This window comes from Allobosea sp. RCC_152_1 (genome assembly GCF_041360765.1).
GTDB classification, from domain to species: Bacteria; Pseudomonadota; Alphaproteobacteria; order Rhizobiales; family Beijerinckiaceae; genus Allobosea; species Allobosea spartocytisi.
Genome location: NZ_JBFUPU010000003.1, coordinates 503,347 through 559,247 on the forward strand (window position 1 = coordinate 503,347; position 55,901 = coordinate 559,247).

The 55,901-nt window shown below is 65.7% G+C and carries 57 protein-coding genes (2 of these 57 only partly in view); 22 read left to right on the forward strand and 35 right to left on the reverse strand.

What is annotated here, in order from left to right:
- From mmsB to AB6806_RS14260, 14 genes are all read right to left on the reverse strand, one after another.
- Positions 1-181, reverse strand: the start of a protein-coding gene (gene mmsB / locus AB6806_RS14195; protein ID WP_142023329.1) for a multiple monosaccharide ABC transporter permease. 935 nt of this gene lie to the left of the window's left edge; 181 of the gene's 1,116 nt are visible here — the first part of the coding sequence; it begins with the start codon at positions 179-181; its stop codon lies beyond the left edge, outside the window.
- A gap of 92 nt (positions 182-273) precedes the next feature.
- Entirely contained in the window at positions 274-1,809 is a 1,536-nt protein-coding gene (gene mmsA, locus AB6806_RS14200) for a multiple monosaccharide ABC transporter ATP-binding protein (protein WP_142023304.1), read from the reverse strand.
- Positions 1,810-1,870: 61 nt separating this feature from the next.
- Complete coding sequence (chvE, locus tag AB6806_RS14205; protein WP_142023303.1) at positions 1,871-2,941, reverse strand: multiple monosaccharide ABC transporter substrate-binding protein; 1,071 nt, start codon at positions 2,939-2,941, stop codon at positions 1,871-1,873.
- A 105-nt stretch (positions 2,942-3,046) separates the two neighbouring features.
- Positions 3,047-3,970 carry an SMP-30/gluconolactonase/LRE family protein gene (locus tag AB6806_RS14210; RefSeq protein ID WP_370954788.1) on the reverse strand — a complete coding sequence of 308 codons (924 nt, stop codon included), beginning with the start codon at positions 3,968-3,970 and terminating at the stop codon, positions 3,047-3,049.
- Complete coding sequence (locus AB6806_RS14215; protein ID WP_142023302.1) at positions 3,967-5,064, reverse strand: aldose epimerase family protein; 1,098 nt, start codon at positions 5,062-5,064, stop codon at positions 3,967-3,969. Before AB6806_RS14215 ends, AB6806_RS14210 begins: the two co-directional genes overlap by 4 nt.
- Positions 5,058-5,984, reverse strand: coding sequence for a Gfo/Idh/MocA family protein (locus tag AB6806_RS14220; protein ID WP_370954789.1), 927 nt, complete (start codon positions 5,982-5,984; stop codon positions 5,058-5,060). Before AB6806_RS14220 ends, AB6806_RS14215 begins: the two co-directional genes overlap by 7 nt.
- A 2-nt stretch (positions 5,985-5,986) precedes the next feature.
- The gene (locus AB6806_RS14225) at positions 5,987-6,919 is read right to left on the reverse strand and encodes a dihydrodipicolinate synthase family protein (RefSeq protein ID WP_370954790.1); all 933 of its coding nucleotides are present in this window, start codon (positions 6,917-6,919) and stop codon (positions 5,987-5,989) included.
- A 68-nt stretch (positions 6,920-6,987) separates the two neighbouring features.
- Complete coding sequence (locus AB6806_RS14230; protein ID WP_038367182.1) at positions 6,988-7,710, reverse strand: FadR/GntR family transcriptional regulator; 723 nt, start codon at positions 7,708-7,710, stop codon at positions 6,988-6,990.
- On the reverse strand, positions 7,707-8,684 hold the full coding sequence (gene yjfF / locus AB6806_RS14235) for a galactofuranose ABC transporter, permease protein YjfF (RefSeq protein ID WP_370954791.1): 978 nt from the start codon (positions 8,682-8,684) through the stop codon (positions 7,707-7,709). Before yjfF ends, AB6806_RS14230 begins: the two co-directional genes overlap by 4 nt.
- A complete protein-coding gene (locus tag AB6806_RS14240) occupies positions 8,681-9,664 on the reverse strand; it encodes an ABC transporter permease (RefSeq protein ID WP_038367312.1) in 984 nt (327 codons plus the stop codon). Before AB6806_RS14240 ends, yjfF begins: the two co-directional genes overlap by 4 nt.
- 8 nt (positions 9,665-9,672) lie before the next feature.
- Positions 9,673-11,190 (reverse strand): sugar ABC transporter ATP-binding protein, encoded by a 1,518-nt coding sequence (locus AB6806_RS14245; RefSeq protein ID WP_370954792.1) that lies wholly within the window; start codon positions 11,188-11,190, stop codon positions 9,673-9,675.
- 127 nt (positions 11,191-11,317) lie between these two features.
- Complete coding sequence (gene ytfQ / locus AB6806_RS14250; protein WP_113251885.1) at positions 11,318-12,280, reverse strand: galactofuranose ABC transporter, galactofuranose-binding protein YtfQ; 963 nt, start codon at positions 12,278-12,280, stop codon at positions 11,318-11,320.
- 215 nt (positions 12,281-12,495) lie between these two features.
- Positions 12,496-13,170, reverse strand: a complete 675-nt coding sequence (locus AB6806_RS14255) for an RraA family protein (RefSeq protein ID WP_038367173.1) — start codon at positions 13,168-13,170, stop codon at positions 12,496-12,498.
- Positions 13,171-13,317: 147 nt separating this feature from the next.
- Positions 13,318-14,331, reverse strand: a complete 1,014-nt coding sequence (locus AB6806_RS14260) for a helix-turn-helix transcriptional regulator (protein WP_370954793.1) — start codon at positions 14,329-14,331, stop codon at positions 13,318-13,320.
- Positions 14,332-14,693: 362 nt separating this feature from the next.
- Here AB6806_RS14260 and AB6806_RS14265 point away from each other — a divergent pair, with 362 nt between their 5' ends.
- The 4 genes from AB6806_RS14265 (at position 14,694) to AB6806_RS14280 (ending at position 18,504) form a co-directional block, all read left to right on the forward strand.
- On the forward strand, positions 14,694-15,521 hold the full coding sequence (locus AB6806_RS14265) for a transporter (RefSeq protein WP_112762584.1): 828 nt from the start codon (positions 14,694-14,696) through the stop codon (positions 15,519-15,521).
- Positions 15,522-15,655: 134 nt separating this feature from the next.
- Positions 15,656-16,570 (forward strand): outer membrane protein, encoded by a 915-nt coding sequence (locus tag AB6806_RS14270; RefSeq protein ID WP_370954794.1) that lies wholly within the window; start codon positions 15,656-15,658, stop codon positions 16,568-16,570.
- Between the two features lie 47 nt (positions 16,571-16,617).
- On the forward strand, positions 16,618-17,448 hold the full coding sequence (locus AB6806_RS14275; protein WP_370954795.1) for an acid phosphatase: 831 nt from the start codon (positions 16,618-16,620) through the stop codon (positions 17,446-17,448).
- A gap of 42 nt (positions 17,449-17,490) precedes the next feature.
- On the forward strand, positions 17,491-18,504 hold the full coding sequence (locus tag AB6806_RS14280; RefSeq protein ID WP_370954796.1) for a DUF1254 domain-containing protein: 1,014 nt from the start codon (positions 17,491-17,493) through the stop codon (positions 18,502-18,504).
- Between the two features lie 354 nt (positions 18,505-18,858).
- Here AB6806_RS14280 and AB6806_RS14285 read toward each other — a convergent pair whose 3' ends face one another.
- A complete protein-coding gene (locus tag AB6806_RS14285; protein WP_112762589.1) occupies positions 18,859-19,200 on the reverse strand; it encodes a winged helix-turn-helix transcriptional regulator in 342 nt (113 codons plus the stop codon).
- A 244-nt stretch (positions 19,201-19,444) separates the two neighbouring features.
- Between AB6806_RS14285 and AB6806_RS14290 the strand changes: the two genes are divergently transcribed.
- From AB6806_RS14290 to AB6806_RS14315, 6 genes are all read left to right on the forward strand, one after another.
- Positions 19,445-20,281: an alpha/beta fold hydrolase gene (locus AB6806_RS14290; protein WP_370954797.1), complete on the forward strand. Its 837-nt coding sequence runs from the start codon at positions 19,445-19,447 to the stop codon at positions 20,279-20,281.
- A gap of 64 nt (positions 20,282-20,345) precedes the next feature.
- Positions 20,346-20,618, forward strand: a complete 273-nt coding sequence (locus tag AB6806_RS14295) for a XapX domain-containing protein (RefSeq protein ID WP_038367164.1) — start codon at positions 20,346-20,348, stop codon at positions 20,616-20,618.
- Positions 20,615-22,597, forward strand: coding sequence for an amidohydrolase (locus tag AB6806_RS14300; protein ID WP_370954798.1), 1,983 nt, complete (start codon positions 20,615-20,617; stop codon positions 22,595-22,597). Before AB6806_RS14295 ends, AB6806_RS14300 begins: the two co-directional genes overlap by 4 nt.
- 2 nt (positions 22,598-22,599) lie before the next feature.
- On the forward strand, positions 22,600-23,019 hold the full coding sequence (locus AB6806_RS14305; RefSeq protein ID WP_370954799.1) for a DoxX family protein: 420 nt from the start codon (positions 22,600-22,602) through the stop codon (positions 23,017-23,019).
- Positions 23,016-24,641, forward strand: coding sequence for an MFS transporter (locus AB6806_RS14310; protein ID WP_191125554.1), 1,626 nt, complete (start codon positions 23,016-23,018; stop codon positions 24,639-24,641). Before AB6806_RS14305 ends, AB6806_RS14310 begins: the two co-directional genes overlap by 4 nt.
- Before the next feature lie 41 nt (positions 24,642-24,682).
- Entirely contained in the window at positions 24,683-25,366 is a 684-nt protein-coding gene (locus tag AB6806_RS14315; protein ID WP_191125553.1) for a hydrolase, read from the forward strand.
- Positions 25,367-25,425: 59 nt separating this feature from the next.
- Here AB6806_RS14315 and AB6806_RS14320 read toward each other — a convergent pair whose 3' ends face one another.
- Positions 25,426-26,343, reverse strand: coding sequence for an alpha/beta fold hydrolase (locus AB6806_RS14320; RefSeq protein ID WP_370954800.1), 918 nt, complete (start codon positions 26,341-26,343; stop codon positions 25,426-25,428).
- Positions 26,344-26,480: 137 nt separating this feature from the next.
- Here AB6806_RS14320 and AB6806_RS14325 point away from each other — a divergent pair, with 137 nt between their 5' ends.
- Entirely contained in the window at positions 26,481-27,380 is a 900-nt protein-coding gene (locus tag AB6806_RS14325; RefSeq protein WP_038367151.1) for a LysR family transcriptional regulator, read from the forward strand.
- A gap of 86 nt (positions 27,381-27,466) precedes the next feature.
- Here the strand turns inward: AB6806_RS14325 and AB6806_RS14330 are convergent, their stop codons facing one another.
- Entirely contained in the window at positions 27,467-27,649 is a 183-nt protein-coding gene (locus tag AB6806_RS14330) for a M20 family metallopeptidase (protein WP_142023289.1), read from the reverse strand.
- Positions 27,650-27,783: 134 nt separating this feature from the next.
- Here AB6806_RS14330 and ald point away from each other — a divergent pair, with 134 nt between their 5' ends.
- The gene (gene ald, locus AB6806_RS14335; RefSeq protein ID WP_142023288.1) at positions 27,784-28,899 is read left to right on the forward strand and encodes an alanine dehydrogenase; all 1,116 of its coding nucleotides are present in this window, start codon (positions 27,784-27,786) and stop codon (positions 28,897-28,899) included.
- 130 nt (positions 28,900-29,029) lie between these two features.
- Here ald and AB6806_RS14340 read toward each other — a convergent pair whose 3' ends face one another.
- From AB6806_RS14340 to AB6806_RS14370, 7 genes are all read right to left on the reverse strand, one after another.
- Positions 29,030-30,061 carry an ArsR/SmtB family transcription factor gene (locus AB6806_RS14340; RefSeq protein ID WP_081925606.1) on the reverse strand — a complete coding sequence of 344 codons (1,032 nt, stop codon included), beginning with the start codon at positions 30,059-30,061 and terminating at the stop codon, positions 29,030-29,032.
- Between the two features lie 15 nt (positions 30,062-30,076).
- Positions 30,077-31,612, reverse strand: coding sequence for an arabinosylfuranosidase ArfA (arfA, locus tag AB6806_RS14345; RefSeq protein ID WP_038367143.1), 1,536 nt, complete (start codon positions 31,610-31,612; stop codon positions 30,077-30,079).
- The gene (locus AB6806_RS14350) at positions 31,609-32,454 is read right to left on the reverse strand and encodes an ABC transporter ATP-binding protein (RefSeq protein ID WP_142023287.1); all 846 of its coding nucleotides are present in this window, start codon (positions 32,452-32,454) and stop codon (positions 31,609-31,611) included. Before AB6806_RS14350 ends, arfA begins: the two co-directional genes overlap by 4 nt.
- Positions 32,451-33,461: an ABC transporter ATP-binding protein gene (locus AB6806_RS14355; protein ID WP_142023286.1), complete on the reverse strand. Its 1,011-nt coding sequence runs from the start codon at positions 33,459-33,461 to the stop codon at positions 32,451-32,453. The genes AB6806_RS14350 and AB6806_RS14355 overlap by 4 nt, the downstream gene beginning before the upstream one ends.
- Complete coding sequence (locus AB6806_RS14360) at positions 33,458-34,321, reverse strand: ABC transporter permease (protein WP_142023285.1); 864 nt, start codon at positions 34,319-34,321, stop codon at positions 33,458-33,460. Before AB6806_RS14360 ends, AB6806_RS14355 begins: the two co-directional genes overlap by 4 nt.
- Positions 34,321-35,325 carry an ABC transporter permease gene (locus AB6806_RS14365; RefSeq protein ID WP_142023284.1) on the reverse strand — a complete coding sequence of 335 codons (1,005 nt, stop codon included), beginning with the start codon at positions 35,323-35,325 and terminating at the stop codon, positions 34,321-34,323. Before AB6806_RS14365 ends, AB6806_RS14360 begins: the two co-directional genes overlap by 1 nt.
- Before the next feature lie 100 nt (positions 35,326-35,425).
- The gene (locus AB6806_RS14370; RefSeq protein ID WP_038367131.1) at positions 35,426-37,327 is read right to left on the reverse strand and encodes an ABC transporter substrate-binding protein; all 1,902 of its coding nucleotides are present in this window, start codon (positions 37,325-37,327) and stop codon (positions 35,426-35,428) included.
- Between the two features lie 503 nt (positions 37,328-37,830).
- Here AB6806_RS14370 and AB6806_RS14375 point away from each other — a divergent pair.
- The 5 genes from AB6806_RS14375 to AB6806_RS14395 all read left to right on the forward strand — a co-directional run bounded on the left by AB6806_RS14375 (position 37,831) and on the right by AB6806_RS14395 (position 39,658).
- Positions 37,831-38,295, forward strand: coding sequence for a hypothetical protein (locus tag AB6806_RS14375; protein WP_370954801.1), 465 nt, complete (start codon positions 37,831-37,833; stop codon positions 38,293-38,295).
- Between the two features lie 82 nt (positions 38,296-38,377).
- A complete protein-coding gene (locus AB6806_RS14380; RefSeq protein ID WP_038367125.1) occupies positions 38,378-38,614 on the forward strand; it encodes a hypothetical protein in 237 nt (78 codons plus the stop codon).
- Between the two features lie 221 nt (positions 38,615-38,835).
- On the forward strand, positions 38,836-39,057 hold the full coding sequence (locus AB6806_RS14385) for a hypothetical protein (RefSeq protein ID WP_038367122.1): 222 nt from the start codon (positions 38,836-38,838) through the stop codon (positions 39,055-39,057).
- Positions 39,058-39,128: 71 nt separating this feature from the next.
- A complete protein-coding gene (locus AB6806_RS14390) occupies positions 39,129-39,347 on the forward strand; it encodes a hypothetical protein (protein ID WP_038367119.1) in 219 nt (72 codons plus the stop codon).
- On the forward strand, positions 39,344-39,658 hold the full coding sequence (locus tag AB6806_RS14395; RefSeq protein ID WP_051988416.1) for a hypothetical protein: 315 nt from the start codon (positions 39,344-39,346) through the stop codon (positions 39,656-39,658). The genes AB6806_RS14390 and AB6806_RS14395 overlap by 4 nt, the downstream gene beginning before the upstream one ends.
- A gap of 44 nt (positions 39,659-39,702) precedes the next feature.
- Here AB6806_RS14395 and AB6806_RS14400 read toward each other — a convergent pair whose 3' ends face one another.
- Complete coding sequence (locus AB6806_RS14400) at positions 39,703-39,975, reverse strand: hypothetical protein (RefSeq protein ID WP_038367116.1); 273 nt, start codon at positions 39,973-39,975, stop codon at positions 39,703-39,705.
- 201 nt (positions 39,976-40,176) lie between these two features.
- Here AB6806_RS14400 and AB6806_RS14405 point away from each other — a divergent pair, with 201 nt between their 5' ends.
- Complete coding sequence (locus AB6806_RS14405; RefSeq protein WP_185748067.1) at positions 40,177-41,115, forward strand: sensor histidine kinase; 939 nt, start codon at positions 40,177-40,179, stop codon at positions 41,113-41,115.
- On the opposite strand, the gene AB6806_RS14410 is transcribed toward AB6806_RS14405, so the two are convergent.
- The 4 genes from AB6806_RS14410 to AB6806_RS14425 form a co-directional block, all read right to left on the reverse strand.
- Complete coding sequence (locus tag AB6806_RS14410; protein WP_370954802.1) at positions 41,116-41,475, reverse strand: response regulator; 360 nt, start codon at positions 41,473-41,475, stop codon at positions 41,116-41,118.
- A gap of 167 nt (positions 41,476-41,642) precedes the next feature.
- Complete coding sequence (locus AB6806_RS14415; protein WP_038367113.1) at positions 41,643-42,554, reverse strand: ABC transporter permease; 912 nt, start codon at positions 42,552-42,554, stop codon at positions 41,643-41,645.
- Entirely contained in the window at positions 42,551-43,519 is a 969-nt protein-coding gene (locus tag AB6806_RS14420) for an ABC transporter permease (protein WP_142023282.1), read from the reverse strand. The genes AB6806_RS14415 and AB6806_RS14420 overlap by 4 nt, the downstream gene beginning before the upstream one ends.
- A gap of 86 nt (positions 43,520-43,605) precedes the next feature.
- Complete coding sequence (locus AB6806_RS14425; protein WP_142023281.1) at positions 43,606-45,153, reverse strand: AMP-binding protein; 1,548 nt, start codon at positions 45,151-45,153, stop codon at positions 43,606-43,608.
- Between the two features lie 137 nt (positions 45,154-45,290).
- On the opposite strand from AB6806_RS14425, the gene AB6806_RS14430 reads away from it, so the two are divergent.
- From AB6806_RS14430 to AB6806_RS14445, 4 genes are all read left to right on the forward strand, one after another.
- A complete protein-coding gene (locus AB6806_RS14430; RefSeq protein WP_185748066.1) occupies positions 45,291-46,067 on the forward strand; it encodes an enoyl-CoA hydratase/isomerase family protein in 777 nt (258 codons plus the stop codon).
- Between the two features lie 26 nt (positions 46,068-46,093).
- Positions 46,094-47,620: an AMP-binding protein gene (locus AB6806_RS14435; RefSeq protein WP_142023279.1), complete on the forward strand. Its 1,527-nt coding sequence runs from the start codon at positions 46,094-46,096 to the stop codon at positions 47,618-47,620.
- Between the two features lie 68 nt (positions 47,621-47,688).
- The gene (locus AB6806_RS14440) at positions 47,689-48,510 is read left to right on the forward strand and encodes an IclR family transcriptional regulator (protein WP_038367107.1); all 822 of its coding nucleotides are present in this window, start codon (positions 47,689-47,691) and stop codon (positions 48,508-48,510) included.
- 152 nt (positions 48,511-48,662) lie between these two features.
- Positions 48,663-50,252: an ABC transporter substrate-binding protein gene (locus AB6806_RS14445; RefSeq protein WP_038367104.1), complete on the forward strand. Its 1,590-nt coding sequence runs from the start codon at positions 48,663-48,665 to the stop codon at positions 50,250-50,252.
- A gap of 193 nt (positions 50,253-50,445) precedes the next feature.
- On the opposite strand, the gene proX is transcribed toward AB6806_RS14445, so the two are convergent.
- The 6 genes from proX to AB6806_RS14475 form a co-directional block, all read right to left on the reverse strand.
- Positions 50,446-51,486 (reverse strand): glycine betaine/L-proline ABC transporter substrate-binding protein ProX, encoded by a 1,041-nt coding sequence (proX, locus tag AB6806_RS14450; RefSeq protein ID WP_142023278.1) that lies wholly within the window; start codon positions 51,484-51,486, stop codon positions 50,446-50,448.
- Between the two features lie 79 nt (positions 51,487-51,565).
- Positions 51,566-52,513, reverse strand: coding sequence for an ABC transporter permease (locus AB6806_RS14455; RefSeq protein WP_142023277.1), 948 nt, complete (start codon positions 52,511-52,513; stop codon positions 51,566-51,568).
- Positions 52,510-53,679, reverse strand: a complete 1,170-nt coding sequence (locus AB6806_RS14460) for a quaternary amine ABC transporter ATP-binding protein (RefSeq protein WP_142023276.1) — start codon at positions 53,677-53,679, stop codon at positions 52,510-52,512. The genes AB6806_RS14455 and AB6806_RS14460 overlap by 4 nt, the downstream gene beginning before the upstream one ends.
- 67 nt (positions 53,680-53,746) lie before the next feature.
- A complete protein-coding gene (locus AB6806_RS14465; RefSeq protein WP_038367094.1) occupies positions 53,747-54,061 on the reverse strand; it encodes an NIPSNAP family protein in 315 nt (104 codons plus the stop codon).
- Positions 54,058-54,867 carry an alpha/beta fold hydrolase gene (locus AB6806_RS14470; protein WP_370954803.1) on the reverse strand — a complete coding sequence of 270 codons (810 nt, stop codon included), beginning with the start codon at positions 54,865-54,867 and terminating at the stop codon, positions 54,058-54,060. The genes AB6806_RS14465 and AB6806_RS14470 overlap by 4 nt, the downstream gene beginning before the upstream one ends.
- Before the next feature lie 41 nt (positions 54,868-54,908).
- Positions 54,909-55,901 carry the 3' portion of an LLM class flavin-dependent oxidoreductase gene (locus AB6806_RS14475; RefSeq protein WP_142023274.1) on the reverse strand. Its footprint extends 93 nt past the window's final position, so only the last 993 of its 1,086 coding nucleotides appear in the window; the start codon falls outside the window, past its right edge; the stop codon is at positions 54,909-54,911.

A 55,901-nucleotide genomic window follows, 5' to 3' on the forward strand; every position in this document is an offset into this window, starting at 1 on the left:
CGGCGACCGAGCCGACCGAGAGATCGATATGGCCGGTGACGATGACCAGCAGCATGCCCAGCGCCATGACGACGATGAAGCTGTTCTGCAGGATCAGGTTGGTCAGGTTGAGCGGCAGCAGCAGCTTGCCGCCGGTCACGACCTGGAAGAACAGCATGATCGCGACGAGCGACATCAGCATGCCGTATTCGCGCAGGTTTCCGCCCTTGGGCCTGGCGGTTTCGACGCGGGCCGCGGCGGGTTTGACGATGCCGTCGTTCTGGACGTCGGTGCTCACGCTCTTGCCTCCCGGTTGCGCATGATGGCGCGCATGATCTTTTCCTGTGTCGCCTCGGCGGCTGGGAACTCGCCGACGAAGGCGCCCTCGTTCATCACGCAGATGCGGTCGCAGATGCCCAGAAGCTCCGGCATCTCCGACGAGATCACCACGACGCCGCGCCCGGCGTCGGCGAGTTCGTTGATGATGCAGTAGATTTCATATTTGGCGCCGACGTCGATGCCGCGCGTCGGCTCGTCGAGGAAGAGCACCTTGGGATCGGTGAAGAGCCATTTCGACAGAACGATCTTCTGCTGGTTGCCGCCCGAGAGCTGGCCGGCCTCCTGATAGACGCTGGCGCAGCGGATCCGCATGCGGCTGCGATAGGCATTGGCGACCTTCAGCTCGGCCATGTCGTCGACCACGCCCGAGCGTGCGACCTCGGGCAGGTTGGTCAGCGTGATGTTCTTGCGGATGTCCTCCGCCAGGATCAGGCCGAGCTCCTTGCGATCCTCCGTCACATAGGCGAGACCGGCCGCGATCGCTCCGGGCACGTCGGACAGCTCGATCGGCCGGCCTTCCAGCCGCGCCGTGCCGGAGGCCTTGCGGCCATAGGAGCCGCCGAAGACGCTCATCGCGAATTCGGTGCGACCGGCCCCCATCAACCCGGCAATGCCGACGATCTCGCCGCGCCGGACGTGGAAGTTCACGTTCCGGACGACCTTGCGATGGGTGTCGAGCGGATGGAACACGGACCAGTCCTCGATCTCCAGCACCGTCTCGCCGATCTTCGGCTCGCGCTGCGGGTAGCGATGCGCCAGATCGCGATCCACCATGGCGCGGATGATGCGATCCTCCTCGACAGGGCCGGCGCGGCAGTCGAGCGTGTCGACGCAGCGGCCGTCGCGCAGCACGGTGATCCGGTCGGCGACGCGGGAGACCTCGTTGAGCTTGTGCGAGATGAGCACGGAGGCGATGCCCTGGGCCTTGAATTCGAGCAGCAGATCGAGCAGCGCCTCGCTGTCGCGCTCGTTGAGGCTCGCCGTCGGCTCGTCGAGGATCAGCACGCGCAGGTTCTTGGCCAGCGCCTTGGCTATCTCGACGAGCTGCTGCTTGCCGATGCCGAGATCGGCGATGCGCGTATCGGGCGCCTCGTCGAGCCCGACCCTGGCCAGCAGCGCCTGCGTCCCGCGATAGACGGCGCTGCGGTCGATCATCCCCATCCGGGTCGGGGGATCGGCGAGATAGATGTTCTCGGCGATCGTCATCAGCGGGATCAGCGCCAGTTCCTGATGGATGATGATGATGCCGAGCGCTTCCGATTCATTGATGTCGCGGAAGCGCCGCTCCTCCCCCTCGAACAGGATCGAGCCGTCATAGGAGCCGTGCGGATAGACGCCGCTCAGCACCTTCATCAGCGTCGACTTGCCCGCGCCGTTCTCGCCGACGAGGGCATGGATCTCCCCGGGTTCGACGGTGAAGGACACATCGTTCAGCGCCTTCACACCGGTAAAGGATTTGGAGATGCCGCGCATTTCCAGCACAGGGCTCATGGTGGTTCTCCCGCCTTCGGGCCGGTGGATGAGGCCCGGCAGCGAAGCCGGGCCTCAGGCGTCACTTGACCTGCGAGGCCTTGTAGTAGCCGGAGCCGATCAGGACCGGCTCCCAGTTCGACTTGTCGACCACCACGGGCGTCAGCAGATAGGACGGCACGACCTTGACGCCGTTGTTGTAGGTCTTGGTGTCGTTGACCTTGACCTCCTTGCCCGACAGCATCGCATCGACCATGTCGGCGGTGACGCGGGCAAGTTCGCGGGTGTCCTTGAAGATCGTGGCATATTGCTCGCCGGCGATGATCGACTTCACCGAAGGCACCTCGGCATCCTGGCCGGAGACGACCGGCATCTTCTGCCCGCCCGACCCGTAGCCGACGCCCTTCACCGAGGAGAGGATGCCGATCGAGATGCCGTCATAGGGCGAGAGCACGGCATCGAGCTTCTTGTTCGCGTAAAAGGCGCTCAGGAGGTTGTCCATGCGAGCCTGGGCGGTGGCGCCGTCCCAGCGCAGCGTCGAGACCTTGTCCATGCCCATCTGGCCGCTGGCGACGACGAGCTTCTTCTCGTCGATCAGCGGCTTCAGCACCGACATGGCGCCATCGTAGAAGAAAAAGGCGTTGTTGTCGTCGGGCGAGCCGCCGAAGAGCTCGATGTTGAACGGGCCCTTGGCTTCAGGCAGGCCGAGCCCTTTCAGCACGGATTGGGCCTGCAGCACGCCGACCTGGAAATTGTCGAAGGTCGCGTAGTAATCGACGTTCGGCGTGCCCCTGATCAGCCGGTCATAGGCCACGACCTTGATGCCCTGCGCCTTGGCCTGGGCCAGCACATCGGACAAGGTCGAGCCGTCGATCGCCGCGATCACCAGGACCTTGGCGCCCTTGGTGATCATGTTCTCGATCTGCGAGAGCTGGTTGGGGACATCGTCCTCGGCATATTGCAGATCGGTGTCGTAGCCGCGCTCCTTGAGCACCTTCACGATGTTGTCGCCGTCGGCGATCCAGCGCGCGGAGGATTTCGTCGGCATCGCGATGCCGACCGTCGGCTTGCTCTGCGCGGCGGCGGAGTGCGGCTGGCCCATGGCGAAGGCCGCGAGCGTCAGAGCGGAGAGAAGTGTCGTCAGGCGTTTCATACTGGACTCCCGGGTTGTGAAAGGGTCGGCCGCATTCGCGGACCGGTTTCTTGGCGGCGGGTCGGCCGCTGATCTTTCGGGGAGGGCTGGCGGCGTCTGACGCGGTCAGGATCCTCCCCAGCGCAAACTCGGCTCCGCACGTCCGATGGACCCGACCTCGGCCAGAAAGGTCCGCCCGTGGTCGGGGTCGGCGGCGCGGGCATCCGCATTCATGTTCTCATGGGCCGAGGTGACCAGCAGGCGGTCGAAGCGCGGCCCGACGAAAACCGGGCAGCTCGGCTGGCGTGCCGGCATCGCGATGCTGCGCAACCGGTCCCCGCGCGGCGAATAGACGTCGACGCAGCCGCCACCCCAGATCGCGCACCAGATCAGGCCCTGCGCATCGGTGACGGCGCCGTCGAGGCCACCGGCGGCCTCCCGCTTGTGCAGGATCGCGGGCGCTTCGACCGGGAGGCCGGTCGCAGGGTCGAGCGCGACACGATAGAGCGTGTTCTCGCGGGTGTCGGCGAAATAGCCGGTACCGCCATCCGGCGAGAAGCAGATGGCATTGGGAATGGTCAGGCCGCTGAAGAGCAGCGACAGCTTCCCGTCACGGAACGCATGGATCGCACCGGCGCCCGCTTGCGCACCGCGGCCCATCGTGCTGACCCAGAAGGTGCCGCTGTGATGGACGCGCGCATCGTTGGAACGGATGGGACCGTCCTTGCCGACGAGCTCCGCGACTCGGGTCAGCTTTCTGCTCGCGATCTCGCGCAGATAGAGCCCGTCCTCGGCCGCGAGCATCTGGCGCCCGGCATCGATCCGCGCCAGCGCGCTGGCCATGACCGGCAGATCGTGGATCGTGATGCGGCCGGTTTCCAGATGCGCCTCGAACAGACGGCGCTCGAGGATGTCGAACCACCAGGCCGTGTCGCTCCCGGCATCGTAAGTCGGGCCTTCGCCAAGATGGCAGCGCTCCATGCAGAGCACCGAGACCGGAACCGTCTCGGGCGCGGTCATCTGCGAAGGCGGTGTGTGAAGCATGGTCATGCGCGCATGCCTCCGTCGCGGGTGGTGGAGAAACGATAGATCGAGACGTGGCGATAGGTCTCGCCCGGATCGAGCCGCGCCGAGGGAAAGTCGCCGCGGTTGGGAGCGTCCGGCCAGGCCTGCGGCTCCAGGCAGAACGCATCGGACTGGCGGTGCAGGCGCCCGTATTTTCCCGGCGCGGCACCATCGAGGAAGTTGCCCGAATAGAACTGCAACCCCGGCTGGTTCGTCAGCAGTTCCATGACCCGCCCCGAAGACGTTGCCTCGACACGGGCGGCGAGGCGCGGCTGCGCCGATATGCCGAGGCAGAAATTATGGTCGTAGCCGCGCCCGGCGCGCAACTGGGCGTCGTCCTCGCGGATGCGCGCGCCGACCGCCGCGCCCGATCTGAAGTCGAAGGGCGTTCCCGCGACCGGACGCGGTGGCCCCGGCAGCGGGATCGCCTCGGCGTTCGTCGGCAGGAAGCTGTCGGCGGCCAGCGTCAGGACATGGTCGAGAATGTCCCCGCCCGCAGCGACGCCATCGAGATTGAAGAAGCTGTGATTGGTCAGGCTGACCACGGTTGGACGGTCGGTCACCGCTTCATAGCCGATCGTCAGCTCACCGGGGGCCGACAGGCGAAAGCTCACACGCGCATCGAGCGAACCGGGAAAACCGCTCTCCCCATCGGGGCTCACATGGCGAAGCGTGACGGCCGGAGCCTCGCCGTCCTCGATCGTTTCGACCGACCACAGCGCCCGGTCGAATCCGCCCGGGCCGCCATGAAGCGTATTCGTGCCATCATTGACCCGCAGCACGATGCGCTCGCCGTCGAGCGTGAAGGCGGCGCCGGCGATGCGGTTGGCGAAGCGCCCGATCGTGGCGCCGTAGAAATCCCGCCGGGCTTCATAACCGCCGGCATCGTCATGGCCGAGCACGATATCGGCGAGCGCGCCCTTCGCGTCGGGCACGAGGAGCGCCTGCAGCGCCGCGCCATAGGTGATGATCCGGGCCTCGAAACCGCCGGCACCACGCAGCCTCACGCGTTCGACCGCGCGCCCGTCGGCAAGCGTGCCGAAGCCGTCTCGCGTGACGGCGGGCGTCGGTTTCACCATGAGAACGGTGCCGCCTTGGTCCGGCGCCCCAGCATGAAGGCGTCTGCGACATGGCCGAGCGGGGCAAGATCGACGTCGCAGGCGCCGCGCCCGATCAGATCGACGAAATGCCGGTAGATGCCGGCATATTCGGCCTCCTTCTCATCGACCAGCACCGCGCCGTCGCGCGTCAGCCGCGCACCGCCCGCGGAGAGCAGCAGCCGGCCGCCGGCGCTGTCGATCGCGATGTCCCAGCTCTGCGGGCCGGTCTGAAGGAAGTCGAAGACGGCATGGATGGGCAGGCCGGTCGCATCCGTGAAATCCAGCTCGGCCGCGATGGGGGCGGCGCGGTTCTCGGGGAAGGCGAGCGTGGCTCCCGTGAGGAACAGCGGGCGCGGCAGGATGCGCGTCAGGATCGACAAGGCGTTGATGCCGGGGTCGAAGACGCCGAGCCCGCCTGGTTCGAAGATCCAGTCCTGGCCGGGATGCCAGACGCGGACATCCTCTTTCCACGTGATCTCGACGGAGCGCGGTGCATGGGCGGCCAGAAAATCGCGGGCGGGCTCGACGGCCGGGGCAAAGCGCGAATGCCAGGTGGCGAACAGGGTCAGCCCGGCCTCCCTGGCGGCATCGACCAGCGGCGCTATCTCGCTCACCGTCGCGCCGGGCGGCTTTTCCAGCAGCACATGCTTGCCGGCCGCGAGCGCCAGCGCCGCCTGGGCGCGGCGGCCCTGCGGCGGCGTGCACAGTGCCACCGCCTCGATCTCGGGAGCCTCAGCCAGGAGCGCCTCCAGCGTGTCGAAATGGGCGACGCCGTCGAGCGCGGCATTCCGGCTGGCGATGGCGGCGAGCGCGATGCCCGGCGTCGCCGCGATCGCCGGCAGATGCTGGTCGCGGGCGATCTTGCCGAGGCCGACGATGGCGAGGCGGATCGGGCGCATGCTCAGCGCCCCCAACGCAGCACGACCGGATCGAGCCGCCGGGCGATCTCGATCAGCCCGGCGCGAGTGGCGGGATGCATCGCCGGCAGCGGCGCGCGCAACGTCTCGTGCGCGATGACGCCGCCCTCCTTCATCAGCGCCTTGCAGGCGGCGAGCCCGCATTGGCGGTTCTCGTAGTTGATCAGCGGCAGCCAGCGCTGATAGGCGTCGATCGCCTCGTCGCGCCGGCCCGCGAAATAAGGGTCGGTGATCTGGCGGATGCCGTCGGGATAGCCTCCGCCCGTCATCGCGCCGGTCGCACCGGCATCGAGATCGGCCATCAGCGTGATCGCCTCCTCGCCGTCCCACGGCCCCTCGATCGCGGGGCCGCCGGCCTCGATCAGTGCGCGCAGCTTGGCGGCGGCCTGGGGCACCTCGATCTTGAAATAGGCGAGGTTTTCGATCTCCCTGGCCATGCGGGCGAGGAACGGCACCGATAATGGCGTGCCGGCCACCGGCGCATCCTGCACCATGATCGGGATCGAGATCGCATCGGAGACGTGACGGTAGAAATCGTAGATCGAGGCTTCGGGCACCCGGAAGGTCGCACCATGATAGGGCGGCATGACCATGACCATCGCCGCGCCCAGATCCTGCGCGCGGCGCGAGCGCTCGGCGCAGACGAAGCTGGAAAAATGCGTGGTGGTGACGATCACCGGAACGCGGCCGGCAACATGCTCGAGAACGGTGACCATCACCCGCTCGCGCTCCTCATCGGTGAGCACAAACTGCTCCGAGAAGTTGGCGAGGATGCACAACCCGTGCGAGCCGGCATCGATCATGAAGTCGACGGCGCGCTTCTGGCCTTCGAGATCAAGCCGCCCTTCAGCGTCGAACACGGTGGGAGCGACCGGAAAGACGCCTTTGTAGGTCTGCGCGGCGGAAAGCTTCGGCATCTGTCACCTTCATGGGTTGTCGCGCGGACCGGCAAAGCCGGGGCGCGCGGGTCGTGCTGTCTGCGTATTCATTCGGCTGCGCCGTGACGGCGCAATCCGTCGAAGATCACACCGGTCATCGCCGCGGCGGCCGCATCGGCGTCGCGGGCGGCGATCGCCTCGACGATGCGCCCATGCGCCGCCACGGAAATCTCGTACTCGCTCTCGTCGACCGGCGCGCTCAAAAGGAAGGACGCCCGCAAGGCCGCCTCGACGACCGCACCGATGGAGCGCATGAACGGATTGCCGGAGGCATTGGCAACGAGCAGGTGCAGGCTGAGATCCGCCTCGGCGAAGCCGGGCGCCTCCCGTGCCGATTCGATCCGCATCCTGTCGATCGCAGCGGCCATCAGCGCGAGGTCGGCCTCGGTCCGACGCTCGGCGGCGAGCGCGGCGGCACGCGGCTCCACCGCCAGACGGATATCGGCGAGGTCACGCAGGAAGCGCTTGTCGATGCCGCCGTCGAGATGCCAGGCCAGCACATCGGCGTCGAACATGTTCCAGGCGGCGCGCTCGCGCACCACCGTGCCGATCCTGGCCTTGGTGCTGAGCAGCCCCTTGGCGACCAGCGTCTTGACGCTCTCCCGCAGGACCGGGCGCGAAACGCGGAAGCGCAGGATCAGCTCGGCATCGCCGGGGATCTTGGTCCCTTCCGGGTAGCGCCCTGCGATGATGTCGATGCCGATGGTGCGCGCCACCTCGGCATGGTTGGAATGCCCGCGCCTGGCGGGAATGACGAGGAGCGGGTTCATGGCGAGGTGACCCCGGCAGGGCGCCGGCGCCGCGCCACATGCAGCGTCGCCTGCTGGAACGCAATGAAGGCGAACAGCAGGAGGCCGGTCGCGATCTTCGCCCACCAGCTCGAAAGCGTGCCGTCGAAGGTGATGTAGGTCTGGATCAGGCCCTGGATCAGCACTCCGACGAAGGTGCCGAAGACAAAACCGTAGCCGCCCGACAGGAGCGTGCCGCCAATCACCGCCGCCGCGATCGCGTCGAGCTCGACCCCGACCGCCGAGAGCGAATAGCCACTCGAGGTGTAGAGCGAGAAGACGATGCCGGCGACACCGGCGAGAACGCTGGAGAGCGTGTAGATCGCGACCGTGGTGCGGCCGACATCGAGGCCCATCAGCGCCGCCGAGCCGCGACTGCCGCCCAGCGCGTAGACATTGGCGCCGAAGCGCGTGAAATGCAGCAGCGCCGCGCCCCCGAGCACCACCGCCAGCATGATCATCGCCGGGACGGTGAGGCGCGCTCCCCCGCCCAGGCGCAGGGCGTTGTCCGCGAGATCGGCATAGAGCGGCGCGTTGATCGGGATCGACTCGGTCGAGAGCAGGAAGCTCGCGCCGCGTGCCAGGAACATGCCCGCCAGGGTCACGATGAAAGCCGGCAGCTCGAAATACTGGATCGCAGCCCCCATCAGGGCGCCATACAGCGCGCAGATGACGAGGATCAGCGCGAAGGCCGCCATGGGCGGGATGCCGGCACGCTCGATCGCCAGGGCCAGGAACACGGTCGTGAAGCCGATCACCGCGCCGACCGAAAGATCGATCCCACCCGAGATGATCACGAAGGTCATGCCGACCGCGACGATGCCGAGAAAGGCATTGTCGGTCAGGAGGTCCATCACCACCCGGAGCGAGGCGAAATTCGGAAAGGCGATCGCGCAGGCGAGGAAGCCGAGGAGGAAGACGACCGTCGTGGCGGCAAGCGGCATGAAGCGGATCATCGGCTTTTCCCGCGCAGAAACGTGGCCAGCCCCGACAGCCGCGGCGACTGCGCCAGCAGCACGGCAAGCACAACCATCGCCTTGACGATCAGGTTCGTCTCCGGCGGGAAGCCCGACAGCAGGATGCCGGTGTTCATCGCCTGGATGATCAATGCGCCGACCACCGCCAGCACCAGGCTGAAGCGGCCGCCAAGCAGCGAGGTGCCCCCGATCACGACCGCGAGGATGGCGTCGAGCTCGAGCCAGAGCCCGGCATTGTTGGCGTCGGCACCAAGGATGTCGGCGGCCGCGACGACACCGGCCAGCGCGGCGCAGAGGCCGCACCAGACATAGGTCGCGATGGTGATCAATCGCGTGCCGACGCCCGCCAGAGCGCTCGCCTTGGCATTGGCGCCGGTTGCCTCGATCAGCAGCCCGAGCGCGGTGCCGCGCACGATGACGAGCGTCAGCACCAGCATCGCCAGCGTCAGGACCACGGGCGGCGGCAGGCCCAGCACCGAGCCGCCGCCGAACCAGGCGAGCGACGGCGAGGTGAAGGTGACGATGCGCCCCTCGGTGATCAGCTGGGCGATGCCGCGCCCCGCCACCATCAGGATCAGCGTCGCGACGATGGGCTGGATGCCGAACACCGCCACGAGGATGCCGTTCCACAGCCCGCACAGGAGGCCGGCTCCCAGGGCCGCGGCCAACACCACAGGCAGCGAATGGCTGTCCGCGAGGCTGGCTGCGATGGCCCCCGCGATGGCCATCACGGCCCCGACCGAGAGATCGATGCCGCGCATGGCGACGACCAGGACCATGCCGAGCGACAGGAGCGCCACCGGCGCGCCGCGATTCAGCACGTCGATCAGGCTCCCGAACAACCGGCCATCCTGCAGGCGGATCTCGAAGAATTGCGGCGAGACCAGCCAGTTCATCGCGAGGATGGCCAGCAGCGCCGCGACCTGTGACGTGCCGATACGGGGCAGACGGAAGGGCATGGCGCTCATCAGGCCGCCTGTGTTGCGTCGGCGGCGATCGCGCCCAGGATGCCGGAGACGCTGAGCGCGTCGCCCGTCAGGCGCGCGACATGGGCCCGGTCGCGCAGCACGATCACCTCGTCGGCATAGGTCACGATCTCCTCGAGTTCCGAGGAGACGATCAGTAGCGCCATGCCCTCGGCACAGAGCTTGCGGATGAGCTGGATGATCTCGGCATGGGCGCCGACATCGATGCCGCGCGTCGGCTCGTCGAGGATCAGCAGGCGTGGCTCCGTCGCGAGCCAGCGGGCGAGCAGGGCCTTCTGCTGGTTGCCGCCCGACAACAGGCCGATCGGACGTTCAGGGTCGGGCGGGCGGATGTCGAGCAATTCGATGAAGCGGCGCGCGATCGCATCCTGCTCGCGGCGCGACAGCGGCTTCAGCACGCCGCGCCGGGCCTGCAGCGCCAGGACGATGTTCTCGCGCACGCTCAGTTCGGCGACGATGCCCTCGGTCTTGCGCTCCTCCGGGCAGTAACCGAAGCCCAGCCGCAGCGCCTCGCCCGGGCTCGCCAGCTTGACCTCGCGGCCGACGACGGTCGCCGAGCCATGATCGGCGCGCTCGGCACCGAAGACGAGGCGGGCGGTCTCGGTGCGGCCCGAGCCGAGCAGCCCGGCCAGCCCGACGACGCGGCCCTTCTGCAAGGTGAGGTCGAAAGGCTCGACATAGCCGGCCTTGCCGAAGCCGGAGAAGGTCGCAAGGGTCTCCCCGCCTTCGCGATGGGGCGGGCGCGTGTGGGTTGCCTCGCTGAGCTCGTGTCCGAGCATCATGGTGACGAGGTCCATGCGCGGCATCTCGGCGACGGCAGCCGTTCCGGCGAGCCGGCCGTTGCGCAGCACCGTGATCCGGTCGCAGATGGCATAGACCTGATCGAGGAAATGGGTAACGAAGACGATGCCGATGCCGCGCGCCCGGAGCTGGCGCATGACGGCGAACAGCACCTCGACCTCATGGGCGTCGAGACTCGCGGTCGGCTCGTCGAGGATCAGCACGCGCGCCGAGAGGTCCACCGCTCGCGCGATCGCGACGATATGCTGGACCGCGACCGAATAGCGCTCGAGCGGGAGCGACACGTCGATATCGAGGCCGAACTCGGCCACCAGCGCCCGCGCGCGCCGCCGCATCTCACCTTCGCGGACGAAGCCGAGACGGGTCGGCTGGCGCCCCAGGAAGAGGTTCTGGGCAACCGAGAGGTTGGGCGCGAGATTGACCTCCTGATAGACGGTGGCGATGCCCGCCTTCGCGGCCTCCTTCGCCGAATGGGGCGCGATCTCCTCGCCGTTCAGCGTCAGGCTGCCCGCATCGCGCTGCACGACGCCGGTCATCGTCTTGATCAGCGTGGATTTGCCTGCCCCGTTCTCGCCCAGCAAGGCATGAATCTCGCCCGCATGCAGGGTGAAATCGACATGGTCGAGCGCGACGAAGCCGGCGAAGGACTTGCAGAAGCCGGTGGCGGTCAGGAGAGGAGATGCTTGAGGCTGGTCCATGAAACGGCTTTGCGCAACGGGAGGACGGCCGCTTTCCGCCGGGGCATGCCACGCTGAAAGCCGCAAGCGCCGAGGCAGAAGGGGATGACGACGCGCCGGCTCGAGACCGGCGCGCCGCTACTTCGGCTCAGTAGCCGAGACCCTTCTTGCTGTCGTAGATCGCCTTGGGATTGTCGGAAGCCGTGTAAAGCTTCGATTCCGTCTGGATCCATTTCGGCGGCACGGTGCCCTTGGCCTTGTAGGCGACGAGCGCGTCGAGGGCGGGCCCGGCCATGTTCGGCGTCAGCTCGACCGTGGCGTTGGCCTCGCCCGCCGCCATCGCCTTGAAGATGTCCGGCACGGCGTCGATCGAGACGGTCAGGATGTCCTTGCCGGGCTTCAGGCCGGCTTCCTTCATCGCCTGAATGGCACCGACCATCATGTCGTCATTATGCGCGTAGACGGCGCAGATCGACTTGCCGCCGCCTTCGGCCTTGATGAAGCTCTCCATCACCTCCTTGCCCTTGGCACGGGTGAAGTCACCAGTCTGGCTGCGGACGAGCTTGATGTTGGCCTGACCGGCGATGCCGTTCTCGAAGCCCTTCTTGCGGTTCGTCGCGACGCTGGCGCCGACCGTGCCCTGGAGTTCGACGACGTTGCAGGGCTTGGATCCGACGGTCTTCACCAGCCAATCGCCGGCGACCTTGCCCTCATGCACGCTGTCGGAGGTGACGGCGGTGAGATAGAGGTCCTTGCCGGCGGGATCGATGTCGCGATCAAGCAGAACGACCGGAATCTTGGCCTCCTTGGCCTCCTTCAGCACGCTGTCCCAGCCTGTCGACACCACCGGGGCGAGGAACACGGCATCGACGCCCTGGGCGATGAAGGACCGGATCGCCTTGATCTGGTTCTCCTGCTTCTGCTGGGCGTCGGCGATCTTGAGGGTGACGTTGCGCCGCTTGGCCTCCGATTTGGAAACCGTGGTTTCAGCTGCGCGCCAGCCCGATTCCGAGCCGATCTGCGAGAAGCCGACGGTCAGGTCCTTGGCCTGCGCATTGGCCGACATGGCGCCCGCAATCGCAGACGCGATCAAAATGCCCTTGAGCTTCATCATGATCCTCCTTGGGTGAGCCACGCCGCTTGATACGGCTTGTTGTTCCTCCTTATGGCACAGGCGCAGAGGCGGAGGAATAGTCATATTGTTTGACTATTGGATGATGATCGCGCGGGCCGGGAAGCGACGTCGGCAGATCCGGCTCGAGCGCGGCCTCGCGGGCCAGCGCGGGCCATTCCGGCCGGATCGGCGGTGAAGGCCGCGCGCCGGGATCAGCCTTGTGTCTCGCAGCCAAGCCGCTTCAACGTCTCCTCGACCCAGCTCCGATCGTAGCGGCGCTCCTCGATCGCGCGCCTCTGCTTCTGCTCGACCTGCTGCTTGGCCTGCGCGGCGGCGAAGACCGTCTCCGTCTCGTCGTAGGGCACGCAGAGCAGACCGTCCTCGTCGCCGATGACCAGATCGCCGGGTTCGATCACCATGCCGTCGAGCGCGATCGGCACGTTGATCTCGCCGGGGCCGTCCCGATAGGGGCCGCGATGGGTGATTCCGGCGGCGTAGACCGGGAAGTCATGGGCGGCGATCCAGCCCGCATCGCGGATCGCGCCGTAGAGCACCATGCCGGCAATGCCACGCGTCTGCGCATAGGCCGCCATCAGCTCGCCGATCAGGGCGTTGGTGAGATCGCCGCCGCCATCGACCACGACGACGTCGCCCGGCGCCGCCAGGTCGATCGCCCGGTGGATCATCAGATTGTCGCCCGGGCGCGTCTTCACGGTGAGCGCCGGCCCGGCCAGCATCCCGCCCTTGTGCATCGGGCGCAGCCGCGGCCCACCCGCCGTCATGCGCGACATCGAATCGCTGACATTGGCCACGGGCAGCGAACGGAAACGCGCGACGACCTCGGCGCTCACGGCACGCTCACGCTTCAGGATGCGGAAACCGATCATATCGACCTCGTCTGGCGGGAGAAAATGGATGAGAGCCCGAAGGGGCCAGCAAAGCGCCACAGCATCGACCTGAATATCGTATTCAGCCCGATGCTGCGCACCATTGTTTTCGTATCGGCTTTTCCCGAAAGCCGCATTCACCCACCTTCAGCCGAGCCGCGACTGCTCGCGAAACTGACGCGGTGTGACACCGGTCATCCTCCTGAAGGCGCGGCTGAAATGCGCCGGATCCGTGTAACCGGAGGAAAAAGCGACGTCGATGATCCTGCAATCGGTGTCGCGCAGCAGCTTGCTCGCATTTTCGTATCTGACGGTGTCGAGGAGGTCCGAATAGGAGAGACCGAGATGGGCGAGCCTGCGCTGAAGCGTCCGGATGCTGATACCCGCGATCTCGGCGACGTTGGCAAGAGCGGTTGTTCCCTCGTCGAGATAGGCCGGAAGCATCAGCTTGAGAAGATCGACGATATTGTAGGCGGACGGGCCGTCCTCATTGTCGGGTGGCGGCGCAAACGAGGCGGCCGAACGGTTTGGGAGGCCGAGCAGCATGGTCGGTACTCTGATCCAAGCGGCATGCTGGCCCGATAAAAACCGCACATTCGGCCAGCAGGATCGCGTCGCAGGGCTTGGCCCATGAGACGATTCAAAGCCGATCGCCGCCGGCATCCAGTCGGACCCTGCGAATTGCCGGACGATGTAGACCGAGAAGATGTTCTGGATCCACTGCGCGTGTTTCAGCTGCAGGGGCCATGGCCCGGTGAGCCTGCTGCAGACCCGCACGTGATCCGTGTCATGTTCGATCCACATGCTCAGGATGGTGTCTTCTCCTGACGCCTCGCGGCAGGCGTGCCGGAGCGCGACGAGCAGCGTCGGTGAATGCGCGATCAGGGCCCGCGTCTTTTCCCTCATATGCGAGAAATGCAGGCGCCGGGCGGCGAGGAAGCCGAAATCCTCGATACCTTGGCTTCTCTGGGCGGTCTCGACGAAGCGCAAGGCCGGCAGGAGCGGCAGGTAGAGCTCGCTCTTCTCGGCCAGGGACGATGGCAGCCGCGACCTCTCCAGGAGAGTTTCCGTCGGCGCGCCGATATCGTCCAGGATGCTGACGAAGGGCAGCAGAAACTGGCCGCGCGTCAACGGGATGTCAGCCATCAGGTCCACCGTCATCACAGGATCTGCACGTCCTCAGGCAGGCCCCTGAATCGCCTGAGGAGTGCAGAATAGCCATTTGCGGGTGGCGTGAAATGGCAAGACCGACAACCCGCATATGCACCAAGTATTCAAAATAGAGCAAGTCGGCTGAGCCGAAGATGATCCGTCGCATGGAGCGTCCACTGCTGGAAATTTTCGTCTCACGGAGATTCGGCAATGCGGCCTTCTTATTCGGAAATCCCGGGCTTTCGTACGTTTTAGTTCTAATTCGTCAAGTGAGCGTCACCGCAAACCTCCAGATCCCACCTCGTGATCACCATTGAATTGCTCGACCATCTGCGGATGGCCTCTGAGATTGCAGATTGAGGAGTTTTTGAATGCTGTCGAGAATTGACCAACTGGCTGTGCTCTCGGCCTTCGCACTCCTTGGGCAGGGCATCGACTTGACTGGTACCGGTGCTGCACTGGCGCAGGATGCAAATGCTGAGCTGGCTAAAAAACTCAGCAATCCCGTGTCGTCGCTCATCAGCGTGCCGTTCCAATTCAACTACGACCGAGGCTTCGGACCGAACCGTGGCGACCGGAAAACGCTCGACATCCAACCGGTCATCCCGTTCTCGTTGAACGCGGACTGGAACATCATTTCCCGGACCATCGTCCCCGTCATCTGGCAGCACGACATAGCAGGGCCCTCCGGCTACCAATCCGGTCTAGGAGACATCACCCAGAGCTTTTTCATTTCCCCGACGCAGCCGACCGCCGGTGGGATCATCTGGGGCGCAGGTCCTGTCTTCCTGCTGCCGACGGCGACCGACGATCTGCTCGGAGGCGGCAAGTTCGGAATGGGTCTGACTGCCGTCGTTCTGAAGCAGGAAGGGGCATGGACGATCGGCGCACTTGCAAACCACATCTGGTCCGTTGCGGGGCGGGGAGACAGGTCCGACATCAGCGTGACCTACCTGCAGCCCTTCATCGCCTACAGGACATCGGACGCCTGGACGTTCACGCTCAATACCGAGAGCACCTATGACTGGAAGGCTGAACGATGGTCGGTGCCCATTAACGTCCAGGTTTCGAAGCTTATGAAATTTGGCGAGCAGCCGGTGAGTCTCACCGCAGGCGTGCGCTATTGGGCGGCCGCGCCAAAGAACGGGCCGCATGGCTGGGGCCCCCGTGTGGGGTTGACGTTCCTGTTTCCGACATAGGCGCAGTTGGCGCTGCAACACTGGTTCTGTCGCGCCGCGGTGAACTGACGATTCGGCAATCTGGTGCGCCGCCCTTGGGGAGGGAGCACAACCGGTCGCGATTGTCGCGAAATGGCAAGACGGACAGGCCGCCCATGCACGAGATGCTCGTGACGACATTCGCCGGCCAATCGGGCCGCGATCACGTGCTGCAGCAAGCCGAAGCGCTCGCGCAGATGCCGTTAGGCAGGCTAGGCAGGGGACAAGCAGCAATGTCAGGCGCAACGGCGCGCAATCTTGCCATCGGTTGGCTGTCGGCTGCGTTGTGTGGACCCGTTTTGGCGTCCGATCTCCGGCAGCCCGCCGCGCCACCAGGGCCTGCCCTCGCATCGGCGCCGAGCTTCTCGGTTACCAGCTACATCTGGGCGACCGCGATCGACGGCAGGAGCGCGACGCTGCCGCCACTGCCGCCCGCGGATATCAATCTGCGCTTCCGCGACGTGCTCAAGGAGTTGAACGGCGCGATGATGGCGTCCGCCGAGATGCGCATCGAGCGCTGGAGCGTCCTGGTCGACGGGCAGTTCTCGCAGGTGACGACGGGTGGCAATCTGCCCGGCCCCTTCTTTTCCGCGCTGAAGCTGCGCTCGCAGACTACGACCCTGCAGGGCTCGGTCTTCTATCGCGTCTATGAAGACACCGTTCTTGCGCTGGATGTGGGGGCTGGCGTCCGGTTCTGGAACCTCGACACCAAGCTCGAAATCCTGCCCGGCCTCGCCAATCTTCGCATCGACCACCGTCAATCGCAGATGTGGGCCGACCCGATTCTCGGCGCCCGGCTCGGCGTGAAGCTCGACGGTCCGTGGAGCCTGACGGTGGCGGGCGACATCGGCGGCTTCAGCGCCGGCTCGCGCCTGACCTGGCAGGCATTGGGCAGCGTCAACTACGCCTGGAGCGAAAACCTGACGCTGAAGGCCGGCTATCGCGCGCTTCATGTCGATTATCGCAGCGGCAGCTTTTCATACGACGTGACGCAGCACGGGCCTGCGGTCGCGGCAACGTACCGATTCTGACCGGGGCCTTGATGAGTTCGGCGATGTCGAAAGGGATGGGAATGTCGATGACAGGGACTGCGCTTCGGAGCGCTGGAGCTACCACGCTTGCACTGCTCGTCGCGCTCTGCGGGCAGGCCCTGGCGCAGGCGGGCGAAGCCCGGCCAGAGGTCACCGACCCGCATTTCAAGATCGCGCCCGGCTATCTGAAGCGATCCGATCTGCCGAACAGCCTGGTCCTGCTCGGCCCGCCTCCAGAAGCAGGCTCGGCTGCGCTCGCCCGGGACGAGGAAGCGCGAAAGGCGACGCTTCCCTTGCGAAACACCGCGCGCTGGAACCTCGCCCGTACCGATGCAGACCTCGCCTTTCCGCAGGCTGCCGACAACTTCTCCTGCGCACTGGGCGTGAAGATCGACAGCCGGCAGACGCCGCGCCTCTCCGCGATGATGCAGAAGGTGCTGTCGGATTTCGGCCTCTCCACCTATGGCGTGAAGAACAAGTACAACCGGGTCCGCCCCTTCGTGGTTCACAACGAAGCGACCTGCCGGGCGGATCAGGAGGCCATTCTGCGGAATGACGGCTCCTATCCGTCGGGGCACACGGCCGCCGGCTGGGGCTGGGCCCTCGTCCTCGCGCAAATCAGCCCCGAGCACGCGGATGCGCTGCTCAAGCGTGGCATCGAGTTCGGGCAGAGCCGCGTGATCTGCGACGCGCATTGGCAGAGCGATGTCGATGCAGGCCGGATCATGGGCGCGGCGACCGTTGCACGACTGCAAACCGACCCGGCCTTCCTCGCCGATCTCAAGGCCGCGAAGGCAGAAGTGAAGGCGGCGAAGGCGAAGCGGCCGCTCTCGGTATCCGAATGCGCCGCGGAAGCGGCTGCGCTGTCGGCGCAGTAACGACGAGCACATGGATCAAAGACACCAATGAGGTACCGTTCGATGCGCATGACACTGCTCTCCAGCCTAAGTTTCCTCGTTCTCGCGCCGTGCGTGGCGTTCGCCCAGCCGGTTGCGGTCAATGTCGACAACTTCAAGCGAGCCGAGTCCGATTTCTATATGGCCAAGACGGTCGATGCGGGCGCTCTCGGCAAGTTCGTCCACAACAGGACGCCGACGCCGATCGACAAGCAGCCCGTGGTCCGGATGAACCGGGATACGCTCTATTCCCAGGCGATCTTCGATCTCGACGCCGGCCCGGTGACCATCACCCTTCCAGACGCCGGCAAGCGCTTCGTCTCGATGCAGGTCATCAGCGAAGATCACTACACCCCGATGGTGGTCTACAAGCCGGGCCGCACGACGCTCACCCGGGACAAGGTCGGCACCCGCTACGTGTTCGTTGCGGTTCGCATCCTTGTCGATCCCAACGACAGCAAGGACCTCGCGCAGGTTCACGCATTGCAGGATGCGCTGAAGGTGCAGCAGAAGTCGGCCGGCAAGTTCGAGGCCCCGAATTGGGACCTGGTTCAGCAGAAGAAGATCCGCGAGGCGCTGGAAACGCTCTCCGCTGCATCGGGCGACTTCAGCAACGCTTTCGGCCCGAAGGGCAAGGTCGACCCGGTCAAGCATCTGCTCGGCACCGCGTCCGGCTGGGGCGGCAACCCCGACAAGGACGCATCCTACCCCTCGGTGACCCCGGCCAAGAACGACGGCAAGACGGTCTACAAGCTCAGGCTCAAGGATGTTCCCGTCGACGCGTTCTGGTCGATCAGCGTCTATAACGACAAGGGCTTCTTCCAGAAGAACGATTACGACGCCTATTCGGTCAACAGCATCACCGGCACGAAGAGCGCTGACGGAGCGATCGACATTCAGTTCGGCGGCTGCGACGGCAAGATCGCGAACTGCCTGCCGATCACGGAGGGGTGGAACTACACATTCCGGCTCTACCGACCCCGTGCCGCGTACCTGAACGGCACATGGAAGCTGCCGGTGGCGCAGCCTGCATCGTAGAGGGCATCAACCTCCTTCGCTCGGCCCGGCAAGCAGCGGTCATCGCCCACCGAGGCTTGCCAGCCGGGATTTCGATCCGCATGTCGTCGTTTGGGACACAGAGATGCGGATGACAGGACCGGCCTGAAGCCGGTCCGACAGATGCTAGTCCCGGTCTCTGCACGGCCGACCCGCGAGAGAATTTCCGCAGCCACCACCGAGCTTCAGACGGAAATCGCTGTTCCGTCACGCTGTGGGTCTGCGCTGCCCGAACACAGGCCATCGGCGATTCCAACCGCGCGAAGGGCCCTCGACCGCCACGACGCCGCAGGCGGAACGAACGAATTGCCGACGCCCAGACCCGCTCAGACTTTGTTAGCGCGGCTCCTGGCGCGCGCCGCCGGACAGCAGTTGCTCGCTCCCCGCGAGCGCGGCGTCGACGGCGCGCCCCGAAGCGGTGAGAGAGTACTCGACATGCAACACCCGGCCGCTGAGATCGTGGCGCTCGACATAGCCGGCGGCCTCGAGAGCCTTCAGCCGGGCGGAGAGAACCCGCGCCGAAATCCGCGGCGGGAGTTGCCGTCTCAGAGCTCCGAAACGCAGGGGCCCGTGACGAGCCAGTGAAAACACGATGTGGCTCATCCATTCCTGCGAGAAGAACTTCAGGAAGCCGTCGGCCAGACAGTGTTCGTCTGCGGAATCATTCGAACTGGTCATGCGCTTTGCTCTGACTACCGGTATCTCTCAGGTAACTAATGGATTTCGCGCCGCCCGCCCCCTAGGTTCCGCCAGAGTTCGGATGTTCCGGGTTTCCCATACCGGTCGTCGGGCAGGCAAGGCCACATATTCGTTCGCCGCCCCAGGCGGCGACCAGCGCGCGGATGCCCGCGCTTTCGCAACCGGCCCCGGACGATGCCCGACCTGACGGGCCCGCGGACCACTTTAGAGAAGGAAGCTTGCCATGCCATTCGTGACGACGCGCGACGGGGTCGATATCTTCTTCAAAGATTGGGGCCTGCGGGACGCCCGTCCGATCGTCTTCCACCATGGCTGGCCTCTGTCTTCGGATGATTGGGACGGGCAGATGCTGTTCTTCCTGTCGAAGGGATATCGCGTCGTCGCGCATGACCGGCGCGGGCATGGTCGTTCCGCCCAGGTCTCGGACGGACACGACATGGACCACTATGCCGCGGATGCCTTCGCCGTTGCCGAGGCTTTGGATCTGCGGAACGCCGTCCATATCGGCCACTCGACCGGTGGCGGCGAAGTGGCACGCTATGTCGCTGTACATGGCGAGCCAGCCGGGCGCGTGGCCAAGGCGGTGCTGGTCAGCGCCGTGCCCCCGCTGATGCTCAAGACCGAGAAGAACCCGGGCGGCCTGCCGATCGAGGTCTTCGACAGCTTCCGCAAGGCGCTCGCCGACAACCGGGCGCAGTTTTTCCTCGATGTGCCGACGGGGCCCTTCTACGGCTTCAACCGGCCGGGCGCGAAGGTCGATCAGGGCGTCATCTGGAACTGGTGGCGCCAGGGCATGATGGGCAGCGCCAAGGCCCATTATGACGGCATCAAGGCGTTCTCCGAAACCGACCAGACCGAGGATCTGAAGGCGATCGGCGTGCCGACGCTGGTCCTCCATGGCGAGGACGACCAGATCGTACCGATCGCCGATTCCGCGCATGAATCGATCAAGCATTTGAGGCACGGCACGCTGAAGACCTATCCCGGCTTCAGCCACGGCATGCTGACCGTGAACGCCGGGACGCTCAACGCCGATCTGCTGGCCTTCATCGAGGCCTGAGATCCCGCGGGCAGCGGCCGCCAGCTTGCTCGGCCGCTGCCATTCCACGCGACAGGAAGACGTGATGAAACTCTATCTGGTCTCGCTAGGCGCCGGTCTGCTCGTCGGCGTCGTCTACGGCCTGCTGAACGTTCGCTCGCCTGCGCCTCCCGTGATCGCGCTCATCGGACTGCTGGGCATCCTCGCCGGCGAGCAGATCGTTCCGGTCGCAAAGCGCCTCGCTTCGGGACAGGGCCTGACGCTCGGCTGGCTGCGGCATGAATGCGGCGAACATCTCTTCGGCACGCTGCCGTCCCGCCCCTCGGGCGATCAAAACCATGAAAGGCGCGAGTCATGAGTCCGACACGCCGGCAAACCACCTTTGGTGCCGCCGCCGGGGCCCTGTCGGGCCTGCTCGGCACCGCCGCCGCCCAGTCTCCGCAGCGAGGAACCGCTCCCATGACCGCCGATCTCATCCTCCGCAACGGCCGTTTCACGACGCTCGACCGGAGCAACCCGATCGCCAATGCGGTTGCCGTCAAGGACGGCGCCTTCCTCGCCGTCGGCAGCGAAGCCGACGTGATGGCTCATGCCGGGCCGAACACCAAGATCATCGACCTGAAGGGCCGCAGCGCCCTGCCCGGGCTGATCGACAACCATCTCCACATCATCCGCGGCGGGCTCAACTTCAACATGGAGCTGCGCTGGGACGGCGTACGCTCGCTCGCCGATGCGATGAGCATGCTCAAACGCCAGGTCGCAGTGACGCCGCCGCCGCAATGGGTGCGCGTCGTCGGCGGCTTCACCGAGCACCAGTTCGCCGAGAAGCGCCTGCCGACGATCGAGGAGCTCAACATCGTCGCGCCGGATACGCCGGTCTTCATCCTGCACCTCTATGACCGCGCCCTGCTGAACGGCGCCGCGCTGCGGGCCGTCGGCTATACCAAGGACACGCCGCAGCCGCCTGGCGGCGAGATCACACGCGACGCCAACGGCAATCCGACCGGGCTGCTGCTGGCGCGCCCGAACGCCGCCATCCTCTACGCGACGCTGGCCAAGGGGCCGAAGCTGCCCTTCGACTATCAGGTTAATTCGACCCGCCATTTCATGCGCGAGCTCAACCGGCTCGGCGTCACCGGCGCGATCGATGCCGGCGGCGGCTTCCAGAACTATCCGGACGACTACGCCGTCATCCAGAAGCTCGCTGACGAGAACCAGCTCACGATCCGCCTCGCCTACAACCTGTTCACGCAGAAGCCCAAGCAGGAGAAGGAGGACTTCCTCAACTGGACGAAGACCTCGACATACAAGCAGGGCGACGACTATTTCCGGCATAACGGCGCTGGCGAAATGCTGGTCTTCTCCGCCGCCGATTTCGAGGATTTCCGCGAGCCCCGGCCCGACATGCCGCCCGAGATGGAAGGCGATCTCGAAGGCGTCGTGCGCATCCTCGCCGAGAACCGCTGGCCCTGGCGCCTGCACGCGACCTATGACGAGACGATCTCGCGCGCGCTCGACGTGTTCGAGAAGGTCGACAAGGAGATCCCTCTCAAGGATCTCAACTGGTTCTTCGACCATGCCGAGACGATCTCGGAACGCTCGATCGACCGCATCGCCGCGCTCGGCGGCGGCGTCGCCGTGCAGCACCGCATGGCCTATCAGGGCGAGTATTTCGTCGAGCGTTACGGCGCGGCGGCCGCCGAAGCGACGCCCCCCGTGGCACGCCTGCTGGAGAAGGGGGTGAAGACCTCGGCCGGCACCGACGCCACCCGCGTCGCTTCCTACAACCCTTGGGTCGCGCTCTCCTGGCTGGTCACGGGCAAGACGGTCGGGGGCTTGCGCATCACGCCGCAGCGCAACTGTCTCGACCGCGAGACCGCGCTCAGGATGTGGACGGAGAACGTCACCTGGTTCTCCAACGAGGAGGGCAAGAAAGGCCGGATCACTGTGGGCCAGTTCGCCGATCTGATCGTGCCGGATCGCGATTTCTTCGGCTGCCCCGAAGACGACATCGCGCATATCTCGGCGGACCTGACCATCGTCGGCGGCAAGGTCGTCTATGGCGCGCGGGACTTCGCCGGGCTCGACGAAAGCGCACCACCGCCGGCGATGCCGGACTGGTCGCCGGTCAGGACGTTCAAGGGCTATGGCGCCTGGGGCGAGCCGGATGGCGCCGGCAAGAATTCGCTGCGGCGGGCGGCCATGACGCATTGCGGCTGCGCCAGTTCCTGCGGCGTGCATGGCCACGACCATGCCAGCGCCTGGTCGAGCAAATTGCCGGTCGGTGACCTCCGCAGCTTCTGGGGCGCGCTCGGCTGCGCCTGCTGGGCGGTGTGACCATGACAGCGAACGACCACGACTCGCAGCCGATGCGCGGCCTGCGTTGGCTGGCACTGCTGCTGCTCTGCGCCGCCTATATCCAGGGTCCGGTGACCAAGATTCTCGATTTCGAGGGCGCCATCGCCGAGATGGCCCATTTCGGCCTGTCGCCCGCGCCGATTTTCGCGATCGGTGTTATCGTCTTCGAACTCGCGATGAGCGCGCTCATCCTGCTTGGCCGCTGGCGCTGGCTCGCGGCGCTGGCGCTCGCCATGTTCACGCTGGCTGCAACCTTCGTCGCCCTGCGCTTCTGGGAAATGCCTGCCGGCCAGGGGCGAATGATGGCGATGAACGCCTTCTTCGAGCATCTCGGCCTGATCGGCGGCTTCATCATCGTGGCGCTCGACGATTTTAGCCGGCAAAAGGAAACAGTGTTATGACCGGCACCACCTCTCAGGCCTCCGGTTTTGCGCCGCTGCGCCAGAAGGTCTTCGCAGTCCTCTGGGCGGCGACGATCATCGGCAATATCGGCTCGTTCATGCGCGACGTCGCCAGCGCCTGGCTGGTGACCGACCTCTCCGGCGCACCCGCCGCGGTGGCGCTGGTGCAGGCGGCGGCGACGCTGCCGATCTTCCTGCTGGCGATCCCGGCCGGCGTGCTCTCGGATATCCTCGACCGCCGCAAATTCCTGATCGCCATCCAGATCCTGCTCGGCTGCGTCAGCCTCTCGCTGATGACGCTGGCGAGCCTCGGCCAGCTCAGCGTGCCTGCCCTGGTCGGGCTCACCTTTCTCGGCGGCATCGGCGCGGCGCTGATGGCGCCGACCTGGCAGGCGATCGTGCCCGAACTCGTCGGCAAGGCCGATCTCAAGAGCGCCGTGGCACTGAATTCGCTCGGCATCAACATCTCGCGCGCCATCGGCCCGGCGCTGGGCGGCTTGATCCTCGCCGCCTTCGGCGCCGGCTTCACCTATGGCGCCGACGTGCTGAGCTATGTGCTGGTGATCGGAGCGCTGTTCTGGTGGCGCCGCCCGGTGGGCGCCGACGACGCGCTGAGCGAGCGCTTTGCCGGGGCGTTCCGGGCCGGGCTGCGCTATGCCAAAGCGAGCCGGGAGCTCCATCGCGTGCTGCTGCGCGCGGCGATCTTCTTCGGCTGCGCCAGCGCCGTCTGGGCCCTGTTGCCGCTGGTCGCGCGCAATCTGCTCGGCGGCGGCGCCAGCTTCTACGGCGTCCTGCTCGGCGCGGTTGGAGCAGGCGCGATCGGCGGTGCCGTCATCCTGCCGCGCTTGCGGGAGCGTCTCGATGCCGATGGCCTGCTGCTGCTCTCGGCCGTGCTCACAGCGTTGGTCATGGCCGCGCTGACGCTGTCGCCACCGCAATGGCTCGCGATCGTCATCCTGCTCGTACTCGGGATGGCCTGGATCGTGGCGCTGACGACGCTGAATGGCGTTGCGCAGGCCATTCTGCCGAACTGGGTGCGTGGGCGGGCGCTTGCCGTCTATCTCACCGTGTTCAACGGCGCGATGACCGCCGGTAGCCTCGGCTGGGGCGCGGTCGCGGAAGCAGCCGGCATCCGCGGCACCTTGCTGATCGGCGCGGCCGTATTGCTCGTCGCCGGAATCGTGATGCACCGGATCAAGCTGCCCGCGGGCGAGGCCGATCTCGCGCCCTCCAATCATTGGCCAGAACCGCTCGTCGCGGCGGAGGTCGGCAATGATCGCGGCCCCGTTCTGATCCTGATCGAATACCGCGTGCCGGCTGCCGATCGGGAGGTGTTCCTGCGGGCGATCAACGAATTGTCGATCGAGCGGCGCCGCGACGGAGCCTATGGCTGGGGCATCACCGAGGACACGGCCGACCCCGAGAAGCTCGTGGAGTGGTTCATGGTCTCGTCCTGGGCCGAGCATCTGCGCCAGCATCGCCGCGTCTCGAAGGCCGATGCCGATATCCAGCAGGACGTCAGGCGCTTCCATGCCGGGCAGGAAGGGCCGGTCGTCCGCCACTTCCTCCATGTCGATCCGCCGGCCCGTCCTGCCGATGCCCCTGCAGGAACGAAGGCCTGATGCGGTCGCGCCATTCAACCACTCACGAACAGGAGAGCCCTATGACGAAATATCTCGAAGTCCTCACCCCGCAGAATTGCCAGATCATCTTCATCGACCAGCAGCCGCAGATGGCCTTTGGCGTCCAGTCGATCGATCGACAGGTCTTGAAGAACAATGTCGTGGGCCTGGCCAAGGCCGCGAAGATCTTCGGCATTCCGACGACGATCACCACGGTCGAGACCACGAGCTTCTCCGGCCATACCTATCCCGAATTGCTGGCGGTCTTTCCGCAGAACAAGATCCTCGAGCGCACCTCGATGAACTCCTGGGACGACCAGAATGTCCGCGACGCGCTCGCCGCCAATGGCCGCAAGAAAGTGGTCGTCTCCGGCCTCTGGACCGAGGTGTGCAACACGACCTTCGCGCTCTGCGCCATGCTGGAAGGCGATTACGAGATCTACATGGTCGCCGATGCTTCCGGCGGCACCTCGGTCGATGCGCATAAATACGCCATGGACCGCATGGTGCAGGCCGGGGTGGTCCCGGTGACCTGGCAGCAGGTTCTGCTCGAATGGCAGCGCGACTGGGCTCGCCGCGAAAGCTATGACGCGGTCATGGCCCTCGTGAAGGAGCATTCCGGCGCTTATGGCATGGGCGTCGACTACGCCTATACGATGGTCCACGGCGCGCCGGAGCGTGTCGTCCATGGCGAGCGGATCGGCCCTCGGCCGGCAAAGGCCTGAGGTTCGGGAGGTCACAGCCGGGCGCTTTCGGCCGTGACCTCCGTCCGTGCCCGGATGGATCAACGCCCCTTGTCGAGGAAGGGGCGGACCATGGCGATCGTGGCCGTGGGGTTCTCCTCCAGGATCCAATGACCGGAATCGGGGATAACGCCTTCGGTCACGTCGGTCGCAGCATCCCGCATGACCACCGCCATCGTCGTGCCGAACGACTTCTCGCCGCCGAGCGCCAGAACCGGCATGGTGAGCTTGCCGCCGGCCTTCAGAAAAGCGCGGTTGTCGATCGCGTCCTGATCGAAGGCCGCGAACTGGGCAAAGCCCGAATGCATCGCGCCGGGCAATGCGTAGAGCTTGGCGTAATGCTCGCGCGACGCCTCGGTGAAGCGCGCCGGCGTTGCCGAGAACTCGTTCCAGAAGCGGTCGAGATAGATGCGCTCGCGGCCGGCCACGAGCCGCTCCATGTCCGGCCCGCCGAAGCGGAAATGCCAGAGCAGCGGGTTCTTGAGGATCTCCTCCCAGGGGCCGACGCCGGGTACGGGTGCGTCGATGAGAGCGAAGCGGCCGACGCGCTGCGGATATTGTGCGGCGAAGGCGAAGCCGACCATGTTGCCAATGTCATGCGTCACCAGATTGGCTCGCTCGATCTTGAGCGCGTCGAGCACGCCGGCCACGTCCCCGGCCTGGGTCTTCTTGTCGAAGCCGGAGGCCGGCTTCGACGACAGGCCGAGCCCGCGCAGATCGGGCACCACCACCATGTAGTCCCGCGCCAGATCGGCCGCCATCGGCGCCCACATGTCGCCGGTCTCACCATAGCCGTGCAGCAGCACCACCGCCGGGCCCCGGCCGCCGACACGAACATGGATGGTCGCGCCGTTGGTCGCGATCTCCTGTGTCTTGAAGGAAGCCGGAAAGTCGGAAACCTGAGCGACCGCCGGGGTGGCCATGGCAATCGCTCCAAGTGCTAAAGCGAGCTTCAACATCCCAAATCTCCCGCCTGTCGGGAGGGCGGTCGCTGCGACCGTCGCTGTCAGCCCCGTTGGCGTGACGCAACGTAGCATTGGCCTCACGTTCGGATTAGCATCGCATCAGCGAAATTCAGATCCGGAAAAACCGAACGATGTTGAAGCTCGACGGCATCGCAACCTTCGTCGCGATCGCGGAGGCCGGCTCTCTGAGCGAGGCGGCCCGCCGGCTGCGCCTGTCGAAATCGGTGGTGAGCGACCGCCTCGCCGAGCTGGAACGCGGCCTGGGCGCGAGCCTCCTGCATCGCAGCGCGCGCCGGCTCACGCTCACCGAGGACGGAGCCGCCTTTCTCACCCGCGCCACCCGTATCGCCCGGGATGTCGAGGAGGCTGCGGCCGATATGGCGGAGCGGCGGGGCGCCCTCGTCGGAGCGTTGCGGATTTCGGCACCGGTCACCTTCGGCCGGATGCATCTCGGCCCGGCGATCTACCCTTTTCTGGCCCGGCATCCCCGGATCGAGTTGACGCTCGACCTCGACGACCGCCGTATCGACGCCGGCTCCGACAGCTTTGATGCCGTGCTGCGCCATGGGCCGATCGCGGATTCGCGCCTCGTCGCCTGGACGCTGGCGCCGAGCCGGCGGGCTCTCGTCGCGTCGCCGGACTATCTCGCGCGGCGCGGGACGCCCGGCTCATTGGCCGAGCTCGATGGGCATGACGGCATCTTCTACACGAACCGCGGCGTGGGCGACTGGCGGTTCCGCGGGCCCGAGGGCGCCATCAGCGTGCGCGGGCGCCCGGCGCTGCGGGTCAACAACGGCGACATGATGCGGGATGCCGCGCTGGCGGGTCTGGGCATCGCATTGCTGCCGCTGTTCATCGCAAGCGCCGAGATCCGGAGCGGCGGTCTGCGCATCGTCGACATCGGCGTTCAGCCTGAAACCGAATTCATTCACCTGGCCCATCCCGAAGGTCGCCGCCCCTCGGCGAAGCTGCGCGCCTTCGCAGATTGCCTTCGCCGCGCCTTCGGCGATCCGCCCCCTTGGGAACGCTGAGGCGCAATCCGCAGCAGGACGGACGACAAAGCTTCTCGCCGCCGCCTCTCATGCAGCAGCGAGACCTGCGATCGGATTTTGAGGCGTCAGCGCAGGCGCAAGATCATGTGCCTCAGCAGCGCTTCCCTGCGCGGCAGGGCCGATACGAGAATGTGCTCGCGCGGCAAGTGCCACTCGTTCCCGATGACGCCCAGCCCGTCGAGCGTCGAGGTCCCGACGCTCGACGTGAAATTGCCGTCGCTGCCAAAGCTGCCGCGCGTCGCGCTCAAATCGCCCCCCCAAGATCACGGCCGATTTCGCCGGCCTTCGCGAACAGGGGCCGGGAGCGATACGGTGTTTCCTGGTAGAATCTCGACGCTGATCGAGACGACACATCGATCCCGCAAGCCGATTGGAGGAAATCATGCGCGTTGGCGTCCCCAAGGAAATCAAGGTCCATGAATATCGCGTCGGGCTGACGCCGGAAGCCGCCCGGGAATATGTTGCCGCCGGCCACGAGGTGTTGATCGAGGCAGGAGCCGGGACTGGTATCTCCGCCCCGGATGCAGCCTATGAGGCAGCCGGAGCGCGGATTGTGGGCCACGCTGCCGAGGTGTTCGCCTCGGCGGATATGATCGTCAAGGTCAAGGAACCGCAGCTGACGGAGTGGGGGCAGCTGCGTGAAGGCCAGATTCTTTTCACCTATCTGCACCTCGCCCCCGACCCGAAACAGACGGCCGGCCTGGTACAGTCCGGCGTCACCGCCATTGCCTACGAGACCGTGACAGACCGCTTTGGCGGGTTGCCACTTCTGGCGCCGATGAGCGAGGTCGCCGGACGGCTCGCGATCGAGGCCGCCGGCGTTTCCCTCAAGCGCCATGCAGGCGGGCGCGGCATCCTGATCGGCGGCGTGCCCGGCGTTCCGCCGGCCCGCATCGTCGTGATCGGCGGTGGCGTCGTCGGCACGCATGCTGCCCGCATGGCCGCCGGATTGGGCGCGGACGTCGTCATCATCGACAGATCGCTGCAAAGGCTGCGGCAGCTCGACGAGTTGTTCGGCGGCAGGGTCCGCACGCGATTTTCGACGCTGCATGCCATCGAAGAGGAGGTGGTCGCCGCCGACGTGGTCATCGGAGCGGTCCTCATCCCCGGCGCTGCGGCACCGCGATTGGTGTCACGCGCGCAGCTCTCGCGGATGAAGCGCGGGGCGGTTCTCGTCGATGTCGCGATCGACCAGGGCGGGTGCTTCGAAACCTCGCGGCCGACGACACATGCCGATCCGACCTTCGAGGTCGACGGCGTGATCCACTATTGCGTCGCAAACATGCCCGGAGCCGTCCCGCTGACCTCCAGCTACGCCTTGAACAATGCCACGCTCCCGTTTGGACTGGCGCTCGCCGCGAAGGGCCTCGACGCCATTCGCAGCGATCCCCATCTCGCGGCCGGCCTGAACGTCCACCGCGGCCAGATCACGAACGAACCGGTCGCCGCCAGCCTTCGATCGCCCTGCGTATCGGTGGAGAAGGCCCTGGCCGCATAAGGCGGTGGCTCCCGGCAGTTTTTCCCTGGACGGTTTGCCGGGAGCTGCCGAGCTGCTCCTGACGTGGAAGCCATCTGCCGCGAAAGCCTGAGATCGCGGTCCGACTACGGCGTGTTTGGGCGGGTGACGCTCACGTCGTGGCGTGGGGAAGCGCGGTCATCGCGTGCAGGTGCAGCCGCATCTTGATGTCCTGGTTGTGATTGCCGAAGCCGCGGCCGAAGATGTTGACGCCGCCGGGCCTGCCCTCCCTTTCGTCGATGCCGACACGCATCTTGATCGAGTGGTGCCGGTCGAGGTCGAGCTCCTCGATCGTGACATCGCTGAGTCTGCGCTCGCCGAGGAAGGTGCCTTCGGCCGTGATGCGCCAGGTCGTCAGAATGCCGTATTGCGATCCCTCGAGCTTCCACCAGTGCGGCGTGTAGGCGCCGCGGCGGTCCCCATAATCGCCGGGGCATGTCCAGGTTCCGATCTTGCGCTCGTTGACCCACAGGCTGATGTCCGAGGGCCAGTCGGAATTGGTCCCCGGCACTTCCGACGACATCTCCATCTCGAATTCGAGGGCTTCGACCTTGCGGTTGAGAACCTTCGCATTATTCGGGAATTTGTATTCGACATAGCCGCGACCGAACCAGATCAGCGCCGCCTGTACGCGGCGCGGATCGAGAAACAGTTCGGGCACGTCGAGCACCCCTAGAATGCGCTCGGTCGAGCACAGACCGCAGGGGGCGGAGACGTCCGAATTCGTATACAGCCCGAGCGGCATCTCGACCTCGACGACATTGTTCTCGCGGCTGGGATCGTCGGGGTCGAGATTGACGACGATCTCGGTATAGCGGGCGGCGCAGACCTTCTGCTGGCCCTTGGTGGCCTTGCCGAGCGAGGTCGAGATCAGCTCGGCCTCTTCCAGCACCTGGACGTTGGTCACGATCGTCGATTGCGGCAGACCGAGGATCTCCGCAATCTGATTGATGTTCTTCGGGCCCTGCCGGTTGAGCAGCCTCAGGATGCGCAGCCTGACCGGAGAGGCCAGGCCGCGCAGCACCTGATACTGCCGGTCGGCGTTAACGACGAGGAAGCCCCGGTCGCGCGGCTTGGTCGCGCCCGACGTGTCGCCGCGATTGCCGCGGCGGCCGCGCTGGTGTCGTGGCGGGCTCTCGTCCATCGTCGCGGGCTTCTGTCAGCTGTCCAGCCTGATCACATTCCACGAAGCCGGCTGCAAGGCCAGGGTGATGCTGTCCGGCTTCGTCGAGACCTTCTTCAATGTCGCCGGCTTGACCTTGAGCGGTTCCTCCTTGCTGTTGACCGCCTTCAGGTCGGCATGGCGCAGTTCGGTCGCTTCCGAGACCGTGAGCTTGCCGAAGCCGCGCGCATCGACGGTGACCTCGACGCCCTGTTCAAGGTCGCGATTGAGCAGGAAGAGCGAGACGCCCTTGTCGTCGCAGACCACGGACGCCTTCAGATAGGGCGCGTCGATCGGATAGAAGAGATCCTGCTTGCCCCTGGGGTCGAAATAGGAGGCCTCGTAGCTTTCGGATTTGACGATCGCCTTGAGCACGGTCCCGCGTCCCAGCCGGCTCATCTGCGCGAAGGGCCAGAAGATGGTCTGGCGCCAGGCCGGACCGCCGGTCTCGGTCATGATTGGCGCGATGACGTTGACGAGCTGTGCGAGGCAGGCGGTCTTCACGCGATCGGCGTGATTGAGAAGCGAGATGCAGGCGCCGCCAAAGACCAGGGCGTCCTCCATGGAGTAGATTTCCTCGAGGATCGGCGGCGCCACCGGCCATCCTTCCTTGACGCGGTCGGCCCGCACGCGCCGCGTCCGGTACCACACGTTCCATTCGTCGAAGCTCAGCATGATGCGCTTGTCGGAGCGACGGCGTGCCGCAACGGCGTCTGAGATCGCGACGACCTCCTCGATGAACTGGTCCATCAGGTCGGGGCTGGCGAGGAAGGCTTTGGTGTCGCCGGCGTAGTTGTTGAAGTAGGTGTGCAGCGAGATGAATTCGACCTGGTCGAAGGTGTGCTCCAGCACCTCGTCCTCCCAGCGGCCATAGGTCGGCATGTTGCGGCCAGAGGAGCCGCAGGCGGCGAGCTCGATCGACGGGTCGATCCAGCGCATCATCTTCGCCGCCTCATAGGCGACGCGCCCGTATTCCGTCGCGGTCTTGTGCTCCATCTGCCAGGGGCCGTCGACCTCGTTGCCGAGGCACCAGAACTTGATGTCATGCGGCTTCTTCCAGCCATGCTTGATGCGGAGATCCGACCAGGCCGTGCCGCCGGGATGGTTGCAGTATTCGACGAGATTGCGCGCCGCGTCGCCGTCGCGCGTGCCGAGATTGACGGCGAGCATGGGCTCGATCTTCGCCGCCCGGCACCAGTCCACGAATTCGTTGGTGCCGAAGCTGTTCGGCTCGGTGGTGAACCAGGCGAGGTCGAGCCTCGCGGGGCGGTCCTTGATCGGGCCGACGCCATCCTCCCAATTATAGCCGGAGACGAAATTCCCGCCCGGATAGCGCATGATCGTCGGCCCGAGCTCCTTGACGAGTTCGAGCACGTCCTTGCGGAAGCCACGCTTGTTGGCGGTGGGGTGGCCGGGCTCGTAGATGCCGCCATAGACGCAGCGACCGAGATGCTCGACGAAGGCGCCGAAGAGCCTCGGATCAGTGTCGCCGATGGCGAAGGCGCGGTCGAAGGTGATGCTGGCTTGTCTCATGACCTGTCTCCGGATGTTTCAACCGCTTTGCGTGGATGGGTGGCACGAAAGGCCCCGGCGCTGTCGGGCGTGAGCACGGCGTCGCGGAGTTGGCGGGAATAGGGATGCGTGGGTGCCGAGAGCACGGCACGAGCCGGTCCCTGCTCGACCACGACGCCCTTCTGCATGATGATCAGCCGGTCGCTGATGTAGTAGGCGGTGGCGAGATCGTGGGTGATGTAGACGATCGACAGGCCGAGCTCGTCGCGCAGCCGGCCGAACAGGTTGACGATCGACATGCGCAGAGATGCGTCCACCATCGAGACAGGCTCGTCGGCGACGATCAGCCTGGGCTTCGCGACGAGGGCACGCGCGATGGCGACGCGCTGCAGCTGGCCGCCGGAGAGCTCGTGCGGAAACCGCCCCGCGATTTCCGGGAGCGACAATCCGACCTGCCGCAACGCCTCGTCGACCGGTTCCTCGACGGCGCTTTTGTCGGCCGCGCCGCCGAAGCGCTCCGCCGTCATGAACAGATAGCGGTCGAGCTGCTTCAGCGGATTGAACGCCTCGAACGGGTTCTGGAAGATCGGCTGGACCTCGGCCATGAAGGCGCGCCGCTCATAGGCCGCGACGTCGCGGCCCCCGAGCCTGATCAGGCCGGAGCTGGGCGCATGGATGCCGAGGATCATCCGCGCCAGGGTCGACTTGCCCGAGCCCGACTCGCCGATCACGGTGAAGATCTCAGGCTTGTCGGCCGCGAGGGCGAAGCTCACCTCCTTCACGGCCTCGACGCGGCGCGTCGAGAACAGCCCCCCGCGCGAGAAGCTCTTGCCGACTCGGTCGAGTTCGAGCAGCGCGCTCATGCCGCCGCCCCCTCGTTGACCGCATGGCAGGCGACGCGATGGCCGGGAAGGCTCTCGATCATGGCGGGCACGGTGGTTGCACAGATCGGCATGGCCAGCGGGCAGCGCGGATGAAAGCGGCAGCCGGGCGGAGGCGCCGCCAGATTGGGCGGGGATCCTTCGAGGCCGTCGCGCTGCTGCGTGTCGCCGATGCGCGGCAGGCTCGCGATCAGGTGGCGCGTATAGGGATGCAGCGGCCGCGAGAAGATCTCGGGCGTCTCGCCATCCTCGACGAGGCGCCCCGCATACATGATGCCGAGCCGGTCGGTCAGGGCGGCGTGGACACCCATGTCATGGGTGATGAACAGCACGCTCGAGCCCATCTCGCACTGGATCGCGCGGATCATCGCCAGCACGTCTTTCTGCACGACCACATCGAGGGCCGTGGTCGGTTCGTCGGCGATGATGAAATCCGGCTTGCAGATCGTCGCGAGCGCGATGGTCACACGCTGGCGCATGCCGCCGGACAGCTCGTGCGGATAGGCGGCGAGCACCGACGGGTCGAGCTTGACGCGCTCCAGATGCGCTTCGGCCCGCGCGTCGAATTCGGCCTTGCTGCCGCCGAGATGGCGCCAGGCGAAGTCGCGAAAACAGTGCCTGACCCGCCTGAGCGGGTTCAGCACGTTCATCGAGCCCTGCATGATGTAGGACAGGTGCCGCCAGCGGATGGCGCGCACCACATCCGGCGGCGCCCGGCCGATCGCGTCCCAGCCCGGCAGGAAGGAAAAGCGGGCCGAACCACCGACCATTTCGAGCGGCGGCTTCAGCAGCCCCGCGATCGTCTTGACCAGAGTCGTCTTACCGGAGCTGGATTCCCCCGCAAGCCCGTAGATCTCGTTGCGGTTCACCGCGAAGGTGACGCCGTCCACCGCCCTCACCTCGCGGTTGACGCCGAAATAATGGCTGCGGAAATGCGCCTGGAGGTCGCGAACCTCGAGCACCGGCCCCGCATCGTCCCCACCGCTCATCGGCTGCCTCCCATCCGGGCGAGACGGCTGCGCGGGTCGATATATTCGTTCATCGAGACAGCCAGCAGAAACAGGCCGACGAAGGTCATCACCACCAGCGCGACGGGAAAGGCGATCCACCACCAGATGCCGGCCACGAGAGCGGTATGCTGGTTGGCCCAGTAGATCATCCCGCCGATCGTCGGTGTGTTGATGTCGGTGAAGCCCAGCACGGCGAGGGTGACCTCGATGCCGATCGACCAGTTCATGTTGTTCATCGTGGTGGAGAAGACGATCGGCAACACATAGGGCAGGTGCTCGCGCGCCAGGATCTCGTGCGTCTTCATCCCCGAGAAGACGCTCGTCTGCGTGAACTCGCGCGTCTTCAGGGAAAGGGCGACCGAGCGGATCAGGCGGGCGTCATAGGCCCAGCCGAGGCAAGCCATGATCGTCGCCAGCAGCGGCGTCGACATCGAATCGCGCAGGACGAAGTAGAAGAGGATCAGGATCGGGAAGAGCGGGATGACGATGAAGGTGTCGTTGATCGACATCAGCACCCGGTCGATCCAGCCGCCGCAGTAGCCGGCGAGCAGCCCGACGACGAGCGCGATCACCCGCGACAGCGCCGCGACCATGATGCCGAAGAAGAGCGTGTTGCGGATCGCCGCCGTGAGCTGCCAGAACACGTCCTGCCCGCGCGAGGTCGTTCCGAGCCAATAGGCGGTGGAGGGCGGCAGGTCGGGCGGCACGACATAGACGTCGCCCGCCGGATAGGGCGAGACGAGGGACAGCGCCGCCATCATCGCCACGATGCCGACGAGCACGAGCCCGATCCGGAATTCGAGGTTGTAGCGGATCAGGTCCCGCAGGATGGCCAGCATCAGCGCAGCTCCACGCGCGGGTCGATCAGCGGGTAGAGCAGATCGATCACCAGGACCCCGACCGAGACGGCGATGATCGAGACGGTGGTGACGCCGAGCACCAGCCCGTAGTCGCCGGCATAGACCGCATCGACAAGGAGGGTCCCGACGCCGGGATAGCCAAAGACCTTCTCGGTGATCACCGCGCCGTTGAAGATGCCGCCGAGCGACATGGCGAGCCCGGTCACCTGCGGCGCCAGCGCATTGCGCATGACGTAGGAGCCGAGCACCCTGCGGCTGTCGAGCCCGGCGATCTCGGCATAGACGACATAGTCCTCGGTCACGATGTTCGAAACGAGCGAGCGCATGCCGAGGAACCAGCTGCCGAGCCCGATCAGGATCAGCGAGAGCGCCGGCAGGACCGAGTGCCGGGCGACGCTCGAAACGAAGGACCAGTTCCAGCCCTGCTGCAGGTTCATTGCCGACCCGCCGGTGATCGGCAGCACCGGCCAGAGGAAGCCGAAGACGATGAGCAGCAGAAGCGCGACGATGTAGTAGGGGATCGGATGGACGCCCATGGCGACGACGCCCATCAGCTTCAGCGTGCGGTTGCGCTGGTAGTAGCCGGCGAGCCCGCCGAGCCAATTGCCCAGCACCCAGGTGATCAGCGTCGAGACGATCAGCAGACCCGCCGTCCAGGGCAGCGCGCGACCGATCAGGGTCGAGACGGGGGTCGGGAAGGCGGACAGAGAGGGGCCGAAATCGCCGCGCAGGACCCGGCTCCAGAAGGTGACGTATTGCTCGGCCAGCGTGCCCTTGAGCCCGTAGAGCTCCTGCAGCGAGGCGCGCATCGCCGCGATCGCCTCGGGCGCGGTGCTGCCGAAGGAGGTCACGGCCGAGATCGACTGCTCGACCGGGTCGATCGGCGAGGCATGGGTGATCACGAAGGCCAGGTTGACCCCGATGAAAACCACCACGGCGAACTGGGCCAGACGTTTCGCGAGATAGGCGGGGTAGGCGCTCATGCGATCCCGAAAGCTCCACCGGTCCGTGCGACGCAGACGTCACCGGCTGGCGATTGTCCTGGGAGGAAGGCGGGCCGCCCGGCGAGGCGGCCCGGGTTTCTCAGTTGGCCGGCTTCAAGCGCACGAACATGTAGCGGGAGTTGCCCCAGTTCGTGACCGGGTTCGCGTAGGGATCGTCGGCGGTCGGGTAGCCCTTCCAATAGGTCTGATCCATCGCGGTGAAGACGTTGTAGGCCATCAAGGGAATGATCGGCATCTCGCGGGTCATCAGCTTGACGTAGTCGCGACCGAGCTCGACGCCCCTGGGATCGTCGAAGTCGATCTTGCGAATGTCCTCAATGATCTTGTCGAGTTCCGGATGGCTCCAGCGCTGCCAGTTACGCAGCGGCTGCGGTTGGCCGGGCGGGGCGACGAACTGCGAATGCCAGCTGTCCATGAAGTAGGACAGGTCCTGATGGCCGCCCCAGGTTTCGACGCTCCAGCCGATGAAGGCGTCGAAATCGCCGGCCGCGCGCCGCGTCAGCAGCGTGCCCTGCGCAACGTCGATGCGCGCATCGACGCCGGCCTGCTTCCATTGCTGCACGATCATCGTGCCCGCCCGCGTCATGACCGGCCGGAGGTCGCCCTCGACCATGAGCCTGACCACAAACGGCTTGCCGTCAGGCGTCAGCCACTGGTTGCCCTGCTTGCGGAAGCCGGCCCGCGTCAGCAATTCGCCGGCGGCGGCGACATTGGTCTTCCACCAGCCGAGGCCGAAGGATTTGTCGATCACCGCCGGATCGGAGGGGATCTGGTCGCCCATGGACGGACGCAGCATGTCGGCGATCTGCTTGCCGACCGTCGGGTCGTAGGGCTTGATCTTGCTCTTGCCGGTATCGATCTCGAAATCCTTGAGCCAGGCCTCCATCGGCTTGTGATAGGCCTCCGGATGAATACCGGTCGGCGGCACGGCGATCGCGGAGATGGTCGCGGCGCCGCGATAGGCGGCCATGGTCACGGCCTTGACGTCGATCATCAGCGCCAGCGCCCAGCGCACGTCGCGGTTCTTCAGCTGCTCGTGCTGGGTGTTGAAGATCACCGCCGGCAAGGTCGGGTCCGGATGGCCATAGGGGAAGCCCTTGAACCAGGCGCGGGTGCCCTTGTCCTGCTTTGCCAGCGTGAACATGCCCTCCGGGGCGATGTCGTGAATGACGTCGAGCTCATGATTGAGCTGCGCGATGACGCGCTTGTCCGGCGGCCCCGGGTCGATATAGGCGAGATATTTCGGTCCCGGCTTGCCGTGCCGGCCGAGCGAGCTGCGCTGCCAGTCCTCGCGCAGCTGCCAGATGTACCATTTGCCGTCGGGGTCGAAGGAGTGGAGCGTATAGGCCCCGAGCGAGACGGGTTTGTTAAAGTCGAACTTCGCGGGATCTTCGACCTTCTCGAAGACGTGCTTGGGCAGGATCCAGATCGCCCCCCAGCGCACGGTGAAATTGGTGTGGAAGCGCGAATTGGACTTCTTGAGCTTGAAGATGACCGTCTCGGCGTCAGGCGTGTCGACGGAGGCGACGTTATTGGCGAGCACCGCCGAGAAGCGCATGTTCGGGTTCTTGATCTGGATATCGACCGTGGCCTTCACGTCCGCGGAGGTGAATTCGACGCCGTCGCTCCAGAACAGGCCGCGCCGCAGCTTGACCCGCATCTCGGTGAAGTCGGCATTGTAGACCGGCTTCTCGGCGGCCAGCGAATTGTCCCAGGCGCCGTCGAGACCCTTTTCGGGATCGATGTACCAGAGCGTGTCGAGAGCCGCCTGCTGCAGCCCGTTCGACTGGCTGCCGGCGTTGATCGCCCAGATGTTGAACCAGCCCGCGTTCTTGATCGTCCCTTCCGGATTCTCGAGAATCAGGAGCTCCTTGCGGGGAATGCTCTGCGGAACGCCCTGGGCCGCCGACGGCGTCGGCAAGAACGGTATTGCGGGTGCAAGGAGCGCGGCCGCAAGCAGCCACGCGCGCAGACGCGTCATCGTCACCTCCCTGAAGACGGGGCGTTGTTCGCCCTTCGATGACGCGAGCTTAGGCGGTGCCCAAAAGGGGGGCAACGATGGATATGGTCTATATCAGAAGGTTAGATATGAATGACGTAAGACATTGAAAATATGACTTATAATGCATCTTTTGAGCGCCCCGCCACATCCGGCCGCGCCGCTTGCCATGCCGTGAAGATCGCCCGGGCTGATGCGTCGGCGATCCGGCGCGACCGCGAACGATATGCAGGGCTCTGGCCGCCCTATCGCGCCCGGATGGAGGAGAAAGGTCCGCCCTGATCGGTGTCCGGGGTCCGCCCGAATCCGGGACAAGCCCATAGCGCCCGAGCACCGCCATCGCCGCTGGATCGCTCCCGCCCAGAGATTTCAAGCGATTTGCGATTTGCAGAGAGATTTGAGCTACGAAAAATTCAGGACCTACTGTTTTCGATCGGCGCCGGCCGCAGCTTTAGCGCGAAGTATCGCACGTAATTTCTACATAATTGAAAATATTCGTCATCGTCCTTGAAAATAAAATATTACGAATTATTTCTTTAAAGTGTGATATTATGTTCTGCGGAAGGATTTTCTTCCGCAGGGTGGAAGAAAATATCATGAAGATTCCTTCACAAACCAAGCCTGCCATCTGGGGTGCCGTTGGTGGCGCGATCGCCCTGGCGGTAGTCGGATTTTCCTGGGGCGGCTGGTCGACAGCCGCGTCGAGCGAGCGCTTGGCGAAGCTCAGAGCCGAGAACGCCGTTGTCGCCGCCTTGTCTCCGATCTGCGTGAGCAACTTCCAAAATCAGCCAAACGCGGATACCGCACTCTCCGAGCTGAAGAAGATCAGCTCGTGGAGCCAGGGCGATTTCATCGCCAAGGGTGGCTGGGCCACGATGATCGGCAGCACATCGCCCGACTCGGCGGTCGCCAAGGCCTGTGCCGAAAGGCTCGGCATGCCGAAGACTTGAAGCGATCGCAGCGACCGTTCCGCGCGCAACGCAACGTCAGCCGAGCGGTCGCGACGCTTTCGGGACAGCGCGCCGGGGGCGTGTGCTGAAGCCGCGCGTGCCTTTGCCTGGTTTCCGGGGCGATAGCGATCTCGCATTATCGCTGGTCGACCTCGATGCCGGCGCCTGCCGCGACCGCCTGCATCGCGATCGGTCAAATGAGAACAGCGGCGGCGAATCCGTGGTATCCTGTCTGATCAGTCTCGCCGAGATTCGCCAGTTTGCCCGCGTCGGCGGGGATCGGCCGAAACTGGCGCCGCTTCGGGTCTTGCACGCCTGAGCCTTCGGCGATCTTGCACAAACAGATCGGCGGACATCTTGTCCCAGCCCAGTTTCCTGAACAGGCAGGCCTTGTACCTGCATCCCGATCCGTCGAGGGTCGTCGTGCGTTGGTATCGCCGCGCTGCTGGATGCGATGGACGTTTGCGACGCGCGCCTGGATACCCGTCGCAAAGACGCACGGCGTCCCGGCGGCCAACTTGCCCTCGAAAGTGAAAAACCATGACCGAACGGATCATCAAGGTTGGCGATATCGTGAACCTCTCATTCGGCTTCGCCGACCGGTCGGGAGAGGGAGATTATGAGGTCTTTCGCGTGATGCCCGTGCGCGAGAGCGGAGAGCGCCAGTATCGCGTCAGAGGCGCTGACGGACATGAGAGGGCGATCGGTCACGACCAGATCGTCCTTTCGACAACGAAATCGCCGGCATCCGGCTCCCGGTGACGATCATGGGTTCGCTGGCATCAGCGACCGGACAGAAGGGGCGGCCGCAGCCGCCTATCAGGAGAAAGCAGATGACCGAACATTCGAAATCCCGCACCCAGGCGGAAGCCGCATTCCTCAAGACGCAGACACAAGCCCTGTCGCGCAATCGCATCCTGTCGGAAGCCGAAGGCGTCAATCAGGCCCGCGACGCCAATACGGCCAGGCTGAAGGAACAGCGGCTCCAGAAGGAAGCCCTCGACCGCGCGACCGCGGCAGCAACGCCGAAGGCCGGCAAGCGCCCGAAATGAAAGCCAAGGCCGTCGCGGTCGCAAGCAACGAACCGAAGGAATCTGTCTTGGATATCGACGTGACGTCTAAACCGGGCGAGGCGGCGTGGCTGCTGACCGATCTGCTTGGCCGGGAGATGGGGCAGGTTGTGGAAGAAAGCCCGGGCGCGTTTCGAATCCAGCCCGCCGGTCATGCGGTGCAGACGATGGCGAGCATGAAGCTCGAACCCTATCGGACACTGGATGAGGCGCTTGCCGAGATCGAACGCTTCACCCGTGGAACTTGCAGGCGCGCGCAACCCGGCGATCGTGACGAGGAGCCGGCATCGTGACGAACCGCCCCGCTTCCGTCACGGCCAGGGAACGAAGCTGAGCTTTATTCCGGCCGCTTGCGGCGGCGCTTATCCGGGGTGCCGGCCGGCATGTCGATGAGTTTCGCCTTCCGCGAAGCCTTGGTTTCGTCAGAGATCGGCACGTCGGAGAGCGCTTCGTCGATATGCCGCCCTGCAACGGCGCGCGCTTTCAGTTGCTGGCTCTTGCGGGTGACATTCTTGGGCGAATCCAGCGGAAGCGACCGATCCATGTCGTGAACCGGGGCGTGTGTCGCAGCGTGTGTCTGGCCGTCCTGGGATTTGATCGCATCGGTCATCGAGGATGAACGGCCCGCGCTGTTCTTTGTTCCTCGTCGAGGCCCGCTCCCGAGCTTCGAGTCGGACAGTCCTGCATGTCAAATGACAGGGACATCGATCTGGCCGCGTGGCACGTACATGGCGTAAATTGGGAATGCCCCGCCAAGCGGAGCGAGAGCGGGGATATTTTGACGACGCCGGAACTGCGAGACGCACGCTTCATGCGCAGCCTGCTGGCGGCGTCCGACGACTGCATCAAGGTCATCGATCTTGCCGGCGGGCTGTCCTTCATGAGCGAGGGCGGCCAGCGCATCATGGAGGTCAGCGACTTCAACGCGATCAAGGGATGTCCCTGGCCTGATTTCTGGACCGATGAGGGCAACGCAGACGCCAAATTCGCGCTCGAGGAAGCGCGGGCCGGCCGCAGCTATCGCTTCCAGGGCATCGCCAATACGTTTGCCGGAAATCCTCGCTTCTGGGATGTCCAGGTCGGCCCGATCATCGGTCCGGACGGCAAGCCCGAGGCGATCCTGTCGGTGTCGCGCGACATCACGGCGATCAAGGAAGCCGAGCAACGGCAACGCCTGCTCGCGCTCGAGCTGAAGCACCGGATGAAGAACACGGTCGCCATGATCCAGGCGATCGCCAATCAGACGATCCGTGGCGGCGCCGAGATTGACGCCGTCAAGGAAGCCTTCACCGCGCGGCTCAACACGATGGCCTCGGCGCAGGACATCCTGACACAGACCGCCTGGGCAAGGGCGAGCTTGAAGTATCTCGTCGCAGAATCGTTGAAGGGGCATGGCGACCTGTCGCGCTTCCGGATCGAAGGTCCGGCCGTCGAGCTCTCGTCGAAGACCGCCCTGGCGATGGCGCTTGCGCTCCACGAACTGGCGACCAACGCCACGAAATATGGCGCGCTCAGCCAGGACGACGGACGTATCGACGTGACGTGGTCGGTCCTGGAGGGCGAGTTCAATTTCGAGTGGCGCGAGAGCGGCGGCCCTCCCGTCGAGCCGCCCAGCCGCCGTGGCTTCGGATCGCGGATGATCGAACGGGCCTTGGCCGGATACTTCAGCGGGACAGCCGGGATGGACTATCAGCCGGCCGGCGTGGTCTTTTCGCTCCGTGGGCCCATCGAAGCCCTCACCGCCGACTGATCAAGCCGCTTCCCGGAAGGCTTCGATCACCTCGGCTGGCCGGTACGGCTTCCTGAGATAGCGAGCATTCGCCGGCAGATCGCCTTCCGGGGGCAGGACGCGTCCGCTCGTCACCACGATGAGGACCGGCGGCCAGCCGAGGCGCACGGCGTGCGCCAGCTTCATGCCGTCCATGGAGCCCGGCATTTCGATATCCGTGAATACCACCGCGATGTCACGGCGGGCATTCAGGATGGCGATGGCTTCGTCGGCATGGGCAGCCTCGACCACCTCGAATCCGGCTTCCGCGATGAAGTCGGCTGCGTCCATCCGGAGGAGCGGCTCATCTTCGACGATCAGGACAACCAGCTTCGACATCATGTTCTTTCGGATGCGTCTCTCAAGCCAACTGCCCGCGGCAGCTCTTGTTGCCTCGCATTGAAAAGAATTGCGTCCGTTGTCCTGATCGCCGCATGAAAGCCGGCGGGGTTTCGATGAAGCCGAGCGCTTCCTGCCCGCGTCGCCTCAGCCGCGGTGCTGCCAGCCTGTCAGCTTGCTCCACGCGGGTTGAGAACGTCCCTCAGCCGATCCCCAACAAGGTTGATCGCGATGACGGTGAACAGCAGAGCGAGGCCCGGATAGAAGCTGATCCAGAACTTGCCGGAGAGCATGTACTGGTAGCCATTGGCGATCAGCATGCCGAGGCTCGGCTCGGTGACCGGGACCCCGAGCCCCAGGAAGGACAGCGTCGCTTCGAGCGCAATGGCGCGGGCCACCTGGACGGTCGCGATCACCATCAACGGCGTCAGGCAATTCGGTAGCAGGTGCCGCAGCAGGATGCGCCAGGGCGAGGCGCCCATCGCCCTGGCCGCCTCGATATATTCCTTGCGGCTCTCGATCAGCGCGCTGGCCCGGGCCGTGCGCGCATAGGCAGCCCATTCGACGATGACGAGCGCGAGCACGACGTTGAGCACGCCCTTGCCGAGAAAGGCGAGGATCATCAAGGCGATCAGGATCGCCGGAAAGGAGAGCTGCAGGTCGACCAGGCGCATCAAGGCACTCTCGATCCGCCCGCCGGCATAGGCAGCAAAGAGGCCGAGCAGGGCGCCGACCGCGGCCGCGACCACGGCGGAGGTCACGCCCACGAACAGCGAGATGCGCAGGCCATAGAGAATGGCCGAGAGCATGTCGCGCCCCTGGTCGTCGGTGCCCAGCCAGAACGTCATGCCGCTCGCCGAGGTCGAGCCGGGCGGCATGCGTCCGTCCAGGATGTCGAGCTGAGTCAGGTCGTAGGGGTTCTGCGGCGCGATCCAGGCAGCGAGGAGCGCGAGCAGGACGACGACCGCCAGCAGCGTCAGGCCGACCACGGCGGTGCGCGAGGCGGTGAAGGCGCGTGCGAATCGATTGAAGCCCGAGGCGCGCGGCGGGACGACTTGATCGAGCGAGGCCGGCGCGCTCATCGGCTCGTCCTCACGCGCGGGTCGAGCACCGCGTAGAGGCAATCGACCAGGAGGTTGATGGCGACGAAGAGCAGGACGATGATCATCAGATAAGCGACAATCATCGGCCGATCCAGGACATGAATGCTGTCGATGATCAGCTTGCCCATGCCCGGCCAGGAGAAGATCGTCTCGGTGACGACGGAAAAGGCGATCACCGATCCGAATTCGAGCCCGACGATGGTGACGACCGGGATCATGATGTTCTTCAGCAGATGCCTGCTCACGACCGCGCGCTCGGAAAGTCCCTTGGCGCGGGCGGTGCGGATGTAGTCCTGCGGGATGATCTCGCGCGCCTCGGCGCGGACGAGGCGCATCACCAGCGAGGTCTTGAACAGCGCCAGATTCAGCGCCGGCAAGATCATGTGCTGCAGCCCGTCCAGCGTCAGGAACGACCATTGGATGCCGAGGAACGCGCGCGTCTCGCCGCGCCCGCCGGAGGGCAACCAGCCGAGCTGCACGGCAAAGACCATGATGAGCAGCAGTCCCACCCAGAACCCCGGCAGCGAGAAGCCGAGGATCGAGCCGGTCATGATCGCCTTGGAGACCGGCGAATGCGGTTTCACCCCGGCGAACAAGCCGAGCGGGATGCCGATCACGATCGCCAGCAACATCGCCGCGACCGCCAGTTCGAGCGTCGCCGGCATGCGCTGGAGAATGACCTGCAGGGCAGGCTCGTTATAGACGAAGCTGCGCCCGAGATCGCCGTGGATCGCGCCGTTCAGGAAGGAGAGATATTGGACCCAGAGCGGCCGATCGAGGCCGAAGGCGGCAATGGTGCGCAGCCTCTCGCCCTGGTCGGCATCTTGTGAGATCAGCGTCTCGACCGGATCGCCGATCACGCTGATACCGATGAAGACGATCACCGTCATGGCGATCACCACGAAGATCGCCTGCAGCAGGCGCCGCAGCAGCCAGGCGCTCATGATCTGCGCTCGCCCATCTCACGCGCCTCGGTGGTGCTGCCATTCATCTGATTTCGCGCCGTCCGCTCATCTGCAGGCTGGGGCCGCTATTTGCCGATCCGATGCCCGGAGCGCTCGAGATCGAAAGCGGCCTCGGTGCTGCGGCTGAGATCGCTCTTCTTGATCCGCTGCGTCGGCGTCTTCGGGAACTCGTCGATCCTCTCGATATAGCGCGGAATCTGGAAATACGGCATCCGCCCCTCGCACCAGCGGATCAACGCCAGCGGATCGGGGCTGCGTCCGCCGGCCGCGCGGATGAACAGCTTGAGATCGTCGTCGCCGAGTTCGCTCGGCACGCCGATCAGCGCGCATTCTTCAATGTCGTCATGGGTAAGGATGATGCGCTCGACCTCCCAGGCCGAGATGTTGACGCCGCGCCGGCGCACGCTGTCCTTCTTGCGGCCGGCATAGAACAGGAAGCCGTCCTCGTCGCGCCGGGCGAGGTCGCCGGTCGAGAACCAGCCGTCCCTGACCAGCGCGGCGCTCGCCTCCTCCATCCGGAAATAGCCCTTGAAGGCGAGCTCGGCCTCGCGCGGCCTGACGACGATCTCGCCCGCTTCGCCGACAGGCACCTCCTGCCCGTCCTCGCCGAGCAGCTTCACATCGTAGAACGGCAGGGCGCGCCCGCAAGAACCGAGCCGGCCTTCCGGATTGATCGTGACGAAGGTCGTCATTTCCGAGAGCCCGTAACCCTCGCGCAACACGACGCCAAAGCGTTCCTCGAAGGCCCGCCAGACATCGATCGGGCAGCCGCCGCCCCAGGCCATGCAAACCTTGTGCTGCCGGTCGAGGGGACTTTCCGGCTGCTTCAGGAGCAGCGGCAGGACGCCGCCGAGATAGTGGATATGCGTGACGTCGTAGCGCCGGACCTGGTCCCAGAACTGCGAGGCACTGAACTTCTCGACCATGGCGAGCGTGATCGGCTCCATCAGCGCCGCGATCAGCACGGCGACGCCGGCCCCATGATGCAACGGCTCCCAGAGCAGGAAGACGTCTCCAGCCCTGGCGCCGGTCAGCGCCAGCGTCCCCATCGGCCCCGCACGCAGGCTGCGGTCGCTCTTCAGCACGCCCTTCGGTTCGCCGGTGGTGCCGGAGCTCGGCGTGATCGCGATGATGTCGTCGGCCAGCACATCGACGGGCGGCCGGCCAGGCGAAGCGGCATCGATCAAGCGGGAAAACTCTCCCGGACCGTCGCCCCCGCGCCAGACCAGCTTGAGCTCCGGCAGCCGCGCGGTGATCGGCGCGAGCAGCTCGGCATGGCTGCGATCGGCGATGAGCGCATGCGGCGCGAAGCGATCGAAGACGAAGTCGAGCGAGGCGCCCTTGAGATGGACATTGACGGGGATGCGGACCAGTCCCGCCTTCGCCAGCGCGAAGATGGTGACGATGTGATCGGGATGGCTCGGCAGCATCACGGCGACACGGTCGCCCTTGCGCAATCCCATCGCCAGCAACGCGTTCGCCAGCCGGTTGATCCGGCCATCGAGTTCGCCGACGGACCAGTCGCGCTCCCCGAAGCGGCAATAGACATGTGCGGGATCCGCGGCAGCGCGCCTGTCCCAGAGCTGCCCGATCGTGATGGCGTCGGTCTGCATGTCGTACCCCGGAATGCTCGCCCGGTCGACGCGCATATGTCGGCCAAGGAAGTATCGAATTACAATAACAGTGATTGAATATTGATATTATGTTCGGATATGTGTCAAGCCAGGGCGAGCGAGACACGGAGGCTGATTTGTCCGACATCGAACTGGAGCGCCACGGCGCGGTCGCGATCGTCGCGATCAATCGTCCGGCCAAGCGCAACGCGCTCAGCGGCGAGGCCTGGCGCGAACTGGGTGGCGCGTTCACGCAGCTTCATGCCGACGATGCGCTGCGTGCCATCATTCTCACCGGCCGTGGCGGCGCATTCTGCGCCGGCGACGAGATTGGCGCCTTCGCCGTCGTGCGCGACGATCCTCCGGCGCGCCAGGTCTATTGGGACGGCATCATGGCTTGCTACGCGGCGGTGTCGGCGGCACGCGTACCTGTGATCGCGGCCGTCAGTGGACCCTGCGTCGGCGGCGGCTGCACCCTGGCGCTGCGCGCGGATTTCCGGATCGCCGACGCGACCGCGCGTTTCGGCGTGCCCCCGGCAAAGCTAGGCCTGGTCTATCCAGCCGACAGCACGCAGCTCCTCGCCGCGACGGCCGGTCTCTCGATGGCGCGGCATATGCTCTACACCGGCGCTCTGATCGGGGCCGAGGCGGCGCTGTCCTGCGGGCTCGTGTCGGACGTCGTCGAGGACGATGTCGTCGAGGCGGCGCTACGCTTCGCCGCGCCCATGCTTGCCAATGCTCCACTCTCGATCCGGGCCGCCAAGCTCGCCTGCGACGCGATTCAGCTGGGCCGCCTCGCCGATGTTGCAGCCAATGTCGCGGCGCTGTCGGAGGCCGCCGATCGCAGCGAGGACTATCGCGAAGGCACGCGCGCCTTCGCCGAGAAGCGCAAGCCGGTCTTCACCGGGCGCTGAACCGGAACGCCGACAGGACGACGACGATGACCGAGATCACCGTGCCCACCGACGCGAACGTGTTTGGCGCCCTGTTCGGCCGGGAGCACGATCCGGCGCGCGTCTTCATGGAAACGGCGGCCGGGCGGCAGCTCCGCTTCGGCGAGGCGGCGGACATCACCGCCCGCTACGCCGGCCTGCTGGCCGGACTCGGCGTCGCGAAAGGCCGGTTCGTCGCCGGCCTTCTGGAGAAATCGCCGGAGGGCATCCTGCTCTATCTCGCGGTTTGCAGGCTCGGAGCCGTCTATCTGCCTGTCCATATCGGCCTGACCGACGCTGAAATCAGCCATATCCTCCGGGACGCCGAGCCGGTGGCGGTGGTCTGCGACCCCTCGCGGCGCGACTGCGTCGGCTCGGCCGGAACGCACCGAGTGCTGACGCTGGACGCAAAGGGCGCAGGCACGCTGACCGAGGGGAGCCGCGGAATCGAAGGGCTGGACGAACTCACGGCGGTTTCGCCGTCCGACGCGAACGCCATGGTCTACACCTCCGGCACGACGGGCCGGCCGAAAGGCGCGCTGCTTTCGGCCGGCAGCGTGATCTGGAACGCACGCGCGCTCGCCGCCTGCTGGCGGATCGGCCCGGACGATACCCTGCTCCACGCCAACCCCATGGCCTACGGGCTCTTCGGCACGACGACGCCGGCACTTGCCGGAGGCGCCGCGATGATCCTGCTGTCGAAATTCGAGACGGAGGCGGTGCTGGCCGCCTTGCCCCGCGCGACGATCTTCGCCGGGGTCCCGACCTATTACAGCCGCCTCATGGCCGACCCGCGTTTCGGCCGGGAGCTCTGCACCGAGATGCGCCTGTTCGTCACCGGTTCGGCGCCGATGCGGGCCGATGCCTTCGAGGCCTTCGCGGCCCGCACCGGCCATCGCCTCCTCGACCGCTACGGGCTGACCGAGGCCCTGATCGCCACCTCGAACCGCTTCGAGGATCACCGCCGCCCCGATACGTCGGGCCTGCCGCTGCCGGGTTCGCGGCTTCGCATCGTCGACAAGGACGGACAGGAGGTGCCGGCCGGAACGGTCGGGATGATCGAATTGCAGCAGCCTTTTCCGTTCCTCGGCTATTGGCGCGACGACGCGAAGACGGCAGCCGCCTTCCGCGACGGCTGGTTCGTGACCGGCGATTTCGGCCGCGTCGACGAGGAGGGCCATGTCAGCGTGCTCGGTCGCGGCGCCGATCTCATCATCACCGGCGGCCTCAACGTCTACCCCAAGGAAGTCGAGGCTGCGCTCAACGCCTTGGACGCGGTCACCGAAAGCGCTGTGATCGGCGTTTCGCACCCCGATTTCGGAGAGGCCGTCGTCGCCGTGGTGCAGCTGGCGAACCGCCGCACACCCTTCGATCCGCAGCAAGCGATCGCGGCGCTCCGATCTTCGCTGGCCGGCTACAAGGTGCCCAAGCGCATCGAGCTGGTCGACGAGATGCCGCGCAATACGCTCGGCAAGATCCAGAAGAACCTCCTCAAGCAGCGCTTCGCCGGAACGTTCGGCCCGGGCGCGGGTTGAGGCGCCGGACGAAGCTGCTACAGCTTGGACAGCCCCGCGAAAGGTCTCCGCACACCATGGTGTCGTCGATGTCGAAATCTGCGCCAGCCGCACCCCTGGCCGACCGCGGCGAAGGGGCGCCGGAGATCGACGAGCGCCTCTTCGTCGCCTCCGTCGCCAAGGCGATGAAGGTCCTGGAGGCCTTCGACAAGACGGCCGCGACGCTGAGCCTGTCGGACATCGCGATCCGTACGGGGCTCGGCCGCAGCGCCTCGCAGCGCTTCATCTATACGCTCGAGCGCCTCGGTTATCTCGATCGCGACGCCCAGACGAAGCGCTACGGCCTGTCGCGGAAGGTCTTCCGTTTCGCGCAAAATGCCAGCTCGTCGAACCAAGGGCTGGAAGCGGCCTATCCGCAGATGCGCATCCTGAGCGAGAAGACCCGGGAGACGATCTCCTGGGTCGAGGTCGACGGCGCCGACATCGTCATCATCGCAACGATACCGAGCACGCATATCTCGTCGGTCAACCTCCCCATCGGCACCCGGTTTCCGGCACTCTCCTCCTCGTCCGGCCAGATGCTGCTCGCCCATTCCGCACCGAGCCATGTCGAGAAGGTCTGGAAAGCGTCCGCCCCTTCGGTGTCACAGCGCACCAAGGCGCGCGACGCGGCCGAGATGATGCGCATCCTCGAAGCGGCCAAGGCGGTCGGCTTCTCCGTCACCGAGAAGAACATGGAACAGGGCAGCATCTCGGTGTCCGCGCCGGTTCATGATCGCGCCGGCCGCGCGATCGGCTCGATCAACCTCTCGACCCTGACCACGCGCTACAGCCGCGAGACCGCGATCGCCGAACTCGCGCCGCTCGTGCTCGAGGCCGCGACGAAAGCGACGGAAACGCTCGCCTCCTGAGCCGGGCCTCGGCGCCCGCTCACTCAGTCGGAATCTCTGGGTTTCAACGTGCGGGCGTCGCTCGCGCGCAATCGGGCTTGCGCTCGCTTGACAGTCAGCAAAAATCGTCTTCAAATATCAATTATTATATACCAATAATAAGGGGATCGCGTATGGCTGCCACCCTCACCTCGCCGGTAAAGCGCCTCGCGCTCGCCTCGACCCTCCTTCTGTGCCTGGGCGCCGCGCCTGCCTTCGCCGAGAAGCTGACCATGGGAATCGGCGGAGCGGTCAATTCGCTCGACCCTCATTTCTACAGCACGACGCCCAACAACCTGGTCGCGTTCCACATGTTCGACCGGCTGGTGCATCGCAGCCCGGAGGGCAAGCTCACTCCCGGTCTCGCTACGGAATGGCGCGCGATCTCCCCGACCGTGTGGGAGTTCAAGCTGCGCGAAGGCGTGACCTGGCATGACGGCAGGCCCTTCACGGCCGACGACGTCGCCTTCACCCTGAAGCGCGCCATCGACGTTCCCAACAATCTCGGCGGCTTCGCCGGCATCATCCGGCCGATCAAGGACACCGAGGTCGTCGGCCCCACCGTGATCCGCCTGACCACCACGTCGCCAGTGCCGAACCTGCCGAGCGACCTCACCCGCCTCGCCATCGTCTCGCGTCACGCCGGCACCGATGCGACCACGGCCGACTACAACAGCGGCAAGGCGGCGATCGGCACCGGCCCGTTCAAGCTGGTGAGCTATACGCCCGGCGAGCGCGTCGAATTCGCCCGCAACGACAACTGGTGGGGCGAGAAGCCCGCCTGGACGACGCTGACGATCCGGCTGATCCCGAATACCGCCGCACGGACGGCCGCCCTGCTGTCCGGCGATCTCGACCTGATCGACACGCCCTCCGCCAGCGATCTCCCGCGCCTCGAGAAGTCCGAGAACATCCACGTTGCCTCGGTCGCTGGCATGCGCGTCAACTACATCGTCCCGATGATCAAGCCGGCCGAGGATGCGCCGCCGATAACGGACAAGAAGGGCGCCAAGCTCGATCCGTCGCCGCTGACCAGCCAGAAGGTCCGCGAGGCGCTCTCGATCGCGATCAACCGTGCCGGCATCACGGAGCGGATCATGCTGGGCACCGCCAATCCCACGGGCCAATGGCTGCCGCCCGGGATCATGGGATACGATCCCAAGACCCCGGTCCCGGCCTATGATCCGGAAAAGGCCAAGCGCCTTCTGGCCGAGGCCGGATTCCCCAACGGCTTCAAGATCACGCTCTCGACCTCAAACGACCGGGTGCCCTACAGCGTCGAGGTCGCGCAGGCGATCGCGCAGATGTGGAGCCGCATCGGCGTCGACACCGCGATCGACGCCATCCCCTTCAGCGTCTACTCGTCGCGAGGCGCCAAAAGCCAGTTCACCGCCTATCTCGGGAGCTGGAGCAACAATTCCATGGAAGGCACGGGCCTGCTCAGGGATCTCGTCGGCACGCGCAACAAGGAGACCGGCTGGGGCCTCTACAATTGGGCGCAGTATTCCAATTCGAAGCTCGACGCGCTCAATGCCAGCGCCATCGCCGAGATCGACGACACCAAGCGCGAGGCCCTCGTGCTCGACGCGGTGAAGCTGGTCTCCACCGACGTCGCCATCCTCCCGCTCTACCACTTCAAGAACATCTGGGCGACGCGAGGCAAGGTGTTCTACCAGCCACGCATCGACGAGCTCACATTGGCAGTCGACGTGAAACACAAATAGCACGAGCACGCACAGTTTGATCTCGATCAGCGGCAAGCGCCAATAGCTGACCTTGTCGCCCGCCAGGAAGCAGACGCTGTTGGGCGAGCGAATGGGGGTGCCTTGCGCCGAGAGGCCTCCAGCAGCCTTCCTGGAGGCATCTCAAGCCGGGCATGCGATTCCGAACTGTTGTCGTTTTCCCTACAAGTTGCGATTAGACGCCGCCTCTGGCCTTCGCCACCCAGTCGTCGAACATGGCCTTGTTTTGGGTGATCCACTCATCGGCCATGCGGTTGATGTTGGCGCTGCTGGCGCCGTTCTTGTTGATGTTGAACTCCCAGGCCGACCAGCTCGCGAGCGGGAACTTGATCTGCTCGATCAGTGTCTTGATCGCCGGGTTGGCCGCGACGAACTGCTTGTTCGCGACAGAGGCCCAGTTCCAGGACGACATCGCCATGCGGCAGGGATCGGCTCCGCCGGCGCAGCCTTTGACGCCCGGTACCAGGGCTGAACCGCGGTTCGGCACGTTCGGCGGCAGCGCATCCTCCGGCGTGGGCAACCAGACGACGTCCTCGCCCGGGATCAGCGCGTTGTTCACCCAGGACGGGCTCCACGCATAGAAGAAGGCGGGCTCGCCGCGCTTCACGCGCGCCACGGCCTCGACCATCAGGGTCTCGTATTTGCCGCGCACCGAGCGGACGGTGTCCTTGAGGCCGAACTTGTCGAGCTGGAAGTCGACCACGTCGCCGCAACTCCAACCCGGGTCGCAGTTGATCAGGTCCGCGCGCCCATCCTTGCCGAACAGCGCGGCGATCTTGGGATCCTTCATCTGCACCAGCGTGGTGATGTTGTGTGCGGTCGCGGTCTTCTTGTCGATGAGGTAGCCGTTGATGCCGCCGCCGACGATCATGCCGCTGCCGAGCAGCTCGGCCTGCTTCTCGACGGCCCGGAAGGCGGGTTCGCGTTGGGGCATGTTGACGTCGGTGGCGAGGTCGAGATCGCCCTGCCCTGCAGCCTGGAAGAACAGCGTCGTGTTGAGCGTCGAGAGCTTCACCTCGTAGCCGAGCTCCTTCATCGCCCGGCTGATGATTTGGGCGGTCACGTAATTGGCGCCGAGGCTGTCGCTCTGGGCGTAGCGCACGGTCTTGCCCTTGCCCGGCAAGGCCTGGGCGAACGCCGCTCCCTGCAGGGCGACTGCGGCGAGCGCCGCCGCGGCAACAGTCTTGATAAACGGTCTGGCTGACAGGCTGATCATCGCGTTCTCCTCTTCGGTTATGGCTGGTCTTGTCCCCGGCCCGCCCTTTGTGGGCGGGTTCTTCGTTGAAATCGGTCGGTCACGCCGCCTGTCGGCTGGCCTCCGGCGGCGCAGGCGCGGTGATCTCCTCGCGGCGGTTTCCCCGCAGGAAGCGCATCAGCGCCTGAAGCAGGGAGGTGCGCTGATCACGTTTCGTCTCGGCGAGTTTCTGGGTGATGCGGTCGAGCATCATCGCCAGCAGGACGATGGCGATGCCGCCGATGGCGGCGCGGCCGACATCGAGCCTCCCGAGGCCCTGGAGCACGACGAGGCCGAGCCCTTCGGCGCCGATCATCGCGACGACGACCGACATCACCATCGCGGTCAGAACGGTCTGGTTGAGCCCACCGAGGATGGACGGGATCGCAAGCGGAAGCTGGATCTCCCAGAGCAACTGGCGGCTGTCCGCGCCGAAGGCGAGACCAGCCTCGACGATCTCGTGCTCGACCATGCGGATGCCGAGATTGGTGAAGCGGATCAGCGGGGGAGCCGCAGCAGTGACCACCGCGACCTCGCCCGGGACAGTGCCGACGCCGAACAGCATCACCACCGGCACGAGGTAAACGAAGGTAGGCGTAGTCTGCATGATGTCGAGGATTGGGCGGACGACGTTCCAGACCCGGTCGCTGCGGGCGCAGAGAATACCGATCGGGATGCCGATCACCGCGCAGAAAACGATCGCGGTCGTGATTAGCGAGAGCGTCGTCATCGCCTCGGTCCAGACGCCGAGCATGGCGATGACGATCAGAGACACGACGCTGAAGGCCGCGACGCCCCGGCCGGCGCTGCGCCAAGCGATCAAGCCGATCAGCAGGAGCATCGCGGGGAACGGAATCGCATGCAGCGCCCAGTCGTTGAAGCCGAGCAGACTTTCGACCGGCCATTTGATCGCCTGGAACAGCGGCCGCAGGTTCAGGGCCAGCCAGCGGACTCCGTCCTGGATCCACTGGTCGACCGGGAAGATCGCGAGATCGTCAGCCTTGATCATGCGGCTTCTCCCGGGCTCGGCAGGTTGGCGATACGGGCGAGTATCTGCTCCGCGCCGAGCAGACCGACGAGCTTGCCACTGTCGTCGACGACGCCCATGGCGTGATCGGCGCGGTAGCTGCGCGCGACATCGACGAGCCTGGCGCCCTCGGGAACGCAGAGATAAGGGCCACGCCCGGCCGGCAATTCGCCGGTCTGCTTCAGCGTGGCGATCTGGGCTTCGCCGAGTCCGGCGACCACATGCTCCTGCTGGTCGAGCAGGAGGCCGCCCCCGGCGCCTCCGACGACGATGCCGTTCGGCCCGCGCCAGAGCACGGTCGGCGCCTTCATCACCGAGTGTGCGTCGAACAGCCGTGCCCTGTCGACTTCGCGCGTGAAGGCGGCGACATAGTCGCTGCCCGGCTCGAGCACGATCGATTGCGGCGTGCCCTCGCGCACGAGCTTGCCTTCCGACATGATCGCGATGCGGGTGCCCAGCTTCAGCGCTTCCTGGAAATCATGGGTGATGAACAGGATGGTCTTGTTCAGCGTGCGCTGGAGGCGCAGCAACTCGTCCTGCATCTCGGTGCGGATCAGCGGATCAAGCGCGCTGAAGGCCTCGTCCATGATCAGGATGTCGGCATCGGTCGCGAGGGCCCGCGCGAGCCCCACACGCTGGCGCATGCCGCCCGACAGCTCATGCGGCAGGTGATAGCCCCAGCGCGCAAGCCCGACGACGGAGAGAATCTCCTCGGCGCGCTTGCGGCGCTGGGCCGGCGCGACGCCGCGCAGCTTCAGCCCGAACTCGACATTCTCGATGACGCGCTTGTTGGGCAGCAGCGCGAAGTGCTGGAACACCATCGACATCCGCGTGCGCCGGACCTCGCGCAGCGCCTTCTCGGAGAGCGGCACGATGTCCTGGCCGTCCAGCAGGATGCGCCCGGCGCTGGGCTCGTTCAGCCGGTTGACGCAGCGTGCGAGCGTCGATTTGCCGGAGCCGGACAGACCCATGATCATGTACATCGCGCCGGACGGGACGCTGAGCGAGACGCCATCGAGCCCAACAACCTGGCCGAGCTTCCCGAAGACGCTGTCCTTCGTGCCGCCGCCGCGCAGGATCTGCAGCGCCTCGGTCGGGTCCTTGGCGAAAACCTTGTAGAGGTTTTCGATACGCAGCCTTTCGCTCACCGCTGTTCCCCTTCTCATTGTCCGGTGGGGTCGACCTTCCGCCCGTTCTCCCAGGAGCGCTGCGCGGTCAGCGCAGCGGCGAAAAGTCGGTCGGCAGCAGGATCTTGTTCTCGGCCTGCTCGATGTTCTCGGAAAGCCTGGGCAGGAAGGCCTGCCAGCGCGGCTCGTCGGCAAGCTGCTGGCGCCTGCGCCGCCGGTCCTCCAGATCCTCATAGGCCCAAAGATGCGTGACCTGGCTGAGAGCACCGATCTCGGTGGTGAAGTAGCCGATAAGGCGGCCGAGGATGGGCTGCTGGATCGCGAGCCCTTCCTCGCGAACAAGCTTGAGATAGGTCCCCATCCTGCCCGTTCGGATGCGGTAGATGCGCTCCTCGACGATCACGCGCGGCCCTCCTCGGCGGCTTCGGTGAGAAAGCCCCGCATCAGCGCAGCAACCTGGCCGGGTGCCTCGTTCAGCAGGGAGTGACGCAGCCCCGGCAGGATGTGCAGCCGGGAGTCCGGAATGCGCTCATGCATGTAGCGCGACATGCGTGGGTTCGAGCCCTGATCGTGCTCGCCGGTCATGATCAGTGTCGGCAGCCGGATCTGGTCGATCAACCCGCCGAAATCAGTCTCGGCCAGCACGCGGTAGGCCGATGCGTAGCAATCGGGATCGTTCTCAGCGTTGCGGCGGCGGAGTTCGACGATCAGCTCGGGATTGCGCGCCTGAAAATCCTCGGTCAGCCAGCGCGACAGCGAGGCGTCGTAGTGCGAACCGCGATCGCCGGCCTTGAGCGCGGCGAGGCGCGCCAGCACGCGCTCCCGCTCCTCGTCGGTCCGGCCAGAGACCGTCGACAGCAGCACCAGCCGCCGCAGCCGCTCGGGGTGGGTCAGAGCGAGGCGCTGCGCGATCAGGCCGCCGAGCGAAAAACCGGCGAGATCGAAGCGGCCGAAGCCGGTGTGATCGGCAAGCGCGAGCACGTCGCCAGTGAAATCGTCGATCTCATAGCGGCCCTTGACCCGCGCCGAGCGGCCATGGCCGCGCAGGTCGAAGCTCAAGATGCGGAAGCGGTCGGACAGCCGCGTGATCACCCCGTCCCAGGACTCGCAATAGGAGCCGACGCCATGAACCAGCACGAGCGGCAGACCGCCCGAGCCGCTCAGCCGGTAGTTCAGCTCGACGCCGTCGCGAAGGAGCGTGCCGCTCACGTCAGGCGCCTGTGTCAGGGCAGCCGCATCCGCCATCGCCGTCAGGCCCCGACCGCAGCGAAGCGCGGACGGGCGGCCTCGCGTTCGCGGGCTGCGAAATGCGGCATCACCTCGTCGATGAAGAGCCTGAGCGTCCGGACCTGCAACTCGAAGGGCAGATTGTAGGAGAGGCCAAGACAGAACTGGTCGACACCGGCGGCCTCGTAGACCTCGAGCTTGGAGATGACCTCTTCCGGCGTGCCGAAGACGAGGTTATCGCGGATCGCCTTTGGGTCGTAGCTGCCGCGATTGGCGACCGTCTCGAATGGCACGGCCTCGGGGAAGCCGTTCTTCACCGTACCGATATTCTGCATCAGATTCTCGAAATAGCGCCCGTAATCGACGCTGTATCGGACGATCTCCTGCCAATCCTGCCTGCTGTCATAGACGCAGGTGCGGCGCTGCATCATGAATTTCGGGCGCGGGCGCTCGGGATTATCGGCGCAGGCCTTGCGGAACTTCTCGGCGAGTACTCCGATCTCCGCAACAGGCGCCGAAAGCGGGGTCGAGAGGATACTGGCGCCAATGCCGACGGCCCAGTCGAAGGTGCCGGGATCGCGCGCCGCGACCCAGATGCGCGGATGCGGCTTCTGCAGCGGCTTGGGTACCGAGGTCGCGAGCGGGAACCGCCAGTAATGCCCGTCATGGGCGTAGTCGCCCGCCCAGAGCTTTTGAACCGCGGGGACGAGTTCCTTCATATAGGCGACGCCCTCCTGCTGGGGCATGCCACCGGCCATGCGGTCAAACTCGTATTGATAAGCGCCGCGCGCGATGCCGATTTCGAGGCGGCCGCCGGTCAGGTGGTCGCAGAGCGCCGCCTCGCCGGCCAGCCGGATCGGCGACCAGTAGGGCGCGACCAGCGTCGCCGTGCCCAGCCTGATCCGGCTGGTATGCTGGGCGAGCCAGCCCAGCGTCTGGAACGGATTCGGCGAGATCGTGCATTCGATGGTGTGATGCTCGGCGGTCCACAACGTCTCGAAGCCGCCCTCGTCGGC

Coding starts and splice junctions, on each gene's coding strand:
- mmsA (WP_142023304.1), bottom strand. CDS start 1,809: ATGAGCCCTGTGCTGGAAATGCGCGGCATCTCCAAATCCTTTACCGGT.
- chvE (WP_142023303.1), bottom strand. CDS start 2,941: ATGAAACGCCTGACGACACTTCTCTCCGCTCTGACGCTCGCGGCCTTC.
- AB6806_RS14210 (WP_370954788.1), bottom strand. CDS start 3,970: ATGACCATGCTTCACACACCGCCTTCGCAGATGACCGCGCCCGAGACG.
- AB6806_RS14215 (WP_142023302.1), bottom strand. CDS start 5,064: ATGGTGAAACCGACGCCCGCCGTCACGCGAGACGGCTTCGGCACGCTT.
- AB6806_RS14220 (WP_370954789.1), bottom strand. CDS start 5,984: ATGCGCCCGATCCGCCTCGCCATCGTCGGCCTCGGCAAGATCGCCCGC.
- AB6806_RS14225 (WP_370954790.1), bottom strand. CDS start 6,919: ATGCCGAAGCTTTCCGCCGCGCAGACCTACAAAGGCGTCTTTCCGGTC.
- AB6806_RS14230 (WP_038367182.1), bottom strand. CDS start 7,710: ATGAACCCGCTCCTCGTCATTCCCGCCAGGCGCGGGCATTCCAACCAT.
- yjfF (WP_370954791.1), bottom strand. CDS start 8,684: ATGATCCGCTTCATGCCGCTTGCCGCCACGACGGTCGTCTTCCTCCTC.
- AB6806_RS14240 (WP_038367312.1), bottom strand. CDS start 9,664: ATGCCCTTCCGTCTGCCCCGTATCGGCACGTCACAGGTCGCGGCGCTG.
- AB6806_RS14245 (WP_370954792.1), bottom strand. CDS start 11,190: ATGGACCAGCCTCAAGCATCTCCTCTCCTGACCGCCACCGGCTTCTGC.
- ytfQ (WP_113251885.1), bottom strand. CDS start 12,280: ATGAAGCTCAAGGGCATTTTGATCGCGTCTGCGATTGCGGGCGCCATG.
- AB6806_RS14255 (WP_038367173.1), bottom strand. CDS start 13,170: ATGATCGGTTTCCGCATCCTGAAGCGTGAGCGTGCCGTGAGCGCCGAG.
- AB6806_RS14260 (WP_370954793.1), bottom strand. CDS start 14,331: ATGACGGTGGACCTGATGGCTGACATCCCGTTGACGCGCGGCCAGTTT.
- AB6806_RS14265 (WP_112762584.1), top strand. CDS start 14,694: ATGCTGTCGAGAATTGACCAACTGGCTGTGCTCTCGGCCTTCGCACTC.
- AB6806_RS14270 (WP_370954794.1), top strand. CDS start 15,656: ATGCACGAGATGCTCGTGACGACATTCGCCGGCCAATCGGGCCGCGAT.
- AB6806_RS14275 (WP_370954795.1), top strand. CDS start 16,618: ATGACAGGGACTGCGCTTCGGAGCGCTGGAGCTACCACGCTTGCACTG.
- AB6806_RS14280 (WP_370954796.1), top strand. CDS start 17,491: ATGCGCATGACACTGCTCTCCAGCCTAAGTTTCCTCGTTCTCGCGCCG.
- AB6806_RS14285 (WP_112762589.1), bottom strand. CDS start 19,200: ATGACCAGTTCGAATGATTCCGCAGACGAACACTGTCTGGCCGACGGC.
- AB6806_RS14290 (WP_370954797.1), top strand. CDS start 19,445: ATGCCATTCGTGACGACGCGCGACGGGGTCGATATCTTCTTCAAAGAT.
- AB6806_RS14295 (WP_038367164.1), top strand. CDS start 20,346: ATGAAACTCTATCTGGTCTCGCTAGGCGCCGGTCTGCTCGTCGGCGTC.
- AB6806_RS14300 (WP_370954798.1), top strand. CDS start 20,615: ATGAGTCCGACACGCCGGCAAACCACCTTTGGTGCCGCCGCCGGGGCC.
- AB6806_RS14305 (WP_370954799.1), top strand. CDS start 22,600: ATGACAGCGAACGACCACGACTCGCAGCCGATGCGCGGCCTGCGTTGG.
- AB6806_RS14310 (WP_191125554.1), top strand. CDS start 23,016: ATGACCGGCACCACCTCTCAGGCCTCCGGTTTTGCGCCGCTGCGCCAG.
- AB6806_RS14315 (WP_191125553.1), top strand. CDS start 24,683: ATGACGAAATATCTCGAAGTCCTCACCCCGCAGAATTGCCAGATCATC.
- AB6806_RS14320 (WP_370954800.1), bottom strand. CDS start 26,343: ATGTTGAAGCTCGCTTTAGCACTTGGAGCGATTGCCATGGCCACCCCG.
- AB6806_RS14325 (WP_038367151.1), top strand. CDS start 26,481: ATGTTGAAGCTCGACGGCATCGCAACCTTCGTCGCGATCGCGGAGGCC.
- ald (WP_142023288.1), top strand. CDS start 27,784: ATGCGCGTTGGCGTCCCCAAGGAAATCAAGGTCCATGAATATCGCGTC.
- AB6806_RS14340 (WP_081925606.1), bottom strand. CDS start 30,061: ATGGACGAGAGCCCGCCACGACACCAGCGCGGCCGCCGCGGCAATCGC.
- arfA (WP_038367143.1), bottom strand. CDS start 31,612: ATGAGACAAGCCAGCATCACCTTCGACCGCGCCTTCGCCATCGGCGAC.
- AB6806_RS14350 (WP_142023287.1), bottom strand. CDS start 32,454: ATGAGCGCGCTGCTCGAACTCGACCGAGTCGGCAAGAGCTTCTCGCGC.
- AB6806_RS14355 (WP_142023286.1), bottom strand. CDS start 33,461: ATGAGCGGTGGGGACGATGCGGGGCCGGTGCTCGAGGTTCGCGACCTC.
- AB6806_RS14360 (WP_142023285.1), bottom strand. CDS start 34,321: ATGCTGGCCATCCTGCGGGACCTGATCCGCTACAACCTCGAATTCCGG.
- AB6806_RS14365 (WP_142023284.1), bottom strand. CDS start 35,325: ATGAGCGCCTACCCCGCCTATCTCGCGAAACGTCTGGCCCAGTTCGCC.
- AB6806_RS14370 (WP_038367131.1), bottom strand. CDS start 37,327: ATGACGCGTCTGCGCGCGTGGCTGCTTGCGGCCGCGCTCCTTGCACCC.
- AB6806_RS14385 (WP_038367122.1), top strand. CDS start 38,836: ATGACCGAACGGATCATCAAGGTTGGCGATATCGTGAACCTCTCATTC.
- AB6806_RS14390 (WP_038367119.1), top strand. CDS start 39,129: ATGACCGAACATTCGAAATCCCGCACCCAGGCGGAAGCCGCATTCCTC.
- AB6806_RS14395 (WP_051988416.1), top strand. CDS start 39,344: ATGAAAGCCAAGGCCGTCGCGGTCGCAAGCAACGAACCGAAGGAATCT.
- AB6806_RS14400 (WP_038367116.1), bottom strand. CDS start 39,975: ATGACCGATGCGATCAAATCCCAGGACGGCCAGACACACGCTGCGACA.
- AB6806_RS14405 (WP_185748067.1), top strand. CDS start 40,177: ATGCGCAGCCTGCTGGCGGCGTCCGACGACTGCATCAAGGTCATCGAT.
- AB6806_RS14410 (WP_370954802.1), bottom strand. CDS start 41,475: ATGATGTCGAAGCTGGTTGTCCTGATCGTCGAAGATGAGCCGCTCCTC.
- AB6806_RS14415 (WP_038367113.1), bottom strand. CDS start 42,554: ATGAGCGCGCCGGCCTCGCTCGATCAAGTCGTCCCGCCGCGCGCCTCG.
- AB6806_RS14420 (WP_142023282.1), bottom strand. CDS start 43,519: ATGAGCGCCTGGCTGCTGCGGCGCCTGCTGCAGGCGATCTTCGTGGTG.
- AB6806_RS14425 (WP_142023281.1), bottom strand. CDS start 45,153: ATGCAGACCGACGCCATCACGATCGGGCAGCTCTGGGACAGGCGCGCT.
- AB6806_RS14435 (WP_142023279.1), top strand. CDS start 46,094: ATGACCGAGATCACCGTGCCCACCGACGCGAACGTGTTTGGCGCCCTG.
- AB6806_RS14440 (WP_038367107.1), top strand. CDS start 47,689: ATGTCGAAATCTGCGCCAGCCGCACCCCTGGCCGACCGCGGCGAAGGG.
- AB6806_RS14445 (WP_038367104.1), top strand. CDS start 48,663: ATGGCTGCCACCCTCACCTCGCCGGTAAAGCGCCTCGCGCTCGCCTCG.
- proX (WP_142023278.1), bottom strand. CDS start 51,486: ATGATCAGCCTGTCAGCCAGACCGTTTATCAAGACTGTTGCCGCGGCG.
- AB6806_RS14455 (WP_142023277.1), bottom strand. CDS start 52,513: ATGATCAAGGCTGACGATCTCGCGATCTTCCCGGTCGACCAGTGGATC.